The following is a 57,671-nucleotide window of genomic DNA, read 5'->3' on the forward strand; positions in this document are numbered from 1 at the left end:
ATCGACTTCTTCCTCCCCTTCATCTTGCTCGCGATGAGGCTTTTGGTCTTTTTCTCATGCTGCAGCTGCTGGAAAATATCCCGGACATCCCCTTCGGGTCGGTGCGGGAGCATTTATCCGAGCACTATTATGCCGAGCTTCCTCAGGATGTGCGGGATAGCATCGATCAATTCAAGGACTATATCGCTTTTCGGATGATGCCGACTCACGCAGAATCACCCTACACCTCGCTCATTTTGGAGGCTGCGTTGAATAAACGTCGGTTGAACATGCTTTACCGCTCCGCTTCTGGGGACAAGTGGACGAAAGTATATCCGGTGGGGCTCTATTTTGATCACGGATATTGGTACATGCCTGCGCAAAGCGGAGATCGGATCATTTTGTACCGCTCAGACAGAGTGATGACAATGACCATACTGGAAGACACCTTATCCGGCCTTCCCACCCTTAAGGAATGGTTGACTGCGGAGGATTCGCGTACGGGAATTCCGTCAAAAATAGAATTTACACCATTAGGTGCTCGGCTGGCGGAATCAGACCCCCTCTTCCAAAATGTTTCTCATGAGAAATCGCGGGGTCAGGAATGGTACGGACATATCCCGGTCGAAGAGTTTAAATATGTATCCAGACTTCTGTTAAAATACGGGCCGGAGGCCGAGGTTATATATCCGAAAGAGCTGCGCATGCAAGTCAAACGGCTGCTGCAAGACAGCCTGAATCCTTATCTGAAGGATGATGAGGCCGATCAGGAAGGATAAGTCTCTTAATTGTTAATTACATGAATATTTAAGGTTATTAACGTATGACTTTCCAATTATTTTTGTGATAAAGTTTTGAAAAGAGCCCGTTTTCGTATATGATGAAGAGTAATAATTCAAAAGGCTGGACGGGAGACAGATATGAATCAACCGCTTTATGGAATATGGCTCGGAGATGTGTTTTTTTGCTTTTCTGGTGAGACGTCGGAACCACGTATTGATGCGTGGAGCAGTGTGATCCGCAGGCTGACGCTGAAGGGAGACCTTCGGCCGTTTCGGCAGGCTGCGTTGCGTCTTGCCGAGGTGCGGATACCTAACAATGCTCGCGTGGAAACCGCGGGCAGAGGTGGCAAAAGACGTTCCATGCTGGGGCGTACGCTGGAGGGTCTGGCACTGGAACCTCGCGAGACGATGGCTCTGCTGACTCGCTTGGACGAGAAGGGCTGTGCGGCTTCGGGCATTACGCTTGGCGAGGAAATGCAGTATTGGCAAAAGGCTGCTTATTTTGCACTGGAGCTGATGCAGCGGGGCGAAATCGTGCCATCACTTACAGAGGCGCGTCCCTCTGGACCGCGACGACGCGGTCCGGATGCGGCGGTAGGGGTGTGGATTCCTCGGCTTCGCGAAGAGGAGGACATCCGCCGCTTTCATGAGCTGGCAGCTGCGATGCCGGCTGTTTGTATGGCAGCTCCGGCCGTTTTTGCGGGCAAGGAGCCAGAAACACGTGAGGATGCAGCTGGAATGGTGCTGTATTCCTTCTTGTGTGCGGTCGTTCATGCAGAAACGACCGCGGTGCTGGCTGCGTCAGATCGTGAGCTGGGACGATATCGGGCAGATTATCGGCGCGGAGGATCACCGCTGGCGGAGCTGTGGTGGAACAGTCTGTTGACGGGTTCGCGTCAGGTTGCGATTCAGGGAACGCCTGCTGAGATGGAGGAGCTGGTTCTTCAGGCGTCCTCTCTTGAGGGAAGCACGATGCCTGTCACCGAACGGGAAGCCAAGGAACCCATTGAAGGGCAATTGCGTCTGTGCCTTCGTTTGGAGCCTTCTTTGGAAGAGAGTATCCAGGAATGGCGCATTACCTTTTGGGCAGAAAGCGATGCAGAGCCCGGATTACGACTGCCTGCTCTGGCATTGTGGGCATATCCTGAACGTGATCTGGTTCGCGGTGAAATTGTGTACCGTCAAGTGCAGGCGCAACTGCTGACGAGGCTCGGACAGGCGGCTGAAGCGGCACCTATATTGCAGGAAGCATTAAACCGCCCTTATCCCGAGGGGTTGACCCTGGAGCCGGAGATGTTCTTCCGCTTCCTGACGGAAGCCGTACCTTCTTTACAAAAGAACGGTATTACTGTGCAAATGCCTTCACGCTGGAGCCGGGAGGGGCGAAGACGTGCAGGCTTGCGGCTTAAAATGCGCTCGACAGAGCAGGGGACCAAGCCAGATGGTGTGATCGCCGATACATCGTCTGTTGGCATTAACCGCATGATTTCGTTTGATGCCGAGGCTGTGCTGGGGGATACGGCCTTGACGATGGAGGAACTGGAAAGCATCGTCGCGGCCAATTTGCCATACGTACGTCTCGGAGGGGAATGGATCGAGGTAGACCCCAAGGAAATTCGTCAGGTGCTGCGCTTTATCAAGCGTGGAGAAAACGGTGAAATGAGCTTGTCCGAATGGATGCATTTGGCTGCGGAAAATGAAAGTGCAGGCGAGGCCTCATGGAAGGGCTTGTCTATCTTTGGCGCGGAATCCGCCGGATTGCTTGCGTCGTTGGCTGAGGGAGGGGTACTCCGTTCCGTAGAGCCGCGTCCTGTGCCGGAGACGCTGCATGGTGCACTACGGCCGTATCAAGAGCGGGGTTTTCAATGGCTGGCTGCGATGCGCGGATTGGGCTTTGGTGTCTGCCTGGCGGACGACATGGGGCTGGGTAAAACGATTCAGGTTATTACCTGTCTGCTCGATGGTGGCATCGGAGCAGAGGATCAGCGTCCGGCGTTAATCATCTGTCCGACGTCCTTGCTTGGCAACTGGCAGCGGGAATTGAAGCGCTTTTCACCGGATTTGTCGCTTTATATTCATCATGGCAACCAGCGACTCCACGGGGAGCAGTTTCAGGAAAATGTACGCGAGTATGATATCGTCCTCACTACCTATCATTTGGCGGGCCGGGACGGCAGCGATTTATCTGCGGTCTACTGGTCTTCCATCGTGTTGGATGAGGCGCAATATATAAAAAATGCACGCACTAAGCAGGCACAAAGCGTCATGAAGTTGTCCGCACCACATCGGATTGCCATGACAGGTACTCCGGTAGAGAATCGCTTGAGCGAACTGTGGTCTATTTTCCAATTCCTGAATCCAGGGTATCTTGGTACAGCGTCTTCATTCCGCCAGCGGTACAGTCTGGCAGGAGAGGAACGGGGGTCCGCGTTGCGTGAGCTTCATCGTCTCGTCTCCCCGTTCATGCTGCGTCGGCTCAAAAGCGATCCGGATATCCGCAAGGATTTGCCAGAGAAGCTGGAGTTGAAGTCCTATTGCGTACTGACACCAGAGCAGGCCGGATTATACCGCGGTGTGGTGGATCAATTGTTGGGAACACTGGATGGACAGGTCGGTATGGCCCGCAAAGGGCTTGTCCTGTCGTCGCTGACCAAGTTGAAGCAAATCTGTGATCATCCGGGTTTAATTATTCCAGGCCGTGCTGACAGCAGTAAAGCCGAAAACTCGGGCAAAATGGAGCGACTGCTGGAATTGGTAGAAACCATTCGCGAGAACGATGAATCGGCGCTGATTTTCACCCAATATGTGTCGATGGGAGAACTACTGGTTTCCCGTTTGGCCAAAATTTTGGGAGAAGAGCCATATTTCCTGCATGGGGGACTGGCGAAAACCAGACGGGACGAAATGGTTCACAACTTCCAGCAGGGAAAAGGACCGAATATATTCGTACTTTCCTTGCGTGCAGGTGGCGTGGGTCTGAACCTGACGCGTGCCAGCCATGTCATTCACTATGATCGCTGGTGGAATCCTGCGGTGGAAAATCAGGCGACAGACCGGGTATTCCGTATTGGTCAAAGTCGCAATGTACAAGTGCACAAGTTGATTTGTCAGGGGACACTGGAGGAAAGAATCGATGAGCTGATCGAGAGCAAAAAGGCACTGTCCGAACAGGTTGTCGGCTCGGGTGAACATTGGCTCACCGAAATGTCTGATGATGAACTGCGTGGTCTGATTGCGTTGCAAAATGATGTATGGATCGAGTGAGCAGAGAAAGGATGAAGGCGATGACGAGACCGCGAGTGAAGCTGGACGTAACTGACGGTCGATGGATCGTGGGATTTGACGGAAATGGGCCGGAAGGTGAATTGACGGGTGTACCTTCCGCACAACCCGTCCAATGGACTGGCCCAGTGCCTGTACTGAACCTGGAAGAGCGAGGGGCATGGCTGGAGCAGCTAAAAGCGGAGCCTTTGGACATCTACCGTCTCCTGAAAGGAGAAGCCTGCCTGTCGCTGGATGAAATTGTTCAACTCGCAGCTGAGACCGCCGTTTCCAGCAGAGAGAATGGAGTGGATGCAGTCGAAGACGTGAAGGAAGCTCTTCAGGCTGGACTGAAAAACGAGCCCCAACACTGTCCGGCGTTGATCGGAATGACGCCGGAAGAGCTGCTGGAGTACGTGTTTAGTGCTTGGGCTGGAGAGTTATCCCATGTGCAGAGAACCTCCCCCGCGCTTGAGCCTACCTCACGCGCGGAGGGCGGACGCAGCGGATCGGCAGCAATTAGCGAATGGATTGCAGAATCCGCAGCTGAAGGAGCATTGCATCGTCCCGGAGCAGGCTTTCATGCCATTGAAATCCATCTGCCACAGAAACTTGCTTTCAAGAAGGAAACTGATATTACGTCTTTGCTGCCGAGGTTACCCCGTGCTGAAGAAGCATTGAAACTCATACGTGAACGGGTAGCCGAGCGAGCTCGGGCTGCAATCTCGCAAAAACGTCATAATCCGTAACAATTCGGGGATATGCTTCCTTTTTCGAGACTGTTCACCTTCATTGGATAGGATAACAGCTTCGAAGTGTGTCCAAAGTTCAGTTACAATGGGGAAACGGAAAAGTTACTGCAAGTCATGTATCAATTGCAATATTGGAGGAGATACCAGCATGAAACGACATATACAACAGACGCGCACATCTCAGCGATGGACTAAAGCGCTTATTCCGGGGCTGATCCTGCCGGGCCTATTGCTAGCAGCGTGCCAGCAAGGAGGATCAGGTGGACAGGAAAGTGAGCCATTAAAATCGTCTACAGCGGTACAGGAGAATGTACAGCCTTCCACCCAGCCGGATGCGGGGAATGGCAGCGCTAGCGCTGGACAAGCCACCGCGGGTACTGGAAGCGGACAAGCCGACCCTGTAATGGCGTTGCGGAGCCAGAGTGTGCTGCAAGCTACGGTTAAGGAAGAGGATGGAACAGCGGTTGTCACCAATGCGACTTCAGATACAGTCGTTGTGAACAAAAAGCGCAGCTTGCCCGTGGGCTATGTCCCGGATGATCTGGTGGAGCCGCAGGTGCCTTTTTCCTTCGAGGGACCGCATGAGAAGCGGCATTTGCGTAAGGAAGCGGCAGAGGCACTGGAGAAGCTGTTCGACGGTGCGAAAAAGGACGGCATTGAGCTGCGTGCGGTATCGGGATACCGTTCCTATAAGCGTCAGGTGTTTATTTTCAACAACAATGTAAAGACAAAGGGGCAGGAATATGCCTCTAAAGTCAGCGCCGTACCAGGTACGAGTGAGCATCAGACGGGATTGTCCATTGACGTATCCAGCCCCAGCGTAGGCAATGAGCTGGAGCAATCCTTCGGTGCTTCCAAGGAAGGTGAATGGCTGGAACAACATGCACCGGAATACGGATTTATTATTCGTTATATGAAGGGTAAAGAAGATGTGACCGGCTATGTGTACGAGCCTTGGCATATCCGTTATGTGGGAGTAGATATTGCAGAGGATGTAGCCAAGCAGGGGCTGACACTTGAGGAGTATTTCGACGAAAGCAATATCAAACTATAACCGCTACAACCAAGCCGTAATCCTGGGGATTGCGGCTTTTTGTCGTATTTTTCTTCCAAATTGAACCTTTTCAAGGTAGAATCTCGTATAGTGAACGACGACAGATGCTTGGATTTATAGTAAACCTCATGACAGAAGCGTACAGGAAGGGAAGGGAATCATCATTTATTATTCATTAACGTATCGCGAATGGTCAGAAGACACTCAAAAGGAACTGCGCAGCCTAACACGGGAGTCCGTATCGGGAGATGAGCTGTTCCTGCGCAAGCTTGTAGACGCTACGCGTCTCCATGACAAACTGTGGGCGCATATCTCGAATGAAAGTGAGGAGCATACGGATCATTCCGTCTATGTAACCGAATTTACGGGGGAACGTGCGAAGCCTTACGGCGCGTCGATCACAGACCTCGTCCTGGCTAGTGAGGGAGGCTACAGCTCCACATTCAGCGCCTTGTACTGGGTATGGCATGAGCCTGCGTTCCGCAGTATGGATCAGCGGGAAGGCTCGGTATTTACCTTGGAGCTAGCCCAACGGCTACTGGATCACTATACGGTGCTAGGTGGCAAAACATATGAGTTTATCTATTCGGTATTGGACCCTCAGTTGAAAAAGGTGCATTTGTTTGTGAAGGAGGTCGATCTGTGATGGAGCATTCTTGGGAAATCATGAAATCCAAGCCTGGCTCTCGTGCACGGATGGCGGCCTTTGCCCTGATGCTGGCTGTCCCGGCCGCTCTGACGGGTTGCGGTGACGACGAATATTATGACTGCGACGAGCTTCCTGTATCGGAGCAAACGGCCTGCCGGGATTCAGGCAGCAGCGGGTATTATTATGGTGGATCGACCTATTATAGCGGAGGCTCCTCGTACCATAACAGTCGTTCATCTTCCAGTTCTTATCGCAGAAGCTCGTCTTCATCATCCAACTCACACAGTGGTTTTGGCAGCAGCGGCTCACACAGCGGCTTTTTTTCTGGGGGTTAAGATGAGCATGCGTACGATTAGGCAATTGCCTTATGAACATGACGAGCTTTTTCAGGGTGAAATCAGCCGTATGATTCCGTACCATCGCATGTACGGCAAGTCCTATTGCGTGCCGGCCTTAACGGTGTATCGGGAAAGCGAGCTGGCAGAGCTTCAGGCTGCTTCTGAGGCGGTACATCGTATTTATCGCAAGGTTCAGCAATTCATCCAGCGCTATATGCCGGATGAATACCTGGTGGAGCGGTTGGGAATTCATCCAGGCTTGCTGCGTGCTGCACGTATGGAGGTCGCGCCGGATGGGATCACCCGACAGGACTGGATTGTGGGGGAAGCGGGGATCAAGTGCATTGAGAATAACACCGATACCCCAACCGGGATTCCCGAGGTGGCTTATCTCGAAGGAAAGCTGCTGGAGGTGCTGCATAGTGAGGGAATGTCAAGGGATGACATTGCTCTACATGGACCCTCATCTGGAATGGATGAGGCGATTCAGTCTGCCTTGACGGAGCTCATTCATTTTTATAGCCGCAAGGGTTTAGGGACAAAGGTGCACTTCACTTGCTATGATTGGCATATCGAGGATCAGACGAATACCAAATATATTATGCGTTTAGGTGAACAAGCCGGGTTTGAAGTGGTTTATGCGCCATTGGAAGAGCTGGAAATTATCCCGAACGAAGGATTGTATCACCGGGGAGAGCAGATTCACATCCTCTATCGCCTGTATCCGCTGGAATACCTGATTGATGATCGGGAAGAGGACACGGGGCTTGAGGTGGGGCAGGCGTTAATGGATATGGTGGCAGACGGGAAAATAGGACTCATTAATCCGCCGCAGCATATCATTACCCAGAGCAAAGGGTTCACCGCAACCGTATGGTCGCTGTACGAGCGCAATGAGCAGACACCAGCGTTCTGCGGTTTTCGTTTATTTGACGACCGGGAGCTGGAGGTCATACGAACCTACCTGCTACCTACATATTTTGAGCCATCCGTGTTTCTGCAAAATCAAGAGCCTTATGTCGCCAAAGGTATATGGGGACGAGAGGGTAAAGGGACGCATTTGATTGAGCAGCCTGAACCCGAGGAGAGACTGGAAGGCGTCTTGGGAGTGGTTGAAAATGTGAAGGCTGACCAGCCTGATCTGCTTCATCAAGTTGATGCTCCACTAACGCCTGAACAGGAGGAAGCCGCACATATTGCCGCTTATTACGAGGGACAGCCTAAGATTTATCAGCGGCTGTGGCCCATGCAGAGCGCAGAGGTGCAGACCGAGGAAGGGCTATTTCACGGCTACGTGCTGACAGGCATATTCGTGATCGGGGGGCGTTTTGCGGGGGTCCTGCCGCGAATCGGTGAAAAGGTAACAGGGGATATGGCCTATTATTGCGCTGCCTCCGTTGCCAACGAACCTTCTAATCCACCCGCTGTATAGGCGAATTGCACAATGTATACTATTCGAACAGATCTGTTCCTATTCATAAGTATCATAAGGAGGAAAAAAATTGGACTCTCATATTAGTTTGGGCAACGCATTGGGCAATGTAGGTATCGGCCTGCTTATCTTGTTTGCCATCTTAATCGTAGGTTATTTTGTGTTCAGCTTGCTGACACGTTATAACGATAATCAGGAAATCGCACGCGGCAATGAAGCGGCAGGTATCTACATGGGGGCAAAGCTGCTAGGCCTGTGTATCATCGTGGGAATGGTGTCGTATAGCAGCCATTCATGGCTCGATATGCTGACCTGGTCGGCCGTAGGCATTGTAGTGCTGTGCCTGGTCTATGTGATTTTTGATCTGGTAACGCCGCGTACCAAGGTGTGCGAGGAAATTGCTAAAGGCAATGTGGCTCTGGCACAACTGCTACGTTCAATCATCATCGGGGTATCTTTTGTCGTAGGTACATTTTTGATGTAGTCGAAATGATGTAGTTAATATAGAGAAGAGGTACAAAGAATCTGCAAAACCGGACAACGGAGCTGCAGATTCTTTTTTTTACGGGGAATTGTATTCACTTGGTGGGGACTATTCTACAAAGGTAAGGGTGATACTGCATAGCAAAAAGAAATGTGCTCCAGATATCAAACCAAATTGCAAAGAAGGGAATTCTGAACATATGAGTACCTTTACCTCCCCAATCCTACCCATTCGGGTGGGGATCATCGGCTTGGGCTTGATCGCTGAATATCATATCAGATCATTACACAGCATGTCGGGGGTATCGATTGTGGCCGTTAGTGATGTAAACGCGAACCGCCTTCAAGTCATCGGAGAGCAATTGCAACTGCCTGCTTCCAAGCGGTACTCCCATTATGAAGCGTTGATCCGTGACCCAAAGGTAGATGCGATTCTGTCGCTGACACCCAATGATGTGCATTTTGACATTATTAGGATTGCGCTGGAAGAACACAAAGCTGTACTGGCAGAAAAACCATTGACGCTCACGTGGTCTGAGGCAGGTGAATTGAAAAAGCTGTATACTGCGAATCCAGTGCCTTTGCTGGTTCACTACAAGCATCGCTACGGAGCGGCCTTCCAATATGTCAAGCAGCTGCTGGAAGAGCATAAGCTGGGTAAAATCTACAATATTCAATTCCGCTATCTAATGGATTCATTTTCACCGTATCGTCAGCATCCGTATACATGGCGACACAATTTAGCCAAGGCCGGCTCTGGAGTCGTGGGGGATACTGCCTCACATATTATTGATCTGGCCCGTTTTCTGATTGGTGAATTTAAAAGCGTCGCGGCGCTGCTACATATCATTACACCTGAGCGGCCCGATCCGGTCACGGGTCTGCCTGTAAAAGTGGATGTGGAAGATCTCGCCGCCTTTCATGGCATCATTGGCGATAATACCGTGGGTACCTTCATCACTCACAAAAATGCCATCGGCAAACGTCACGATATCGAAGTGGATATCTACGGCGAGCTCGGTACGCTGCACGCTAGTCTCAATAATCCGGAAAGTATTCGCATCGTGCTGCGTGACCTGGAACACCCGGATGCCGAATACGAGAATTGGGCTGTTCCACCAATCTATAATCATACAGCCGATGGCGATTTTGTTAAGCTGGCAAGGGGGGAGTGCGTGGACCGAGCCCCATTGTTCGATGACGGATACAAGAATCAGTGGGTACTTGAGAAAATACTGCAATCCTGGAGAGAGAACGGGCGTTTAGTAGAAGTGTAAGGAGGCCCTATCTCTTATCTTGTTGCGTTCTTGCCCGTTTAGCCCCGATCAGCCTCCAGCCTGTTAACAATGCCGACACAAGACAGATGGAGGCAGACGTCATAAAGACTACATGCATGCCTGACAGAAAAATTTCAGGATGACCCGGAACTAAGCCGGTGACCCGATAACCAGCCTCTTTACTCATAATATAAAAGAGAATGGATGTGGCCAGCGTGATCCCTACAACCATACCGACGTTGCGCACCAGCGAATTAACACTTCCGGCTGAGCCGAGCTGTGTGCGGGGTACCTTGGACATAATCAGCGAGTTGTTTGGCGATTGGAATAAACCACTGCCAATACCCAGCATGGCAATCCACAGACCGACGAGCGGGATGGAGCTGCCTGCATGCAGCTGGGCTAATCCAATTTGGGCAACGACCATAACGACCAGCCCGGCGAAAGTGAGCAGTTCAGACCCGATTTTATCGGAAAGCGCACCGCTGAGCGGGGCCACAATAACCATAGAGATGGGGAACAACATCAGCAGAAATCCGGCATAAAAAGGCGACAAGTTCAGCATATTCTGCGCATAGAAAGGCGAAATGATGTTAAAGCAGAAGTTAGCGACAAACACCAGAAAAGCACACAGGATACTGAGTGAAAACAACGGATTTTTGAATAATGCGAGCTGTAACAGCGGCTGCGGACGACGCAATTCCAACCGAATGAATACAGCAAAAGCAACTACAGCCACCACCAGTGAAGCAATAATACGTGGGTCTCCATACCCAACCTGCTGTCCCAGCAGCAATCCGACGAACAAGGCGAGAATAAAAATAGCAAACACCAGGCTACCAGGAACGTCAATCTTCTCCTTCACCTTGATCAGATCCTTCGGTAGAAGCTTCCAGCCAAGAAAGACTGCGACCAGGCCTATCGGTACATTCACCCAGAAAATGTATTGCCAGCCCAGCGAGGAGACAATAATACCGCCCAAGCTCGGCCCGGCGATACTGCCCAGAGAAACGAAGGTTCCGATGAGGCCAAGCGCTTTGCCCCGTTCAGTGGACGGGAAGATATCTGTTACGATCCCTTGGCTGTTCGCCATGGTCATGGATGCTCCAATGGCCTGAATGATGCGCGAAATCAGCAATAGGGAGAGTGAAGAGCTAAGACCGCACAATAGGGAGCCGAGAATGAATATGATTGTGCCGATTTTGAATATTTTGATTTTACCGACCATATCCCCTAGCTTGCCGAAAAATAAAATAGCAGTACATATCGCCATTAAATAGGCGGTTGTCACCCATTCAATTTGTGCCACGGGTAAATGTAACGTGCGAGACAACACAGGAAGAGCAATATTAACAATGCTTCCATCCAAAGTGGACATAAACGTAAACAGATTTAAAACAATCAAAATCATCTAACGTTTCTTCTGAACTTCGATATTCTCTTGATAGGTTGCAACAGTTGTAGCAGTTGAACTCATTATGAACACCTCTTTATCGTTGAAAGCCCTTTTTATTAGTTGCATGCGCAACTAAATGAACGGTTCTAGTGTACAGCAAATTAGTTGCGTGCGCAACAATAGTATTGTAAACTTTGTTTTGGTCCCAGCTGGGGATTGCCATTTTCAAGCCAATGAGGTGTATTTGATGAGAAAAAAACCGATTGGAAAGCTAATTTCCCACCTGTACCGTCGAAATCAAAAAATACTGTCCAAAAAACTGGCTCCTTATGGAATCGGCAGTGGGGGACAACACAGTTTCCTAAAGCTGATTTTGCAGCGGCCGGGCATTACACAGGAGCAGCTGACGAATGAACTTAAATTTGACAAGGCAACCACGACACGCTCTGTAAAACAATTAGAGGAATCAGGCTACATTGAACGTAAAACGGACCCCAATGATCGTCGTTCCCAACTTGTGTCTCCTACGGCCAAGGCGTTAGAATTCGCTCCTGTCTTACAAGGGATATTGGACGAGTTCAATACCGGTCTTGCCCGCAATTTATCCGAAGAGGAAGAGGACCTTCTAATCGACTTACTGCAAAAGATTAGTACAGATCCTGACGAATAAATAAATCAGGAGTTAGCATAGAGGATCGGCGGGTAAAAGAAAAAGGAAAAAAGAAGAAAGAGAAAAGAAAAAAGCAGCCATTCTCAGAGAATACTCTGTGGTGGCTGCTTGGTGCAGTCTGAGGGTTTATTGCACGGGAGAACGGTCGCCGCTTATATGGCATTCGCAATTCAGTCCAAGCTAATGCCTTCAAACGCATTCATGACTAATTGTCGTACATAGGCATCGTCTAATGGATAACCAGTTACCAGCAATCGATAAAAAACCGGCCCATAAATGAGATCGATACATAATTCAACATCGAGATGCTCCTTCAATTCCCCGCGCTCAATTCCCCGCTCAATTAGATGCCTGGCTTCAAGTCTTCGAGGATGGAAATATCGTGTTCGGTATGCCTCTGCTAATCCTGGATCAAGTTGCCCTTCACCAATTAACTCCGTAATGATTTTACCTTCTCGACTGATTAGGAACCGTACTAAATTCGTAGCATGAATAAGAATATCGTCCAATACACGACCTGTGTCGGGTACGGGCAATCTTGCCATGGTAGCTGATAGGAAACCATCCATTACTACGGCAGCTTTGTTAGGCCACCATTTATATATGGTGGCTTTGCTCACTTTTGCTCGCTCAGCAATTTTTTCTACCGTAACAGCCCCAAATCCTTGCTCCAACAGTAGTTCATAAGAAGCGGTAAGGATAGATTTTTGCGACTCAACATTACGCGGACGTCCTCTTTTACTCTGCACTGGAATGCTCACCTTCTTACATAGATATAAGAAAACATAGAAAAGTAAACTATACGTTCAGTATATCAAATATCAGGTAAGAATAAAAATTTGAATTTGCCTATTTACAAAACGAAACGTTCAGTATATTATTTGATTATCGAATTAACGAACTATACGTTCAGTATTTAAATTCTTGAGGAGGATTATCATGCAAAGAGAACAACAAGGCGTAGAAGGTAACCGTATTTCAAATTGGATGATGTTTCTGTTGGCAGCAGCATGTGGCCTTATTGTTGCCAACCTTTACTATGCTCAAACTCTGGTAGGGCCTATTCATGTGGCGCTGGGTCTTTCTTCCACAACAGCGGGCTTCATTGTCACCTTAACTCAAATCGGTTATGTTGTGGGATTGCTGTTTATCGTACCGATTAGTGACATTATTGAAAATCGACGTCTAATGATCGTATCGCTCATCATTACAGTCTGTGCATTGCTCGTTGCTGCCTTCGCCCCCAATGCCACGTTGTTTCTTACTGCATCCTTGTTCATTGGAGTTGGATCTGTAGTTGCCCAAATACTGGTGCCGTATGCTACCTATTTAGCATCCGAAGAGCAGCGCGGCCGGGTTGTAGGGAATGTTATGAGCGGACTCCTGCTAGGGATTATGTTCGCACGTCCATTGGCAAGCTTCATAACCAGCATCTGGGGATGGCAAGCCGTATTTATTATGTCAGCCATTGTTTTGACGTTGTTGACGATTCTCCTGTCGAAAGCACTTCCGGAGCGCAAGCCTGTGCCTACGGTATCTTACAGTAAACTGATTTTCTCACTAGGTACTCTGTTCAAACAAACGCCTGCATTGCGCCGGCGTGCCCTATATCAAGCCTGCTTATTTGGTGCCTTCAGCCTGTTTTGGACGGTTGTTCCCCTACGCTTGACGGATGATTTCGGCATGTCTCAGCAAGGGATTGCACTGTTTGCTTTAGTAGGTGTAGGCGGCGCAATAGCTGCTCCGATTGCCGGGAGATTGGCTGACAAAGGCTGGAGCAAAGTATTAACCGGGCTAGCTATGGTCATTGCCGCCTTGTCCTTTTTGGTCATCTATATTTTTCAAAGTCATTCGACGGTTGCGCTCATACTTCTCTTTATTTCAGCCATTACACTGGATATGGCTGTATCGGGAAATCTTGTGCTTGGACAGCGTGTTATTTACTCCTTGGGAAGTGAAGCGAGAGGGCGTCTGAACGGATTATTCATGTCTATCTTTTTCATAGGTGGAGCGATTGGATCATCATTAGGTGGTTGGTCTTACGCATTAGGTGGTTGGAATTTAAGTGCTCTGATTGGAGTCATCTTGCCTGTGCTGGCTTTACTGTACTTTTTCACTGAGAAAGAAACGAGTGGAGACGTACGAAAGAAACAAAACGGGTAAAGATCATCTTTAGGCTATGCCGTACGCAAAAGCATGATCATTAAAATGGCTGTTCCCAAGAGAAAACAAAGGGGCGAGTAGAGCACGGTGTCCCATTTTGCAAAAACAGTTCCTTTTTTTCTCTTGAAGAACCCAACCCATTTGAAATCTCCTATTGAACGTAAAATAAATAAGCTCGACAACAAGCCTGCACCGTAGGAATAGAAGGAATAGAAGGAATGAAAAAACCGAAATGGTGCAACTCCCCCTAGCTGCAGGACGAACCAAGCGGCTAAAGCTAGTAAAAAGGCAACAATTGATGTCCCTATTTTGGAGGGTTTAAAGAGCAAATCTGTTTGCTGCATTCCCTTCTGGATTAAAAGCTCTTTCATAAACTCCATTCTCATCTGTTCAACTTCATCGAGTAAGGCACGGTAACTATCATCCTTCAATGACAGCTTGCGCAGATAAAACATGAAATCTCCCCGTTTTGTCTTGCCGAACATCTGGGTTAACACCTCTCTGATCCGTTCATCTGCTGCCGCATGAATGATGGACGCGGCAATAACATTGTTCTTCTGTAAAATTACATAAACGCCCACTTGAAATGCCTGCGAATTTGAACTATAATGCTGTAGCATATAGTAATATTCAAGGCATTGACCAAAGACATGATTTCCTTGAAGGGCCGTTCAGAGAGAAAAGACGAGGCTGAGAGCTTTTCCGGCAACCGCATGTGAAGTTACCCCTTTGTAGCCGTGACGTTGAACATGTAACTGTGCAAGTTAGCAGTGACATCAGTAAGCGCCCACCGATTTATCCCCGTTAACGGATACCAATGGAGGGCCACGCAGGTCGTGCATGAGCATGTTCCGATGAACATGAATGTACGTACAGCAGCGAGCCGAACTAGGGTGGAACCACGAGCTGAACGCACTCGTCCCTTGAGGGAGAGAGGCGTTTTTTTGCGTTGAATTTTGATATAGCACACAATTTGAAATGGAGGCTTTAATCGTGAGTATTCAAGTGAAATTGCCGGATGGAGCCGTACGCGAGTACGAGCAGGGTGTATCCATCGCCGACGTGGCGGGTTCGATCAGCTCCGGTCTGAAAAAGAATGCAGTAGCAGGTAAAGTGAACGGGAAGGCTGTAGATCTGAACACCGTTTTGGATCAGAACGTTGACCTTGAAATTATTACGCTGGACAGTGCGGACGGCCTGGAAATTTATCGTCACAGTACAGCGCATTTGCTGGCACAGGCGCTCAAACGCATTTACGGTGAGAAAAACGTGAAGCTGGGTATTGGTCCGGTCATCGACAGCGGCTTCTACTATGACATTGATATCGAAAACCCATTGTCCGTTGACGATCTGGCGAAGATCGAAAAGGAAATGACGAAGATCGCGCAGGAAAATCTGCCGATTACACGTCGTGTGGTCAGCCGTGAGGAAGCCACTCGCATTTTTGGTGAACTGGAAGATCCATTGAAGCTGGAACTGATCCGTGATTTGCCGGAAGAAGCGGAAATTACGATTTATGATCAAGGCGAATTTTTTGACCTGTGTCGTGGTCCACATCTGCCATCAACTGGCCGCATCAAGGCCTTCAAACTGTTAAGTGTAGCGGGTGCATACTGGAGAGGCGATTCCAACAACAAGATGCTGCAACGGATCTACGGAACAGCATTCCCGAAGAAAGCGCAACTGGATGAGCATCTGCACTTGCTGGAGGAAGCGAAAAAACGCGACCATCGCAAGCTGGGTAAAGAACTGGAACTGTTCATGTTCTCCGAAGAAGCACCAGGCATGCCGTTCTACCTGCCTAAAGGTATGGTTGTCCGTACTGCGCTGGAAGATTACTCCCGTGACATTCAACGTTTGCATGGCTATGAGGAAGTACGTACACCGCTGATGATGAACAACCGTCTGTGGGAACAATCAGGACACTATGACCATTACAAAGAAAACATGTACTTCTCCGAAGTAGACGAAACTACATTTGCTCTGAAACCGATGAACTGCCCGGGGCATATGCTTGTGTTTAAAAATGAACTTCATTCTTATCGCGACCTGCCGATTCGTATATCCGAATTTGGACAAGTGCATCGTCATGAGCTGTCCGGTGCGTTGAACGGTATGATGCGTGTTCGTACATTCTGTCAGGATGATGCGCATATTTTTGTGACACCAGAACAGATTGAAAAAGAGATTACAGACGTAATCAAGCTGATTAACGAAATGTACAGTGTGTTTGGCTTTGAATTCACAGTGGAATTGTCCACACGTCCGGACGACTTTATGGGCGAACCAGCGCTGTGGGATCAAGCGGAACAAGCTTTGCAAAACGTGCTGGAACATCTGGGCATGAACTACCGTATTAATGCGGGAGATGGAGCATTTTATGGTCCAAAAATTGACTTCCACATTCTCGATGCGCTCAAACGCAGCTGGCAGTGCGGAACAATCCAATTGGACTTCCAAATGCCTGAGAAGTTCGACCTCACTTATGTGGGCGAGGACAACCAGAAGCACCGTCCAGTCGTTATTCACCGTGCCATCTACGGTTCGATTGACCGCTTCATGGGCATTCTGACTGAGCATTTTACAGGTGCATTCCCATTGTGGTTGGCTCCTGTTCATGCGAAGCTGTTGCCTGTATCCGAGAACTATATCGAGACTGCCAATGAGGTGCAGGAAGCGTTGCTGAAAGCGGGTCTGCGCGTCGAAGTGGATACTCGGAATGAGAAGCTTGGTTATAAAATCCGTGAAGCGCAATTGGAGAAGGTTCCATACATGTTCGTTATCGGGGAAAATGAAAAAACAACCGGTACTGTAGCTGTGCGTAAACGGGGCGAAGGCGATCTGGGATCATTCAGCATTGCGGACATCGTAGAGAAAATCAGCACAGAGATTCACGAGAAGCAGTAATATTGGATTAAAAAATATATAAAAGAGCCGTCAAAACCATGATCATAGTGGTTTTGACGGCTCTTTATTTATACATCATACATAAGTTCCTAAGCTCCAGCACGAGAGAGGGAACAGCCTCGATTGAATGCTTTAGTTATCCTGTGCCTGTATGCCTAGCACGTCTGCGACCGAGAAGTGGCGTGATCTGCGGGGAGGGAAAGTGCCTTCAAAGCTGACTCCTCGGCTCGTTTGACCGAGGCCTCTTCCACATCCTGTTCCTCGCTAAGCGATAAAATTTCGCCACGCAATTTGAGCATTTTCTGATCCAGTTCGTAGGTTGCACGTGCAGCTTCGGTCAACCCGTTAACCACGTGTTCGGGCACTTTCTTATCAAACTTATAGTACAAAATATGCTCCATACTGGCCCAAAAATCCATAGCCAATGTACGTAATTGAATTTCGACCTTAATCCAGCGTGTGCCCTCAAACAGAATCAATGGAATCTCCACAATGACATGTAGGCTCTGATAGCCGTTGGGCTTAGGATGGGCAATATAGTCCTTGACCTCTAGAATCCGAATGTCTTCCCGTGTGCGGAGGTGATCCATCAGACGATAGATATCTTTGACAAAAGCACATACCACGCGCATGCCTGCGATATCATGAATTTCACGCAATATATTGTCCAGGGTGACCTCATGCCCTTTGCGCCGAACCTTTTCCACAATGCTGTGGGGTTCTTTGATCCGGGTTTTAATGTGCTCAATCGGGCTAAAACCATCTATCAGCTTCCATTCCGTCTGGATCAGCTTAATTTTATTCTTTAACTCCTCCAGAGCGAGTTGATAAAGGACGGGAATCTTTCTCCATTCCTCTAGTTGCTTGGCGTCAACACTGTTCTGGTCCAGCTGTAGCTGAAATTCCTGCAAGGGCAAAGGGACAGCATTCAAGTGCTTCCAATCCGGTTCATTCACAGAGCATTCTCCTAAATGAGGCTTACGATGTCCTCGATCTATTTCGTAAAAATGGATTACCGTATATATTGTACACTATGTCAAAACGTACAGGCAAAGGAGAGACAGACAAAGAAATAAGAAATAAAATAATAATTATAGTGGTAAAACCGAGTAATCCGATGTATAATTGCAAAAATGCTGATTTAAAGCATTAAATTTTTAAAAAAATAGCACAAATGTTGAGTAGTCGTTATTAGAATCAAAAATATAAATTACAGAAAATGAGGATGAGCAAAATGGCAAAAGTAGAAAGCTTTCAATTAGACCACACGATTGTAAAGGCTCCTTATGTAAGAGCAGCGGGAGTAGAGCATGATGAAAAAGGAAGCACGGTACAAAAGTATGACTTGAGATTTCTGCAACCGAATGAGGACGCACTGCCAACAGCTGCTGTACATACGCTGGAGCATTTATTGGCGACGTATCTGAGAGACGAAATCAAAGGCATTATTGATATTTCTCCTATGGGCTGCAGAACGGGATTCTACTTGATTTTATGGAATGAACACGAGCCTGAGGAAATTGCACTTGCTTTGGAAAAAACGTTGAAGAGAATTTTGGAAACGACAGAAGTCCCGGCTGTTACTGCTTTGGAATGCGGGAACTATAAGGACCATTCTCTTTTCTCTGCGCAGGAATATGTGAAGATTGTGTTGGAGGCTGGCATTAGCCGCGATCCTTTCAAAAGAGTATTTTAAAATCTATGATTTCAATAGACCTATCTCATCAGACAGCAGTAGTGACAGGCGGTAAGTCGGGTATAGGCAAGGGGATTGTAGAGCTTTTCATTCAAAGTGGAGCTAAGGTGATTTCTGCTGATATTTCATATGAAGAGCCGTATAGAGTGATCAATTCACAGTTGGTTGAAACTCAATTGGACATATCCAAACCGGATGATATCGAAAGATGGTGCGATCTGCTCATTAGCAAATCAGGAGTTCCTGATATACTGGTGAACTGCGCAGGTACTTCTACGATGGATTATGTCATTGATAGTGAGTTGGCTGATTGGGAGAAAGTATTTTCGATCAATTCAACCGGGCTGTATGTAGCGTCCAAACGGTTTGCCAAGGAAATGGTGGATGCGCGTAAACCGGGGCGAATTATCCAAATTGCTTCACAGGCTGGAAAAAATGGATATCGGGCTATGGGCGGATATTGTGCATCCAAACATGCGGTTCTCGGCTTGACCAAGGTGATGGCCATTGAGCTTGCTCCGCATCAAATTTTGGTGAATGCGGTTTGTCCAGGTATCGTAGAAACGCCGATGAAGCATCGTGAGCGGATTGAAGGGGGCGTCATTCGCGGAATGACCGCCCAGGAGATATATGAAGAAGATTGTTCGCAGGTACCATTGGGGAGAACCGCCGAGGTAGAGGATGTCGCCAATGTGGTGCTGTTTCTGGCAAGTCCGCTCTCCGCATATATGACAGGACAAGCGATTAATGTTACAGGTGGAATGACGATGCACTAGCATACTAGCATGATCTGGGGGAAAACAACATGAAGAAATCGTTCGTTTTACTATTAGGGATTAGTTTATTACTCGTAGCCGCAGGGTGCGGTAATAAAAGTACAGACAGTAATGGCTCCAGCTCCGCTTCCGGTGCGGAAACGCAAAAGGTAGTCATTGGGTCCATGGGGTCTGACGCGCAGATTTGGAAGCATATTGCTCAATCCCAGGCCGCCAAGGATGCCAAGCTGGATATTGAAGTAAAGGAAATTAACGGTGGAATCGAAACGAACAATGCGACTAAACAAGGCGATGTGGACGTGAATGCATTCCAATCGTGGGCGTATCTGGTGAGCTATAACAAAGAGAGCAAAGCCGATTTGAAGGCGATAGCCACCACCTATCTGGAGCCGATGGGGATTTATTCGCAAAAGTTCAAAAGTATTGATGAAGTGACCGACGGAGCGTTGGTGGCTTTGGCGGACAATCCGGCGAATACAGCAAGAGGTTTGAGGCTATTAGAAGCATCCGGTTTGATTAAACTTAAAGCTGACTTTAATGATGCTTTAGGTACAGTCAATGATATTACGAGTAACCCTAAAAACTTGAAATTTGAACTCATCGACGACAAAACTGGTCCGCGCGTGATTCAAGATGTAGGCTTGGTGTTGATCGGGAACACGATTGCTTTAGAAGGCGGTCTGAACGTACTGAAGGATTCCTTATTCCACGAAGAGATCAGTCAGGCGACAAAGAACAATATTAACGTTCTGGTAACTTCAGCGGATAAGGCAAACGATAAGGGACTACAAAAATTAGCGGATCTCTATCATAACGAGGATACTCAAAAGTACATTAAGGATGAATTTGGCGGTACCAAAGTAGAGGTTAAAGAACCTGTTTCTTATTTGGAAGGACAAACTGCAAAATAAACATAAAAGAGGTCAGCCAGTTTTCTGGTTGACCTCTTTTATTCGTTAGAGGCTTCTACTCGTAATTTCGGCTCGATAATGTTTGGGAGAGAATCCCTTTACCTTTTTAAAAATTTTTGAGAAGAGTAAAGGGTCATTATAGCCGACTGAACGGGAAATATCGCCTATCGAAAGTTCAGCGTTACCCATCATTTCACAAGCTTTGTTGATCCTGTAGCGAATCAGATAGTCCTGAATGCTGGTGTTTACTCGTTGTTTAAATAACGAACATAAATAACTCCGATTGAGTCCGATAAAATTTGCAATATGCTCAATGGTAATTTTCTGAGCATAATTCATTTCGATAAAATCCTTCACTTTTTCAACGTAAATTTCCGCCCGACCTTCCTTTTGTCCAGAGAACGTTGCCGGACTGAACTCAATTAGCTCCGATAACATTGAGTAAAGCAACCCGGCCAATCTGGTTTCCCGAGCTTTATGATACCCACTTGATTCGTTCATTTGCTGCAAATACTGATAAATCAAATGCTCTCCTTCAAAGTAGAGGATTGGGGACATCATCGTCAGGCCTGCCTGCTTGAGGAGTGTTTCTGCCAGTGCCCCGTTAAAACCAAACCAGCAATAAGACCAAGGATTCACTACATCGGCTTGATAATAAGTGATGACTTGCGGGCAGATTAGGAACCATTGTCCTTTCCGTAAGCGATAACTGAACCCACCGACCTCGAAGGTACCCTCCCCGTCCAAAATATAATGGAGCAGATAGTGATCTCTTATAGCAGGTCCAAAAAAGTGACCGGGTATGCATTCCTCTATGCCAAACTGAGTTAGATACAATTCAGAGTGCTGTTTACTACGTGGCAAATACTCAATCACGGTATATCTCCTTATGTAAATTATCAAGCATTATAACATAAATAGTGAGTACCATGCCATGTACTTCATATCTGAAATTAATATATGATTTCTATAGAACCTATTGCTATATCATTGAATTTTATCAAGCTTTACACCATATGGACTTAGTTGATTGCTGTTACAAAAGGGTTGTTCTAAGTGCCATTTTAGGTGTGGATCTCCGATGATTATTATCTAAGAGAGGGGTTATTTTCCCAATGGGTATCATTGTTCAAGAGCAACCGGGGCTGTTTCATTTGCAGTCGTCGGGCATGAGTTATATTATTCAGATTGTCGATGGATTTCCTGTGCATGTATACTGGGGAGACAGGTTGAGGCACCGCGAACCCATGGCTGATCTATTGCTTCACACTCCCGCGACGGCTGGATTAGATCGGCTGCCGCAAGAATACCCGCAGTATGGGAGTGGAGACTTCCGTACACCGGCGTATCAAGTAGAGCTTGAGGATGGAACACGCATCACGGAGTTAAAGTACGATGGTTACCGGATCATTAAGGGAAAGCCATCTTTACCCGGGCTTCCGGCCGTTTATACCGAGAATGAAGCCGAAGCGGATACGTTGGAACTGGAATTAAAAGATGCCTTTTCAGGTCTTAAAGTGGTTCTTCTTTACACCGTCTTCGCGGATCGAAATGTAATCGCTCGTTCGGCTCGTTTGAGTAATGCGGGGGGACAAAATCTTCGGCTCCTCCGTGCACTAAGCGCCAGTGTCGATTTCGCGGGGAAAAGCGATTTAGAGTTCATGTATCTTTCGGGAGCATGGGCTCGGGAAGGGAATATTACCCGCAAACCGATTCTTCAAGGCGAAACCCGAATTGATAGTAAAAGAGGCATGAGCAGCCATCAGCTTAATCCTTTTACTGCATTAGTCACGCAGGAGACCACGGAAAGCCAGGGTGAGGCATTCGGCTTTAGCCTTGTGTACAGCGGAGGCTTTGAGGCGGGAGCAGAATTAGATTCATTTGGCTCTACACGGTTTAGCATTGGCGTAAACTCGTTTGACTTTTCATGGTTACTGAATCCAGGGGAGAGCTTCCAAACGCCAGAAGCCGTTATGGTTTATTCCGGTCAAGGACTGGGAGAAATGTCGCGTACCTATCATCGCTTGTATCGGACTCGGCTTTGCCGAGGGACATATAGGGATGAAGAACGCCCTATTCTGGTCAATAACTGGGAAGCTACCTATTTTGACTTCAATGCGGATAAGTTGGTATCGATAGCGAAAGAGGGGGCTGAGCTAGGCATCGAACTCTTTGTCCTGGATGACGGTTGGTTCGGAAAACGGGATTCTGACAATTCGTCTCTCGGTGATTGGTACGAAGATCGCCGGAAGCTGCCAGACGGACTGGCCGATGTTGCCAAACGTATCAATCAATTGGGGCTTAAATTCGGGCTCTGGTTCGAGCCGGAAATGATCTCTCCAGACAGCGAATTGTACCGCAAGCATCCAGACTGGTGTCTTCACGTTCCAGGACGGCGGCGTAGCGAAGCCAGATGGCAGTTGGTACTGGACTATACTCGCAAGGAAGTGCGCGATTACATCTACGATTCGCTGGCTGCCATTTTCTCCAGTGCTCCAGTCTCTTACGTGAAGTGGGATATGAATCGGTGCCTGACGGAAATTGGTTCCGCTGATCTGCCGCCGGAACGCCAATCCGAGACTGCCCATCGCTATGTTCTTGGATTGTATGAGCTGTTAGAGCGCGTCACCACCGAATTTCCGCATATTCTTTTTGAGAGTTGCTCAAGTGGTGGAGGACGTTTTGATCCAGGCATGCTTTACTACATGCCTCAAGTCTGGACTAGTGATAATACCGATGCGGTGGAACGCCTGAAGATTCAATATGGAACTAGCCTTGTCTATCCCGTAAGCGCCATCGGAGCCCATGTGTCGGCCGTTCCGAACCATCAAGTTGGACGCATAACGCCCCTTGATTTCCGAGGTGATGTCGCCATGTCTGGAAATTTTGGATATGAGCTTGATCTCACGAAATTTACTGATGAGGAAAAAGAGACGGTTAAACGTCAAGTCACAGCATACAAGCAGATTCGTGGCTTAGTACAGAAGGGTGACTTGTATCGCTTAAAGAGTCCGTTTGAACATAACGAGTCGGCTTGGATGTTTGTTTCCGAAGACCAAGAGGATGCCATCGTCTACTATTTCCAAGTGATGGCTGTTCCGAATGCACCTTGGCGAGCCCTGCGCCTTGACGGACTGAATCCAGAACTCGAATATGAAGTTCAGTCTGGAAATAGCGGGGAAAAGTCTATCCATGGGGGGGATAGGCTTATGAAGTTGGGCCTCCCTCTTGTCTACAGACAGAAAGACTATGAAAGTGGATGGTTCAGGCTTCGGGCCATAAAGTCCAGCAAGGCTTAGGGCTTAAAGGATCAGTACAACAGTACATTGGCGAAAGATAGAAAACAATTGATTGAGTTATGCATGCCCCTTTTTATATGAAAAGGGGCATTTTGCGCGCAGCAGCCGTACTGATCGGGGAGGGCAAGCCATGTTTTTTATACGAATGATGAATGATATGAAACTAAGGAAGAAGATGACGCTTACATTCATTTCGGTAGCTGTTCTTCCCTTGCTGTTATGTGGCCTGTTTCTGACGGGAAAACTCCGAGAGGCCGTCATTAAGGACGCTTTTATGCAAGTATCCAACAATGTCGATCGGGTCCAAAATCGTACAGAAGAACTGATTAAAGTACCACTGGACATCTCGTATCGGCTAACCAATGATAACCGGATGAAAATGGTGGCTAGCCAGAAGTATGACAGCTACATTGAAGTCATTCAGGCTTACCGGGAGTATACAGGTATTCGTGACTACCTCCAATTGTACAAAGAGATATCCGGCATCCGAGTCTATGTTTCTAATCCTGGAGCATTGAACAACTGGGAATTTATTCAGCCGGACGAAAGAATCACAACCGCAGATTGGTACAAGGAGGCTATAGAGCAGAAAGGATTGGCTGGCTGGAACTTAATCAAGGATGAGAGGGACGATGCCGATTATCTCAGCCTGATTCGTTCATTCGCAGTGAATTCACTAGGGCAAAAAGGAGTATTGGTCATCAATGTTAGTAAGCGCCAATTAAATTCAATCCTGAATCAGGAATCGTTCCCTACCTTGATCGTGGATAACCGGAATCAGATCGTCGCGTCCAATGAAGCAGAGTTGTTCGGAAAGAATCTATCTGAAATTCATGCCGACGAGAATATACTTTTCCAACAGGAAGGAAGTTACAACACACTCATTAACGGAAAAGCGTCAAAAGTGGTGATCGCAAATCTAACGCCACAGAACAGCTGGAATGGACTTCGCATTATTTCCGTTTTTTCCGTTTCCGAGATTACCCGAGATGCTAATCAAGTGATATGGCTCGGTGGAGTCGTGATCACGGCCAGCCTGATATTTGCAGCCTTACTTATCTATGCTTCTGCTTCGCTATTATCCAGAAGGATTCTCCGCTTGAGCAAGCATATGACCCAAGTAGGGGCGGGCTCATGGCAAACCTATCTCCATATCGACGGAAAAGATGAAGTTGGTCTACTATCGAGAGAATTTAACGCGCTCGTCAATAACGTAAACCATTTGGTCCAGGAGGTTCAAGAAACGAATCGTCAGAAAAGTCTGGTGGAGCAAAGACAAAACGAGATCAAGTTCAAAATGCTGGCAAGCCAGATTAATCCGCATTTTCTCTTCAATTCTTTGGAGTCCATCAGAATGGAAGCCCACATTCGCAAACAGGACGATATCGCCAAAGCAGTATGGCAGTTGAGCGCGTTGTTACGCAGCAGTCTGGAGGCCGGTAACGACAAGATTCCGCTGCGTAAAGAGCTTGAGCGGGTGTGCTGTTATCTTGATCTTCAAAAGTTCCGGTATGAAGAGCGTTTGGAGTATCGCTTAACGGTTGATCCGGATTTGGAGGAAATGTTGGTTCCACCTCTGATTATCCAACCATTGGTGGAAAATTCTATTGTACATGGTCTGGATAATCAAGCAGAAGGAGCTGTCATTGAAGTGAAAGTAAAGGAAATCCCAGAAGGGGTCCGAGTTATGGTATGTGACAACGGCGCCGGTTTCACAGGTGATCGTCTCGCCCTTGTACGAGAAGAGCTTGCTGCATCCGTACATGAGCAGGAGGTCCAGCGAATTGGATTGCGAAATGTAAACGATCGTCTTGTCTTATTGTATGGGACCTCTAGTGCCTTAAGCATTGAGAGCCAGCCGGGGAAAGGCACTTGTATTCAGTTTTTCATACCTGGGGGTGAATCCAAATGATTAAGGTAGTTATCGTTGACGATGAGCCGAAGCTTCGTCAAGGCCTTCAAACTCTGATTCCATGGGAGAGTCTTGGGTTTACCGTTACAGCTACGGCAGCCAATGGAAAAGAAGCATTGGAAGTCATCCAGGAAAAGTCCCCCGATGTCGTAATCGTCGATATCCGCATGCCGGTTATGGATGGCTTACAGTTGATTGAGCACTTGAGATCTGACGGTCATCATTTACATTTTATGATCCTCAGTGGATATGCCGACTTCGAGTATGCCAAACAAGCGATCAAATACGGGGTGTGCGGCTATCTCCTTAAACCGGTGGACATTGTTGAAATGTCGGCCAGTTTAAAGCAGGTACGCGAGCGGATCGAAGAGGAGCGCCTTCAACGGGAGTGGCGTAAGAAGGAGGTTATAAATCGGGATTTATACCTGCACAGCCTGCTCGTCTCTCAAGAGAAGACGGAAGATCCCACCAAGTTGAGAAGTAAGGCAGTAGAAGCAGACTTGTTGTGGACCCACTACGAAGTTGTGGTCGTGTATCCGCGCGTTTCCGAAGTGGACCGTTCCGATGTCGCATACCAGCTTTCGAATGGATTGAAGGCAACGATCGAGGGGCAGATGATGGGGCTTGTCACAGTAATCCCGCCGTATACGGTCCTTTTGCTCAACGAGCCGCTGCGTGGAAGACAACGACGCGAAACTCTGTACAACGAGATTCGTAACGCTGCGGATAAGGTCCGGTTCGCCGCTGCAACCGGAGGGGGAGTAACTGCTCCCGAAGATATTTGCAAATCTTTTTTAAAGGCCCAGGAAGCGGTAAAACGATCCTTTTTCAGCGAGAAGAACCGACTGCTAGATCCGTATCCTTTCTTTTCTCCTTCGCTGGCTTCCCCCGGATTGTCTGTCGATAAAGCTGAAGAAACGATGGAGGAATTCATCTTCCGCCTGTATTACAGTCTGGAAGTAGGAAACCAGAATGTCATACTACCATTGTTGAACGAGGTGGCAGCATTTTTTCTCCAACAGGGGCAAGATGAAAAGTCGATCAAAGAGTCATTCTTCTTTCTATCCAATGCGATCATTCACAAGCTGACCGCGGGGTTCTGTATCGAGTTGAAAGAGACGGAGGAAGTTTCCCGTTTTTTGAATGGGATATACCAGCATGAACACCTAGATGACCTTTTGGAAGAGACCTACCGTTTCCTGCTAGCTTTGGCGAAAGACTCCGAACCTCGTGGAAAGGAGCAGGAGTTCAAAAAAATGATCGACTTTATTCACAAGCATTATGCAGACAACCTGAGGCTGGAAGCGTTAGCCGGACTACTAAACTACAGTACCGCCTATTTGGGCCAGCTCTTTAAGAACAAGACAGGGGAGTACTTTAACACCTATCTGGACAGAGTCCGTATCCACAAGGCAAAGGAGTTGCTGGACCAGGGAATGAAAGTTTACGAAGTCGCTGAAAGCGTCGGCTACACAAGCGTCAACTACTTTTATAGCAAATTCAAAAGGTACGAAGGCTGTTCACCGTCGGAATATAGAAATCCATAATTTGTGGATGATTTTTCCCGAAATCCGTTATCTGGGCTCTGACTCTCCTCTGTTTTATGATGGATTTTAAGAGAGGGGATGAGAAAATGAAAGCGGTAACAGCAAATTCGGAAAACGTATACAAAAAACCGAAGAGGAATGCTTGGAAGGTATTTAAAAGCCAAAGGTATCTTTACTACATGTCTATTCCGTTTGTTATTTGGGTCTTCGTCTTTCAGTATTTGCCGCTATGGGGCTGGACAATGGCATTTCAGAAATACAGACCCGGTTTGAGTTTTTTTGAACAGAAGTGGGTGGGCTTGGAGCATTTTCGTACTTTGTTCCAAGATGATCATTTCTACCAAGTACTGCGGAACACGTTGGCTATGAGTCTTATGGGACTGGTCGCTGGTTTTATTGTACCGGTTGTCTTTGCTCTATTGCTCAACGAGGTCCGCATACAAGTGATAAAACGATTTGTTCAGACCGTATCTTATCTGCCACACTTTGTTTCATGGGTGGTTGCTGCAGGCATCGTCACCAAAATGCTTTCAGCGGATGGCGGTGTCGTAAACGATATGCTCATGGGTCTAGGCATCATCGATCAGCCAGTCCAGTTTATGGCCCAAGGTAAATTATTTTGGTGGGTTGTAACTTTCGGAGACATCTGGAAGGAAACGGGTTGGAACGCCATTATTTATCTGGCTGCCATCGCCGGTATTGGTCCTGAATTATACGAGGCTGCGCGGGTGGACGGCGCTAGCCGATTCCAGCAAATGTGGCACATTACGCTGCCGGGAATCCGGCCGACCATTATCATTCTCCTGATTATGTCTATTGGCCATCTGCTCGGTACGGGATTCGAGAAACAATTTCTGCTGGGCAATCACCTGGTCATCGATTACTCTGAAGTACTTGATTTGTATGCGCTTAATTATGGTCTGGCGATGGGACGTTACTCTTTCGGAACGGCCATTAATATTTTCAATTCGGTGATCAGCCTAGTCCTATTGTTTGCGGCTAACGGAATCTTTAAGCGCTATACCAACGAGAGCATTATGTAAGGAGGAGAATGGACATGGAGGCTGTCAAAAGCACTACGCCGGTCGGCGGATTAAACAACAAGCTTCAGGCGAAATCACCACAAGACCGAATCCTGGGGGTAGTTGTTTATCTTTTCATGATTGTGGTCACCGTTCTGACGATCTACCCGTTCTTAAATGTGCTGGCTATCTCTTTTAACGATTCGGTAGACACCATTAGAGGGGGAATCACCATCTGGCCAAGGCAATTTACGTTGAAGAATTACGATTTGATTTTCACCTATGAGGGGTTAATCACTGGATTCAAGATCTCCTTTCTGCGGACCATCATTGGCACCGTAGCGGGTTTGGTCAGCGGCTCGATGCTTGCCTATACACTTGCCCGAAGTGATTTTCAAGCTAGAAGGTTCATCTCCATCTTTCTTGCTGTCACTATGTATGTTTCCGGGGGGTTAATTCCAGGTTTTATCCTGATGAAGGAACTGCATTTAATTGATACATTTGCCGTCTATATTTTACCAGGTCTTGTAAGTGCGTTTAACGTCTTCATTATTCGTTCCTTCATTGACGGCCTGCCTTATGCGTTACAGGAATCAGCCAAGCTGGATGGTGCCAACGATTTCACAATCTACTGGCGCGTTATACTTCCTCTTTGCAAACCAGCATTAGCGACCGTAGCGCTCTTCTTGGCGGTTGGGCAATGGAACTCTTGGTTCGATACTTATCTGTTTAATGGGTCCAATGAATCGTTGACGACCCTGCAATATGAATTGATGAAAATTTTGCAAAGTACGACAACAAGCGCAACCAATTCCCAGGACGCTGCTAATATGGCGGAGCGTATGGCACAGGTATCCCCGGAATCGGTTAAAATGGCAATTACCATCATTGTTACCGTGCCGATTCTTATCGTCTATCCTTTTTTACAAAAATATTTTGTTAAAGGTATGACGCTTGGAGCGGTAAAAAGCTAAAACGAAGCAGCAAACATTCATTATACAGGGAGGGTTCGCTCCATGAAGTCAAGAAAAAACAGAATGATCGTATCTTTCGTAATGTCACTGACTTTAGTGGCTACCCTAGCAGGGTGCAGCGGTAATAATCCGTCTGAGGCTACCAAGGCCGTAACTACAGGGGACATCACGCTTACTTATTTTTCGGAAGACTCCAGCACGAATTGGAATAATATGAAGGATGAAGTCGGCAAGGTCATCGCGGAAAAAACCGGAGTAACTCTAGATGCTGAATTCGCTGTCGGTGACCCGGTCCAAAAGATTTCCTTGATTGCAGCCACAGGAAACTATCCTGATTTAATCGCTGCTAAGGCGGATGTCGGCAAACTTGTCGATGCTGGCGCAATCATTGATTTGACGGATTTGATCGATAAGCATGCACCAAACATCAAAAAAATGCTAGGAGACAAGCTTGTTCGGGCGAAGTACAGTTTAGATGACCAATCCATCTATGTTATTCCGACCTGGTCCGCTGTCGAAGAAGAAAAAATCAAACCCGACGTAGGATTTAAACTCCAGCACCGTGTCGTCAAGGAAGCGGGATTCCCGGACATTCGTACAGTACAGGATTTCGAAAAAGTCATTAAGGACTATATAACCAAGCATCCGACGGACGAAAATGGCAACAAAAATATCGGACTGTCCCTAAATGCCGACGATTGGCATATGTACCAGGTAACCAACTCAGGCTTCCAAACGACCGGGGGACCAGACGACGGCGAATACTACATTGATCAAAAAACTCACCAAGCGACTTATCATTTCCGCCGACCGGAAGAAAAGGAATATTTCCGTTGGTTAAATCACATGAATGCCATTGGATTGCTTGATTCGGAAAGCTTCGTGCAGAAGACCGATCAGTTTAAGGCAAAAGTGGCTTCTGGCCGCGTACTGGGTCTAGCCGATCCAGAATGGGACTATGGCGATGGACAAAATGCACTGAAGGCGGAAGGCAAATTCGACCAGACTTACGGTCATTACCCAGTCACCATGAGCAAGGAGTACAAGGATACCAACTTCTGGCTGCCTGGTTTTGATGGGGGATACGGAATTTCGATCTCAAGCAAGTGCAAGGACCCGGTACGCGCTATTAAGTTCCTCGATTTTCTGGCATCGGAAGAGGGTCAAGTCCTGAATAACTGGGGAATTGAAGGCAAGCATTACACGGTTAAAGACGGCAAACGGACGATTATTCCGGCTGTACTTGAACGGATGAACAATGACAATGCGGCTTTCCAAAAAGAGTCCGGAATCGGTCTATATTGGAACTTGATGGTCCATTATGGTGATGGCATCAAGGACTCAACTGGCAACTATTTTACTCGTAGTTATCCGGAACTGCTGACGGCGACTTATAACAAGTCGGAGAAGGAAGTTCTGAAGGGCTATAAGATTGAGCACTGGAAGGATCTATTCCCGAAGGAAGATGAATTCCAACCGAGAGCATACGGAGCAGCTTACACGATGCCTCTTCCCAATGACGATCCGGCTGTTATTCTCGGAGCCAAGATGAAGGATATTACATGGAAACGAATTCCCGAAGCTGTCATGACCAAGCCGGAAAACTTCGACAAGGTTTGGGATGCCTATATGGCAGAACTGGAGAAAGCCGGAGTACAAGAAATGGAAGAATCTTTTACCAAGCATATCCAAGACCGAATTAAGCTGTGGTCCACTAACTAACTTGATTCACATAAAAGAACGGGACCGTTTCCACTTTCCTGCCGGAAAGGAGACGGTCCTTTTTTCATAATGGTTTGCCATAGACGACTTTTGCTCAAGGCACAAACAAACAGCGGCTACCCCGGTTATTTTTAGAGGTGGCCGCTGTTTGTTTAAAGTAGACTACTTCGTTACTTCATGACGCTGACGGGACGGTATAGTTACGGATACGGTAATTCTCATAAAAGCGCCTTACTCCGCTTTATTTTTGGATAAAGTAAGCAGGTCTTGAGGAAGCTCATCCCTCGTGATCACGTAATCACTGTTGAACACTTTTATGAGATGATCCAGGGAGTTATATTGTCCATTACGGATGAAGTCGCCCGTCCACGTAGTGAAAAAGAGCCAATGCGCTGAATAGGATTGAAGCAATTCGGGATCGCTAATCGGGCCGTTTTCAGACAGACCAACCAGCTTCTTGCCCTGCACGAGATTCACCAAGCTGTCATACTTGCCGATACTTGGGCTATAATTAGCCGCCTGGTTGTAGATATCCACACTTACAATATCGACGACATCGTCCCCCGGATACCATTCGGGGCTCTCGGAGTTCCATACCCAGATCAGGTTGTTCAGGTGATGGTAGTGTGTTAGGCGGTCGTACATGATACGGTACAGCTGCTTGGCGGAGTCTGGACCTTGGGCGCCCCACCAGAACCATTTGCCCTCCGCCTCGTGCAGCGGTCTCCACAGCACCGGAACGTGAGCGTCTTGGAGGCGTTTCAACTGAGCAGCAATGGCATCGATATCCCTTAGGATAAGCTGATACTCTTCCGACTCGGGATGACTAAGTGCATATTGAACATCGAATGTAGTAGCGTCCGTGTAAAACCCGCGCCACCATTCTTTACCGGGAATATCATACAGTCCCTTAGGAGCATTCCAGTGCCATGCGAATGTGACAAGTCCACCTTCTTGGGCCCATTGAATTGCCTTTTCCACCTCAGTTGAGGTGGCGCCATGCTCGATGCGAGAGGGGGAATAATCCATCATGTCCATTGATAACATGGCAGGATACTTTCCAGTTTGGTCTTTAATCCACTGTGCATCCTCCAAAGTGTGCTGACCGGAAAGAATGTGGCTGCCGTAACTATCCACGAGATAACCCATGAGTGCCGTGGTTTCCGCAGTCGCATTCGGGTTTACTGGCTTTTTCTCAATTTGATGCAGTTTCGGGGGGGACACTGCTGATAGCTTGACGTAGTCGATATGATATTGGTCCGAGTCGACATTGAACTGTAAGATATTGTTTCCCGAATTCAGCATCAGTTTACCGCCGGATACCTCTGTGTAGCTTGCTGTTGTCGGCAATGATATTTCGCTGGTCTGGCCCTTGACCACCAATTGGGTCTTTTTGTCTCCATTGGGGTTACTGTAACCGATTGCAAGATTGTAAAGCCCGCTTGAAGGTGCATTATAGGCAAAGGTTAACGATCCTGTGCTTTTGAAGGCGGCGTAACCGCTACCCGAATAGCCTGTATCAGCAGCTTCGATGTTGACCTCACCAGTAATGACTCCGTCTTCGGCTTCAATTTTGCTAATTGCAGCAGGCAGATTGGCGAATTCAACCTTCACGTATTCGATCCCGTAATATCCCCAGCCTCTTGCAAAAGTAAGCTCGTTTGTGCCGGCATTCAGCATGATCTTGGTTAATATTTTCTCGTTCACTGCCGCACCTTTCGGAGGAGCAGCCAGCGTTATGTTCTCAGACATTGTGCCATTGACCTCGATGCTGGTATCCTTGGAACCAGTGCCCGCCGGAATGTAGTAGCCGAGGCTCAGTCTATAAAGACCTGCTGTGGGCACGTTCACTTTAAACGTGGCCGTCCCGTCGGACTTGCCGGAATTTGGGTCGTAGTCATAAAAGAAGGATACATAGCCATCGCCTTTATAAAGCGTATCGCCGGTATAGGGGGTATCCCGTTTTTCTACACCGTAACCTTGAAGAATTGCATCTTTGGAGCTGACGACGATAGAAGAGGAATTGTCATTAGTGGATGAATCTTGACTTGCATTCATCAACGTTCGCCCTTCAACATCGGTGACCAAGTGAGCTGATTCTGCTTTAGCTAAGCTTGGAATTAAATCAAGAGATACCAACAAAAAGGATAAGAGAACAAAACTGAGAATACTGAAAAACCTTTTTTTCCATGGATCTGGCATATGACTCACTCCTTGAATTAGTAGATGATACCGCCTCAATTGACCTGCAACATGCATTACAGAAAACGCTTTCATTATTGTGTACATATGAAGTACACTTTGAAGTAATCGATGACAGGTGATTAAGGACTAGCTTGCACTTGTAAGCATTTTTTCTTCATTTGTATACGTTTTCAATATTTGGTATTCATTTTTTGGCACCTCACCTCTCTTTAATTTCATCATAAATTAGAGGCGAGGCAGGAACCATACAATGAATTTCGGAGAAAATCATCCTTAAATTATGGATTTTTATACTCCGGTGGCAAGCAATCTTCATATATTCTTTGAGATGTATAACACAAGATTATTAAGGCTATATGGGGTAAGCGGGAAGGATAGTTTCAATTTGTGGTATCATGCCAATAAGAAGATTACCCACATGGAAATGAAAGGGACTAATACATGATTTCTCATCGACTGCTTACCTACGAAACTATTTATCAATTAACGGACCAGATTCATAGGGATCAACACTTGTTATTCTATAGCTATTTAACTCAACGTAAGGAGCAGGCTAAATTTGTTGGTCAATATGTAGATGACAAGCTGACAGGGGTCTTAGCATACTTTTGTGGGCTCTCCTTCCCTGCGTTTTCTTTCCACTGCATCAACCGAGAGCAGCTTAACTTCCTAGCTCTTATTGCTTTTACAGAGGAACTCATTCAACTTAAGAAAAATACCGTTTGTGGTACAATCCTGTGTGATCGTGACCTACAACTTTTTCAGTCTCATGGACTTGTAACGGGTAACCCACAACGTTTCTTAACGATGAAGCATATGGATCAATCGAAACTGCTCGATTCAAACGTGGCTGAGCTAGTTAAGGGAAATGACATTTCAGATATAGTGGATTTATTGCGAAATGGGGGCATGAAATTTTTTACGAGCAGCGAACTTGAACAATATCCTTTCCTTAGGATAAAGGAAAATGGTCATTTTATTGCCGCAGGCGGCTTCCACTTTTATGATTCTAAGCTCGTGGAGCTCGGAAACATATATACAAGCCCTGCTCACAGGGGGAAAGGACTAGCAAAGCACTTGACGAGCCAACTTACAAAACTGGGCAGAACACTATCATCAGATGTCTATCTGGGAGTACTGGAGGAGAACCAGGCTGCTGTACAACTTTACAAAGGATTAGGATATGAGGTCACGGCTGAACAGGCTATTGTTGATTTTAAACTATCTATTGATTGACGAACGAGGAGGGAGAAGGCCCTGAAACAGAATGATATTAATGTTCATCAACTGGCTGGCGAGATCCGTCAAATTTTACACAAGAGAATGGATAAACTAGGTATAGCATACGGCATCGTTAGCGAATTTAGTTATAATCCTGAGGAACTACCATCTTGGATTATTAGTATCGAGGATTCTGAAATCGTACTCACCTCGGCCATCTTGTTCCAATATCTGAAACGGCATCAAAATTTGAAGGATGCGTTAACTCATTTTATGCGCGATCACTTTTCATACTTTAATTAAACAGTATCCACTGGATTATATAAAACTTACTTAAAGGTACATATCATATAGTCAACAGGAGGGTACAAAATATGTGGTTTAGGAAGAAAGAAACGCAACTGGATCGAATACAAAACAAACTGAATCAGGCTATGAGCAAAGACAAGGATTTCTTGGTGTTTGGAGCATCCTCACATCAATATAAGGTTAATGAGAAGCTTACAGCAAAAGCGCTGGCGGACTGGCAAGCCCACAATCAGGTCACACTTCCTGAGCCTTACGCGCTGTTTTTAACGAACGTCGGCAACGGAGGCGCCGGACCCTATTATGGAATTTATCCGATTGAAAAGGCAACTTCCTATACCGAGCACCAGGCACTCCTTGCAAAATCCGTTCTGCACCCCGAGATGACCAAAGAGGAATGGAACCATCTGATTGAGCCCCTGACCAAGGATGAGGACATCCCCGACGAGGAATACGATGACGCCCGTAATAAGGTGCTGGGCGGCATGTTGTGCATAGGCACCCAAGGCTGCGAATACGACATGTATATCGTACTTGAAGGGAAATACAGGGGGAGAATTGTGTACACCTCCGATTTTCATCCCGATCATCCCTTTTTCTTTGTCTATGAAGACAGCTTTCTGGACTGGTACGAACGCTGGCTGGATGAAATTATTCTGGATTATGATATTGGGTGGTTTGGCAGTCGAATGCCGGGTGATGAGAATGCGCTGATCCAGATTTATCAGAGCGCTCCAAACGAAGAAATCCAAGCCAAAGCGCTTGATGGAATGTTCAAATTTAAAGTAGTTTCTCAGCCAACCCTTGTTTTTATGAAAAAAATTGCGGAGCAAAGCCCAAAAAATCGAGCCACAGCTGTTCGGCTCATCTGCAAAACTTCTTTTGACACGGGAAGAAAATATCTTCTGGAGCTATTGCAATCAGATGAACATGAGGATTTTCTGCAAGCTTTAATGATTCTGCACGCTTCCAGTAAAACAGTAAATTTAAAGGAATTTATTCCAGTGATTTTGCACAGTCTTGATAGGATTCACGACCCGGAAACGTTGCGTTATGCAGGATATATCCTGGAGGATTACGGTGCGATTACGCTCCAGAACTTTGCGCCTTTCTTGTGTGACGCCGATCCGAAAATGCAAACCACTGCCATCTATGCCGCACGCAGTTGCGAAAACAAGCTGGGAAGCTGGCAGATCATTGAACAGATGTTGGTGGGCGACGACCCGCATGTTCTGAAAAACTCAATTTTATATTGGGGCGTTATTCCACATGAGAAGTTGCTGCCTTACTATCAGACGGTATGGCCTGAATATAAAAGGAATCCGAATTTCAAAGAAAAATTTATCGGTTGTTTGCAAGAACTGCATTTGCCAGATGATTATTTTGACAAGGGCGAATCGTGAGAAATGAGATTTGGAAATGACGATGATAACGTGCTAGTCAATCTACAAGGTAAATCAATAAAAAGCGAATTGAAAAAAGGGCAATCCCGCAAAAGGATGACCCAATAAGCGAGCTATTTTATTGAATTTTTCGTTGCCTTATACATATTTTCTACGTGTTCGTCTACTTCGTCTCGTGACATGCGTAAGCGAGGCACAGAGGTACCAAATCCGATCTCTATTTTTCCCTCTTCTAATCCTTTGAAAATTCCATCTGCGAAGGCATCTAACGGCTCTCCATGCGTATGCAACCCTGCTCCACCTAAATCTGTATTTACTGCTGGCGGGACAACCTCAATTACCTCTACAGACGTATCAGAAAGCTGGTGTCTTAGGCTGATGGTAAAGGAATGAAGTGCCGCTTTCGTTGCTGAATAAATCGGAGCAATCACAAACGGCGTAAAAGCTAACCCAGAAGTGACGTTAATGATAGTCGCCTCTTCTTTTGTTGCAAAATAGGGAGCGAACAACATGGATAGATGCAAGGGTGCTTCAATGTTAGTGGTGATTTCTTTACTGAAATAATCCCAATTGCTTTTTACATCCGTTTTTAGAACGTTAAAGCATTGTTGGATACCGGCGTTGTTAACTAACACATTTACTTCTGGATAGTTGGCTGTTACCCAATCCGATAAAGCTATACGCTCGGATTCCATATTCAAATCACTTACATGAGTAATAAGGCTAGGCAATTTCTCTTTCGCTTTTTGAAGTACATGTTCACGCCGTCCAGAAACAATGACTTTATTTCCAGCTTTTAAAAATCGTTCTGCAAAGGCTAATCCTATTCCAGTACTTCCACCGGTAATTAGTATTGTATTTCCTGAAAGTTTCATTATATGTTCTCTCCTTTTATTAGTTTTCGTTCTTGTTTCCTGAATGCGCTGTGCCTAAACTGTAACTTTAACTTAGATAAAATTATATATAAATAACGGCAGACTAGGATTTTATTCTCACATCCTAGTCTGCCGTTATTTATTTTATTTAGTCTGTCTAAAACTTATTTTCGCAAAAGACAGTTCCATCCGGCTATGTGCGCCTCACATTTATCTGGCCGGGATGTTGCGCGTTCCCTCCGTCATCGGGGAGGAGCAAAGCGGACACACCGGCGGCGTGCCTGCATTGGTCTCCGTTGTGCGGCGTCCACCTACTGTGTCGCGCCGCATCCATGCCTTGCAGGCGGCGTCCGTGCATTTCCACACAGGCACATTGACGCGTGGCTCTGTCTGCGACTTAGCCGCCGCCGAAGCCGTACGTGCTGTAGGGGTTGCTGGGGCTGGTCCCGGCCTGCTGCTCACACGGGTTGCCGTGCCAGACATTGGCGAACCACCGCCAGCCCGGCTGCCATACCCCGAAGTACCCTTCGGTTGGCCGAAGCTACTGCGGCGCGTTTCTGGTTTGGAGACTTCAGGGGTGACCCCATAGGCTTCCAGCAGAAAACGCGACACGGCGGCAGGCTTGCCGTGATTGGAGGCAGGGGAGGTGATATACAGCAGCTCCTTCGCCCGGGTAACGGCTACGTAAGCGAGGCGACGCTCTTCCTCCAGCGCAGCATCGTTATCCACGGCTGTTGCGGGGGCGGCGCCTGCCCGACGATCCTCTGGCAGCTCGCTGTGTAGAGCTGAGCTGTGCGGCAGGATGCCTTCGCTGGCCCCGATCCAATATACGCAAGGGAACTCTAGTCCCTTGGCTCGGTGGATCGTCATGAGCCGAACAGCATCGCTGTCTTCCTCTCTGCGCAGAGATTCCATCTGGCGGTGGCGCTCGGAAAGCTCGTCCGCAAAGTTGACGAATGCCTCTACCGTGTCAAAGCGCTTGGCTGCCGTTTCGAGCTCCTCCAGGCTTTCTTGTATCGTTTCCTTATAATGTGTCCATGCGCCTGTATCTCCGCTTTCCAAATATTTGTCATAAAAGACGCGCCGCATTTCTTGAATGGCATAGGCAGGCTTCATTGTAGTGAGACTGCGAATCAATCGAATGCGTTCTTTCACCTGTTCACGCTGAAAATCACGTAGTCGATCCCAACGGCTGAGGTGGATTAGCGGGTATTTTTTAGCCTGCTGCTTCTCTTCACGCATAATCCATTCCATTCCGGCCTCACGAGAGACATACAGCGGTCCAAGGGTGCTTGGAATAGATTCCATTCGCCGGGGATTCAGCGACAAACGCAAGTGATCCATTAAGGGACGAATCAGAGATTGATCGTAAAATACGGCTCCCGCTCCGTACTGAATAAATGGGACATCCCGCATAATCAATTGCTCAAAAATAGATCTGCTTCCGCTGGCTGTCCGGTGCAAAATAGCGATATCCCGGTAGCGAAGCCGACCTTCCTCTACCTGTCCGAGTAGATGAGTAACAATATGTCCCGCCTCTTCCTCAGGCCCGGATGGGGTGGCAAACTGTGGCGGCAAGCCCTCACGCCCGGCAGCCGCAAGACGTTTGGAACGTCGATGAACATTTTTAGCGACGATGTTGGAACCCAGCCCCAAAATGCGCGCATCACTACGGTAATTAATATCAAGGGTGATGACCTTTGCATCTTTATAGACCTTGTCAAATTCCAGAATGGATTCCTGGCGGGCTCCGTTAAAGGTATAGATCGTCTGGTCATCATCTCCGACGACCATCAGATTGCGATGCCTCGCAGCCAATCGCTGCACCATTTCGTATTGCAGGGCATTCGTATCCTGGAATTCATCGACCATGATATAGGAAAAACGCCGTTGAAGCGGCTGAAGCACATCCGGGTCACGCAGGAGAACAGAGGCACGTAGCAGAATATCGTCAAAATCCATCTTATTGCGTTCCTGTTTCCACGCTTCATAGGCGAGCATGGCACGCTTGGCATCCGCTTCCTCGCGCATGGTTTCCGGCAACTCGTCTGCGCTACGGCCTTCCGCTTTCCAGGCGGAGAGTGCGGACAGCAGGCTTTCCGGCTGGAAAGCCTCACTCAGTCCAAGCTGGCGTAGCATCATTTTCATAACGGTATGTTGGGTCTGCGTTTCACCGAACACTTCGTCTTGCACGCCGCGATGACGCAGCATCGCCAAAGCGAATGAGTGGAAGGTACGCGCCTGTACTGCGCGTGCAGCGGTAGGTCGCACACCGGGTAATCCCGCGATGCGCAGCTTCATTTCGGCAGCTGCTTTGCTGGTGAAGGTCACCAGCAGGATGGACGATGCAGGGACATCCCGCATCGCCATAAGGTAGCCTGCACGGGCTGCCAGCACCGTGGTTTTGCCGCAGCCAGCCCCTGCCAGGGTGAGAAGGGGGCCTTTACCATGGCGTACAGCCTGAATCTGCGGGCGGTTCAGATGAATGCCCGCATTCTCTATAGCACGAAAATAGGCCGCGTCTTGGTCGGTGTCGGGTACCAGCGTTATACTGGTATCCATAGAAGCTCGACGTGCCTGAGGGCTCGTCGTTGAATAAGGAACCCCGATGGGTCGGGGGTAAAATGCAGGATTTGGGTTCATGATCCTGAAACCCCTTTCGTTCTTAAAATCTTCCATTTTCACAAATGGGGGTAGTTTTTGGTATGATAGAGTTCTAGTCAGCTTTAGATGATGATAAGAACAAGGCGATGGACTAAAATGATGCTGAATTCATGCGGATCTAGAACTGGAGCGTCAAAACGTTAATAGGTTGACGCCAATGCCTATAGCCTTCAAACAGGCAATATGACCGCATTCCATTATACAGGAGTTCGAGGCTTGCCAACAGAAAAAAACTTTGGGATATACGGACGGTACAGTGAAATCCGGCTGGATATGGGGAGGAAATAACGATGAAGCTGATTCAACGTATAAAGGAAGGCGCTAATCGCGCAACAGAAAAGGCGCAGCATGCTGTCGAGATTAGTAAGATCAATTCGCAAATTACAACAATTCAGCAGGAAATGGATGTACACTTTTTACGAATGGGTCAAATTTTTTACGAAGGCTACCGGGCGGCCGATATGTCAGTGGCTGAAACCGAGATGACACAGCTATCTACTGCTTGTGATGAGCTTCAGGATGAAATTGATGAACTGCGCAGCAGAATTGCAGAATTGAAAAATGCCCATTTATGTACCTGTGGTGCAGTTGTGCCGCTGGATGCGAACTTTTGCCCCAAATGCGGACGCAAGCTGAATGAAGGGCAGGCTGCCTCCAAGCAAGTAGCGGCCGTGCGGGAAGAGGTGCCGACAGACGCCTATTCGTTTGATCTGCGCAAGTCAGAGGCAGTGAAGGATGCTGCGCCTGCTTACACGGAGTATGCAGTAGATGAAGTCATCGATCGGCATGAACAGGATGAGCGGTATGAAACGCATGATCCAACGGAATTAGACCGCAATTACACAGTGTCTGATTTTACTCCGGAAGAAAAAGCTGCATTTGATGAAGAGTGGGAGCGTCGTCGTCAGGAAGAACTGGAGAAAGAACACCAGCGTCTTGAAGAACTGGAACGTGAGCGGGAGCGTCAAGAGGAGCTGGATGAGCGCATTCGATATTGGAAGGCCAACAATTCCGGGACCGAGAAGCCGGCAACACCGTCTACGCAAATACGCGAAAATGTAAAATGCCAAATCTGCACAGCGGAACTACCCAAAGGCTCCAAATGGTGTCCGCGCTGTGGAGCTGAACAGATTTGACGCAGCCGAACAGGCTGCCGCAGGACACAGACATAACGCCGGGCAGCATAGGGGGAACAGAACATATGGAGCGTTTGCTGCAACATCTGCGGAATCTGGGTTTTACGGAGATGGAAGCCAAGGTGATGGTCGAGCTTTCGAGACAAAATGCAGCGTCCGGCTATGAAGTGGCTAAGCGTTTGGGGGCATCGCGCTCCAACGTGTACGCAGCTTTGCAGCGTTTGGCCGGACAGGGATATCTCAGAGCGAGTGCAGGAGAACCTGTACGCTACAGCATGCTGCCGCCGGGTGAGCTGACCCGGATGATTGAAGGGCAGATGCGGGAATCCCTGCTGGCGGTGGAGAAGGAGATGCCACGAACAGAACCAGCCAAGCCGACCTTTTATAATGTGGAAGGTGACCGGAAGGTGCTGGAAAGCCTGACACGCGAGCTGGAACGGGCTAAGCATGAGATTGTGCTGGATTTGTGGCGTGAGGAAGTCGAACTGCTGCGGGAAGAGTTGAAAAAAGCCGAGAGTCGGGGTGTGCGACTCCTATGGTCCTGCGACAACGGAGAAAGCATGTTGGGGCCGTGGCTACCGCGTGCATCTGGTACAAACGGCCAGGAACCGTCAGGGCGCAAGTTTTCCTTTGTTATTGACCGGCGTTGGTGCATGCTGGGAATGCGGGGAGAGAATTGCCCGACACAGGCGCTTATTACCGAGCATCCGGTGATGACAGGTTTGCTGCTTGATCATTTTGCCCAGGATCTTATTTTGTATGAGCTGGAGCATGATATGGGCAGCGAGCTGTCGACCCGATATGGCTGGCGGTATGAAGGCATTGTCGGCAAATATATGTCAGCCGGAGAATAGGGTTAAGGATTACTGGGAGGGAAGTTCCATCAGAGCCCGGCATACAGATGTAATATAGCCCGCTTGATGAGGCACAAATTGATCCGGTGTAATCAGGCGGCGAGTTTTTTCCGGGTTCGGCCCCGACGTAATACCTTGGGCTTCGATAAATGGAATATGGCCTTCAAACAGGGCCAGTGCTTGCTCAAGGTCTGCTTCGTACAGTCCAGCTACTTCTTCCTGCTGGAGACAATAGGCTTCCAGGGGCTGGTTGGACAGCAGTCCAAACACCGAGCTGATCTCCCGATCCCAAAAAGAGGTGCCCTGTGCGGTACCTTTACTTTCATACCGAACGGTCATCAGCGGTGTTAAGGAGTTAAAGGGAACATGAATGCCCAGTTCTTCCTCCAGCTCGCGAGCTGCCTGGGACATATCTTCGCCTGAAGTCAAATGCCCAGCTGCTGTAATATCGTAGCATCCGGGGAAGGTGTCCTTTGTATCCTGACGCTGTTGGAATAGCAAGCGGCGGCCTGTCGAAGTGTCTCGTGCCAGCCAGCAGTGAAAGGTATGGTGCCAGTATCCCTTGGCATGTGCTTCCTGTCGAGAGGCTGTGCCAAGGGGGTTGTCTTCATCGTCATAGATATCCAGAAGCTCGCTAGTCATCGTGGTTCCTCCTATAATCAGCAGAAAATCAAAGTCTTACTTTACAGTATAACGTGTTTTCCATCCTGACGATATGATGGTCGATGTGGAATGTGGAGTAGCTTTTGGGGTATGCTGGGAACATGGAGATTTGCGCCATAACATAGGTTTATGATTGAAAGGAGCGATTTTACATGGAATGTATTGTACATTTCCGAGTGATGCATCCAGAGGAGCCCAAAGAACTGCGCGGGCTGATTATGCTGGAAAGCGGAGGCAAGCCGGGGATTGACCAAATAACAGATATGTTCAAAAATATGGGCTATGATGTGCGTCCAGACAACCCGGAGGAATTGATTTTTAAACCAGTCGATGCCAGAGCGAACTATACATATATCCGGGTTATTGAGCTGGATACGGGTGAGGAAGTTTACCAAGAAGACAGAGATTTGCGCGCGATTTTGGAAAATTTGCTCAATAAACATTAATTAAAGATCAGGAGAGCTAACCGATGGAATGAGATCAAGCGATCCTGTCGCCATTCTTAGGAACGGAGAACCAATGATGAGATTGTATATTATCCGACATGCAGACCCAGATTACCCTAACAACACCATTACGCCGGAGGGACATTTGGAAGCCAAGGCACTGGCCAAACGACTGTCCAGTCATGGATTGGACCGTATTTACGTCTCTCCGTTAGGGCGGGCTTTGGACACAATGCGCTACACCACCGACTCTCTCGGTATGACTTATGAAGTGGAGGACTGGACGCAGGAGCTGGCTCTAAAGCTGGAGGATACTCCATACGGTCGTCTTTCCCATTGGGATTTGCCTGGTGAAGTGATTCGTTCCGGGTCGCCTCTGCCGACTCATGACTCTTGGAAGGAAATTTCCTATTATCAGGGGACGCAAAGTCCCGAAACCTTCGAGCGACTGAAGGTTCATTCTGATGAATTCCTGAAGCGGCAAGGCTTTGAGCGGGTGGAGGGCAGGTACCGAATTTTGAAGCATACCGAAGACAGGGTAGCCGTATTTTGTCATGGCGGCTTCGGGCTGACCTGGCTTGCACATCTGTTGGAACTACCTTTGGCTTTGGTCTGGTCCGGTTTTTGGATGCCGCCCAGCTCTGTAACCACCATCTTGTTTGATGAACGCTCCAAGGAATGGGCAGTTCCCCGTTGCATTGGCTTCGGTGATGTCTCCCATTTGTACGCAGAAGGTTTGCCAGTCAGACCTCGGGGTATTATTACCAACTTCAATTAATGGGATTTCTATACGATGCCAAAACGGCTTAAGACGAACCACCGTCTTAAGCCGTTTGTTGTATTCATAGGAGTGTAGGTTGAGTCAGCGTGATTCAACGAATCCCTCTAGCTTGGATGTGCAATGTGCACAGCGGGTAGCAGCTATAGGAATTTCCGACAGGCAATGTGGGCATTCCTTGATCGTTTTTTCCTCCAGAGGTTTTTCTTCCTCTTTGCGCTTCAGCATGTTAATCCCTTTGACCAGCATGAACACACAGAAGGCCACGATGAGAAAGTCCAGCAGGACATTAATAAACTGACCATAGGCGAGGACCGCAATTCCTGCTTCCTTGGCTTGTGCTAGAGTCTTGCGTGTACCGTCAGCATTTAGAGGATCGGCGGCTTGTAAAGCTACATATAAGTCTGGAAAATTCATGCCGCCCAGAAGTTTACCAATCGGAGGCATAATAATATCGTTCACCACAGAAGTGACAATCTTGCCAAACGCACCACCAATGATAACGCCGACCGCGAGGTCAATCACGTTACCCCGTACAGCGAATTCTTTAAATTCTTGTATAAAACCTTTTCCGCTCATGTGATGTACACCTTCTTTACATAAAATCATTTATTTATAATACATGCTATGCCTACTGAGGGCAATTCCAAATTGACGTATTGCACTTTGTCACAAAACCACATGCTCATTTGTCTTCTATATGTAAACCAATAATGGAGGCGATGTATCGTGAGTTTAAGATTCAATCACAGAGCAGTGAGTCCTAGTACATTCAAGGTAATGATGGAGATGGAAAAATATATTTCCGGCCGTTTTACAGACAAAGTATTGTACGAATTATTGAAAATTAGAGTATCCCAAATCAATGGCTGTTCCTATTGTCTTGATATGCATGCAAAGGATTTGCTAAAACTAGGGGATTATGCTGATCATATTTTGCAGCTTGCTTTATGGCGGGAGGTTCCTTTGTTCACGGAAAAAGAACGTGCTATGCTTGAATTAGCTGAAGCGGTCACTCATATCTCAGAGCAAGGGGTACCTACAGACTTGTATAATCGGGTCAGAGAACATTTTAGTGAGGAAGAATACCTAGATTTGACCACGGCAATTAATGTGATCAACAGCTGGAACCGGATTGCCATAGCGACCGGGATGTATCCAGGTAGTCTTTAATGAATAGGGGGCTATGCTTTGTCTGGCAAAGAATACGGAATTGAACAGGAATCGGTGGATGTAAGTCTGGAGGAGCTGTATCAGAAATATCGCAAATATTCTTTTGCCATTGCTTATCGCATGCTTGGAACGGTTACAGATGCCGAGGATGTCGTTCAAGACTGCTTTGTCGAGCTGGAGCATAAGCCCCTGAATGACATACAGAACCCCAAAGCCTATGTAGCCAAAATGACGATGAATCGGTGTCTCAATCTACTGAATTCTGCGCGCAAGCAAAGAGAGACGTATGTAGGACAGTGGCTACCAGAGCCGTTGGGTGAAAGCGCAGATCTCCCTGCCGATTGGTTAGAACGTAAAGATATGATATCTTACGCATTTCTGGTTCTGCTGGAGCAGCTAAAGCCGATAGAACGGGCTGTTTTTGTGCTGAGAGAAGCTTTTCAGTATGATTATAAAGATATTGCGGAATTACTGGGCAAGACCGAGAGCAATTGTCGTCAGTTGTTCAGTCGCTCCCGTCGTATTCTATCTTCCGGAGACTCTGCTCCTGAAGCTCCAATCAGTCCTAATATAAATAACTCTTCCCGGGTAAAACTGCTGGAACGTTTTACAACTGCTTTTCTCGCCTACGATGTGACTGCTATGCTGGAACTACTGGCTGAACAACCTGTATTCGTGTCAGATGGTGGAGGTAATGTGCATACGGTGATGAGACCGATGGTTGTGCGCAAAGGCGTTCTCGCACTGTTGACCTCTCGTCGGGTATTAACCGTTTTACGAGAAAGAGATGTGGTCCACACGGTCATCAATGGTGAGGTTCAGCTGGCATTTCTGAAAGACGGTGAAGTGAGAGAAACCTTGTGTCTCAGACTGGCACCGGACGGGGAGCATATTCAGAATTTTTATTTAATGGTTAATCCAGATAAGCTAGGACACATTCATATAAGGACAGAAGAAGCAAGCGTAAAAGAATGAACTGCCCAAACGGAAAAACCTTGAATCCTTGTTTAGGATCAAGGTTTTTTGCTGTCTTTATAACTGCCGGGCTTGATGAAGAGCCAGATCGCCTATCCAGGGAAGCTTGAGCCACTTTCCTTGTCCCGCACGAATTAACAAGATAATCCACATGGCAAGGCTTGCCAGCGTTAGCAGGGAAGCGAGCAAAGGACCGAGTAGCGGAATGAATCCGACTAGCACATGCCCGATCATGAGGGCTACAAAAAGAAGTATGGATTGCAGTGCGTGAAATAATACGAATCGGCTTTTCTTTTCCAGCATGACAAAGGCCAGCGCTCCAATAAATGCGAACAAATAGCACAGGACAGCTGCTATATTTTCATCCAGTCCTGTGGAAGACTTATAGACTGACATGTCAGGCATATCCTCCTTTATAAATGATTCAAGCTAAGTCTCCGTACTATACAAGCTATGAGGACAGGATTGAAGGATATGCCCGATCTCGGTAAAAAAGTTAACTCTACACATTGAACCACTTTCACCTTACGAATTGCCTGATAGTCTTTCCCGAGAATCCGTTTCTGTTCCCGCCAAACGTTTTAGAAACGTATTTCTCCAGTTTACGGACAATTCTTCCACTTCGAGAATTTGTTTAATACCCTCGATATGATCCTTCTCTTGATGCATAATTCGATTGGCAAATGAAACCGTAATTGCTTTCGGATGGTGATGAAGGAGGGATAGTCCGTCGGCTTTAGAGACAACTCCCTCTTCCAGAACGCGGAAGTAGAATCCCGTGTAGCCTGTTTGCTGTACCTTCAAGGGCATGTCCGGTACGCCGTACTTGAGGGACAACTTGTAGCAAGGCTGTCTCGGCTGGCTAACTTGAACGATAGCTTTGCCAAGCTTAAAGACGTCTCCAATGCAAACGTCGGATTCTAGCAAACCCTTTATCGTTAAATTTTCACCGAATGCGCCGTAATCGAGCGGACTCCGCAATTCATTTTCCCAGAACGGGTAGTGCTCGTAGGGATAGACGCATACAGCTTTCTCGTGCCCTCCGTGATGAACTAGATCGCCCTGCCCATCCCCCTCGAAGTTTAGATAAGATAAATACAGATATTCATCTGTGGCCGACTTGAATATCCCCGTAGAAACATCCTTCTGATTAAACCGGATCTGCTTGGGCATGCCGACATTAAGAGAAAGGATTTTAATAGATGCCATTCGGATCACCTCTACTCCAAATTTTGGTCAACGAGTTTCGCTAGATGCTTCTATATTCGCGTTCCTGCATTCCTGTTCCGCTTTCATCACGTCCATGATGACTCCGCCTTTTTACATTTCGGTAATTCCTCTTGTGACTCTGTTCGTCCCCGTTTCCATTTTACACTTCTCCATGCGCTATTTGCGAATTAGAGATGTGTATAAAAATACGAAAAAGGCTGAACGAAAAAGATTCGTTCAGCCTTTTAAACGGTTATACACATGTTTTGCACATGTTGTACGCACTTTATCCACCGCATAATAGTGTTTATCCACAAAAACAAAGTGGTTTATACACAACTTGTGCACAAACTGTAGACAATATTACAATAATTCATAGTTTGCGCACAGTTTGTCCACAAACTATCAACATATTGGTAGTAATTGTGGATATACTTCCGTAATTATCGGTCACCAGTTTTTAAATGACGGCGCGGGTGTGTGATTTTACCCATTTTATTCTTGTCATCCTCTTTGGGGATAAGTCGTTCATCGGTACGTCCTTCGTGATGGTTCTCAAAGGCATATTCGGTCATTTTCCACTCAGAAGTACCCAAAACAACATCAGCGGGAAAGTGCTGGCCTCTGTGCAAATGCTGCTCATGTCCATCCTCATCCACATAAATACCATCCACTTCTACCTTTTCACCCGTTAGTGGGAGTAAATCCTTTCCTTTGTGTTCCATTGGTATCCCCTCCGTCTGGCTTATTCTTCGTTAATTTGTCCGGACGGAGGTTCTTTTATCCACAAGCTGCTGTAAAATATCCTCGGCAATCTGGTCTGCGGGATGAGGTTTGCGAAGTAACTCAATCGCCTGCTTCATTTCCTTAGCAAGAGAGGGAGTGGAGATCAGATCCAGACAATGTTGAATCAGTTCCTCCGTTGTGCGAGCAATGCGGGCAGCTCCTTTTTGCTGCAGATACAGAGCATTATTTAGTTCCTGACCGGGTACGGGTTTGAACACCAGGATAGGCAAACCCGATGCGATGCTTTCCGAGAGTGTGATACCGCCGGGCTTTGTAATCACCAGACTGCTTGCTCGCATAAGTGCTGGAACGTAGTCCACAAATCCGTAGGTGTAGATGTCGGGGTGGTCTGCATACAGCGCATCCAATTCTGCTTTCAGCTGCTGATTGCGTCCGCAGACGATCAGCAGTCGAAGCTGCGGCAGCTGGCTTAAATGATGACAGATATCCAGTATGCCGGATAACACACCATACGCACCTGCCATAATGAGCAGCGTGGTCGTCTCAGCTTGTAACGGTGGGATTACCTGTTGCTGATCAGGGGGTTCGTTGACAGATAGGTTATAAAAAGAAGCGTGAATCGGAATTCCAGTCGCGGCAATACGTTCGATAGGTATTCCCCGCTGTGCGGCCTCCTGCTGCAGATCCTCAGTAGCTACATAGTAGCGGTCAATATCGGGATGTAGCCAGCGCCCATGCAGGTCAAAGTCTGTAACCACGTTGACAATAGGCAAATTCATCCCCATTTTGCGGCGTAACGCTGGAAGAGCGAGCTGCGGGAACGTATGGATCACGAGATCCGGTAATTCCTTTTTCAGTGTGAGAGCAAGTTGACGCATTCCGAATGAATGCAACACATGGCCAAAGGCTGATTTAGCCTGCATACCGCGCGTGATGTTATAGACCCAGCCGTAAAGCTGTGGAATGGTTTTGAAACTTTGCATATATACAAATTTGGTCAGCCCATTCAACCATGGATGAGATTCAGCCATCAGGTCGAGTAGTTGTACCTCGCAGTGTCCGAGTCTTCGCAGACTATCCATGATTGCCCGGGCGGCCTGCACATGGCCTTCCCCGTAGCTGGCGTATAAAATTAGAATTTTCGGTGCTGAGACTTTCATGATTGTTTAGCCCCCTATATTCAATAAGCACATGTAGCTCATTTTAGGAACGTTCCAAGTTGAGGGAGGATACGGCTGGCAAGACGAAACGCTCTAGCAGTGTTCGTGGGTTTTTCCAACGGCTCACCTTGCTGTCTGCTGTAAATACCACGACTGCATTCGCTTCCGGTATCAGATATATTTGCTGTCCTCCATGTCCGTGTGCACACGCATAGTCAATGCCGTAGAGTCGTCCAGTCCACCATTGGAATCCGTAATCTCCGAATTCTGGATAGCCTTCAATCTGTCGCTGCGTCGCCTGATGCAGCCAATCGGCTGGAATCAATTCTCTTCCATTCCAGATGCCTTGATGAAGGCAGCAATCGCCGAATTTAGCCATGTCTCGCGACGTCAGATACAGTCCGATATGGCCCATGGTGTAACCCTCTGGATCTTGTGCCCAACCACTTCTCCCGAAACCTAACGGTTCGAATAAATGCTGGAGAGCGTACGTATAGGCGTCCATGCCACAGCAACGGGTCAGGAGCACGGACAGCAGATGTGAATCAACACTGCGATATTGGAATACCCCGATTTGATCCTCCTGTACAGGTAAGCGAAGGGCAAAGGACGGCCAGCTCTTGCTGCGATGAAAACGGTGGATAAAGGCTTCGCCGAGCTTTTTGCCCGTCTGCCAATACAAGCCTGACGTCATAGTCAACAAATGACGAATCGTAATCCGCTCTAGCAGTGTTTCCTTCCGCCGGGGCAAATACTCAGGCAACAGCTTATGCACAGCCGTATCTGGTCCGGGCATATCCCCACGTGCCATAGCCATGCCGACGAGCGTGGAAGTGAAGCTTTTGGTCGCGGAACGCAAATCGTTCAGAGCGCTTGCTTCATGACCGTTGTAATAGCGTTCCCAGATCAGCTTGCCGTGGCGAAGCAGGAGAAAGCTGTGCATTTTCGGAAATTTAGCTCGGATTTCATGATCTGCCTGATCAAGTAGGGAGGCATCGATGCCTTCCTCTTCACAAGTTCCGAGGTTCAGCGCAGACAGACGGGCAACAGGTGCAGTGAACAGTGGAGCATAACGGCTCATCCCTTTCCCCCCTTTTTATGTTTATTTATTTTACCCCAAACACATACGCTCCAAAAGCCGATAAATAAGGTATACCTCTATGCAGCAGCTAATTGAGAACTCCAAATGCTATGAAGCGTAAAAGATAGGTAAAATCAATGTAAATTTACTGGAAAGCTGAAAGCTGTATCTGAATATGGTATAATGGGGTAGTGATTCAGCCAATAGAAAATCGGTTAATAATAGTGTCAGGTACATGCCTCGCGTAAGGCATTCCCGACCTAAGCTGCACTAGACATACTACTTCACTGCATAAGGACATCAATACTTTTCGGCATTCTCTTCAACGGAGCACTTATTTTCAACGTTTTGGGAGGGAGTTACATGGCAACGAAAGGTCACAATGAAGTTAAGGAAAGTCTGCGGGAAATGACTCGAATTTTCCGGCCTAAGGATCCCAAAAAATTTGTAAAGGAATATGTGCGAAAATACCGGATAACAGGAGGGTATGAGGAAGAGTTGACCATGGTGGTGGAAAACGAACTCGGCCGCATCAATTCTTCAGTATCTTAAAGGGTTCGCTTACCCGAACAACTAGAAACACGACTTTTATAAACCGTCTTTCCCTAGAGGAGACGGTTTTTTTGTGTCCGTCCTGCATACAATGGGATAGGTTTAGTGAATTTGTATGCTCAAAGGAGGCGGATTCCAATAGAAATAGCGATACGAACACCGGAGGAAATCGGCTACATCAGGGAGGCCGGACGTATTTTGGCAGATTGCCATCGTGCGCTGGAAAGTCGTATTCTTCCGGGAATCACAACGCTTGAAATCGATGCTTGGGTGGAGCAATTTCTATGCAAGCGTGGAGCTACGCCTGAACAAAAGGGCTACAAGGGGTTCCCTTATGCGACCTGCGCTTCGGTCAATGAGGTGGTATGTCACGGCTTTCCCTCGGAGCGGGTGCTTCATGATGGGGATATTGTAACCATCGACATGGTGGTTAACAAGGACGGATGGCTAGCTGACCGGGGATGGACCTACGCAGTGGGTGACATCAGTCGTCCGGTAGCAAGGCTGTTGCGGCAGACCCATAAGGCGCTGATGCGCGGCATCGAGGTTGCCCGCCCCGGCCGGACATTAGGGGATATTGGGCATGCGGTCGAAAAAGCGGCAGGCTGGCGACGGTACGGTAACGTCAAATCTCTGATCGGGCATGGGATTGGCCGCCAAATACATGAACCGCCGGACGTTCTCCACTACGGTCGTGCTAGAACGGGATTGCCACTGCGCGAAGGGATGGTGATTACCATTGAGCCGGTATTTACCCTCGGACCCGAAGGCGCGGTGCTCTGGGGGGATGATGGTTGGACCATCAGCACAGCAGACGGCAGTTGGGGCGCTCAATATGAGCACACCATTGCGATTACAAAGAACGGTCCTTATATTTTGACCTCATAAAAGAGTATTGTGCCATAGGGAGTCCAATGTGCGGGTTGTGTGCATAAGACTCTCTTGGTAAGTTTTTTTAGGATGGCATATCCGCTTCACCAAACAATGAGCTTCTTGTTATAGATCATAGATCGCGATTCGGATCGTCGGTATAATAGGAGGCATAATATTGGAAACTAGGAGTGGAACCCACATGATGATTAGGGAAGCGATGATATCAGATGCCGAAGACATCGCCAAGGTGCACGTAGACTGCTGGAGAACGACATACAAAGATATCATGCCTGCCGAGGTTCTGGAACGGCTCTCCTATGAGCAAAGAACAGAATTGTGGAATGCGAATCTATCTACTGAAGACGGTCATCTCGTATATGTGGCTGAAAATGAGAAGGGGGAAATGATCGGATTTGTGAGTGGAGGTCCAGAAAAGTCAGGGGAATATCCCCCGTACGGGGGAGAGATAACGGCTCTTTATGTTTTGAGTGAATACCATAGTTTAGGGCTCGGCAAGAGACTATTTCTGCGGTTGCTTCAACACTTTAATAGTATGGATATTCACTCTGTCATGGTGTGGGTGCTGGCAGATAATCCAGCGTGTACTTTTTACGAAAAGCTAGGGGCCAAGCCTGTAGTTGAACAGCATATTATTAATATGGGCGGCAAAAACCTGAACATGGTGGCTTATGGCTGGCTGCTATTCTGATAGAATACGCTTTTGTCCTTCCAAGGCGCGAATAGGCGCGATATTTTGCGTGAATTCCAGTGTTCCCAAATAGCGTCCTTCGGAATCACGAACGGCAAAATAACGGATGTAGACAAATTTGTCCTTGATTGGAATCCAAAAATCTTCAACATCCTTGCGTCCGGCCTTAAAATCTTCCAGCAGTTTCTCAACGACATGCACGCTTTGCGGCGGATGGCAATTTTGCACGGTACGACCAATGACGGCCTTTGTGCGGGCAAAGATACGTTCTTTACCGTGAGAGAAATAGCGAACAACATCATTTTCATCGATAAAGGTCAGATCCACAGGCAGGTGATTCAACAGTAGCTCCAATTGTTGTACGGATACAATCCCTGTCTCGAATCGTATGAACCCTTGCGGAGTACCAGAAGTGGAAGTGTCTTCTGTTTGCTCAAGGGCTTCTACAGGTTCCTCTGCCCGTTCAGGTATCCATTCACGCTCAGGAGCGGTCAGGCAGAACCCGATTTCCTCGCTTTCCCGGGCTATTTTCAGCCATTCATCCTCGGTCAGCTTACTGAGTGCCATCGGCAGCAAAATATTCTCTTCCTTGAATATCATTTCATTCACTTCACTCATGATATGAGCAAGCGCCTTCCCAATCTGATCACGATCTCCGTTATATTCGGTAAGCAGCTTCTTCGCATCCTTGATTGCGGCGCGAATGCCGTCGTCCACCCCCCACATCACTTTGGTTGGACCAAAGATTCCATAGCGTTCTAGATAAGGAAATACTAGATTTTCTTTGCGGCTATAGTGTTTGTCGACATCCATCAACAGACTTAAATCTTCAAGCAGCTTGTAAATAACCTTGGGGCTGTCTTCCTTTTGAAACTGCTCTGCATGGAGGGCCAGCTTAAAGTTGACCAGACGTTCGATCTCACGATTTTCCAGCTTGAAGGTGTGAACAGGATGTCCTGGTTGTTCCTCCGGTCCCGAAGGACGATGAATATCCTCAATAGAGCCCTTGAATATCGATGTATGAACGGAACAGAGACGTTGGACTTCCGACACCGGAATTCCCTCTTCGGTCATCAAGGCATGCTCCATCGCTGAAATTTCCGCCACGCTTACCCCACCAACAGCCTCTGCAAAACGCGCTTTAACTTCCTCCACGCTTTTCCCGGCATGTAGTTCTTTAATAATTTCCTTCAATGTTCGCTGACGCTCCGTTAATTCCTGTGCTGTATGTTCACGGTTGTTAATTAGCTCGCTCATGATCGTTAACCCCTTTATTTTTGAATGGTAAAACCATGTTGCATAAATGTCTGCTGCACAGTTTCCATACTTATTTTCTTCAACGCAATTCCTTTGGACAGTGTCATAAAACGTCCTGCGGTTTGGAGCATGCCGGGCTTGGCAATATCGTGAAAACCCAGTTCTACCATAATGTCCTTCACTTCAGGATAACGATTAACAAGGTTAAATATGGACTCATCCCAATGCAGTATTTTATCCATTTGTTCATCCCCTCAATTGAGAACGTTTTTCATTTACAGAGTAGCATAGGTCCAAACGAGCTATTGTGATTGTACGCACAATATTGTTCAAGTAGTTGACAACGGTAAATCTTGGTTTATATACTGTGTATAAAGATATATACAGTAATAACACTGAATACTGTGGTAACACCTTTGAAATGAAGAGCGAACGAAGTCGTTATTACACAAGCAGTGCAGAAGGGATCAGGATAAGAAAATGACAATCATGAAGCAGGCATGGATGATTACCCGTCAGGATTTTCGCAAGAATCCATATGCAGGACTATGGACGTTGCTGTTTATTGCGTATTTGGGATTTACCATGAGTTTTGCGGTAAGTGTGCAATGGGGTGAGCATGCAGCCTTGAGTCCAGTAGCTGATTTCATCATGCTGACGTTGATTCCGTTTTTAGGGTTCATTTATAACCGTCGAGCGTTCAAATATTTACAGGAAGATTCTTATACGCACATGCTAGCCTTTTTCCGCACCTTGCCTATACCGATGAAAGCGGTAATTATGAGTCGAATTCAACAGGCGGTGTTGGCGTTTGTTGCGAATAGTGTGATATTTTTTGCTCTTTTGTTTACATTGTCAGGTACGCTTCGGATATATGCCAGCACAGGATTCTTTGTATCGTTTGCTCTGACCTGGATAGGCTACGGAATGCTCATTCAAGCCATTTATATTCACTTGGAATTTTTGAAAAGAGGAAAAGAGTACTTCTGGCTATCTATTGTGATCATGCTAATGTGCGGGATGGTTACGATTATAGCTCGAGTATGCGGGGCCAACCTGGTATCGATAACGGCTTCTTATAGTAAGGAATGGTTGCTGTTGTCCCCGGTGATGTGGGGAGCATTGTTAGCAGGAGTTCTGGCTATGTCAGTGTCCTATCGGGTGACACAGCGTAAGCTCATGAAACGGAACTTAACTTAGTAGTATGTGTACAAAAATAACTAAAAAGGGGGGGAAAGCAGGTGAATATTCCAGTGCAAATTGATGAGAATAGCGCGGAACCGCTGTATGCGCAGATTGAAAAGCAGCTTCGTTCACTCATTGTAACCGGACAGATTGCAGCGGGAACGCTGCTTCCCTCCATTCGTGAGTTTGCGGGAACGCTCCGTTGCAGTGTAATCACCGTCCGGCGAGTCTATCAGGATTTGGAGAACGAAGGCTTGCTTCGTACCCGGCAAGGAACGGGCACCTTCGTAGCTCTGGTCGAGGATGATATGCGCTCAGGTTACCGTCTTAAAGCGGTGACTGAGGCATTGGAAACGGCGATTGCCACAGGCATCGCTGTACAGATGAAAGAGCAGGAATTATTGGAGCTTTTTGCAGAAATGGTGAAAAGAAGGTATGAAGTCCAGGTGAGGGAGTGACAGCCGTGAATAATCATGTGGGAGTTCCTACGGAAATACAGATGAAAGCACCAATTATTGAGATGAGCCAGGTCTATAAAACCCGGGGTGACCGGAAAATTGGACCGATTAATTTAACGGTTGAACCAGGATATGTGGTCGCTTTGGCTGGACATAACGGATCAGGGAAAAGCACATTGATTCATTTGCTGACTCAGCTTGTTCATCCGGATTCCGGTGAGATTCGTTGGTTCGGTCAAGCATACCCCGACGGCATGCCGGCAGATACACGACAATGGGTTGGGTATATACCGGAGCAGCCGGTTCGCGAGGAGGATCGACTAACTGCAGAAGCAGCAGCAGCTTTTCGAGCATTGTGGTATCCCGGCTGGGATGAAACACGTTTTCAGCGTCTAATGGACCGCTTTCAGGTTCCAGCACATACGAAATTATCGAGTATGTCCAAGGGACAGCGCCGGAAATTCGAACTGGCTGCTGCCTTGGCGCCGCACCCCCGTGTGTTGCTACTGGATGAGCCTTCATCGGGTCTAGACCCTTTTGCCTGGAAGATCATGCTGGAGGAACTGCGGGATTGTATGAAGAACGGTAAAACGACGATCATTATTGCTACCCATATCATGGACGAGATCAAGCGTTTGGCGGATTATATTGTCTTGATGCACGATGGCAGGCTGCTTGGCAAGCTGGAAAAAGACCATCTGCTCGAAAATGGCAAGGAAATGTGGTTTGAAGGTACACCAGAGGAGGCATCGGAGCTTCCGGGAGTTGTAGAGACGGAGAACGATGGGAATTTACAGCGAATTATAACGCTGGCAGCTGGAGAGACCAGTGACATATTGGAACAAGCGGGTATTCGCCCCATCCGTGTGCGCCGTCTGGAGCTGGATGATATTTTAGTACATTGGTCTGCGGGACAACTATCGACGGATACAGAGACATTCATGAAGAAGGAAGGGGTAAAGCAATCATGAGCATGCTGCAATTGGAAAAGGTCGTGAAGCAATATGGGAATCATACGGCGGTAAACGGAATATCCCTGAATGTGAACGGTGGCGAGATTTACGGACTGCTGGGAGGCAATGGAGCAGGTAAAACGACAACGATGCGCATGGTGCTCGGCCTGATTTACCCTGACGGGGGAAGCATTCAATATGAAGGCAAGCCCTACAGCAAGGAGCTTCAGCGGACAATGGGCTATTTGCCCGAGGAGCGTGGACTGTACCCCAAGGTGAAGGTGAGCGAGCAGATTAATTACTTGGGCAGGCTGCGGGGAATGTCGGCCAAGGAGGCAGACAAAAGTCTACGCTACTGGCTAGAGCGCTTTGGAGTGCCGGAATATTACGACAAGCGGATTGAGGAGCTATCCAAGGGAAATCAGCAAAAAATGGGCTTTATTGCGGCTGTTGTGCATCGTCCGACGCTGCTCATTTTGGATGAGGCCTTCAGTGGGCTGGACCCGGTGAACGTCGAATTGCTCAAGGATACGGTGAAGGAACTACGGGATGAGGGTGCTGCGATTTTATTTTCAACCCACCGTATGGAGCATGTAGAGGAACTGTGCCGACATATTACGATTTTGCACCGCTCGAATACCGTAGTGCAGGGAAGTGTGCAAGAGATTAAGGGCCGTTACCCACGTGAAAAAGTTCGCCTCATCACTACAGGTGAAGTGAACGGACTGGAACAGCTGCCGGGCGTACGCCGTGTAGAGCATATGGATCGTGGCTGGATGCTGCATATTGAGCAGCCGGATGCGGCGAAGTTAATTTTGCAAACAGCGTTGGGACAAACGGATGTGGAGCATTTTGAGATCAAGGAACCTACGCTCAACGAAATTTTCATAAGAGAGGTGGGGGATTCCCATGAATAGACTGGGTACGGTGATCGGGTTTACGTTTCGTCAGAAGGCGAGGACCAAATCCTTTATCATTACGACACTGGTATTGGCCTTGCTCATTACGCTGGGCATGAATCTGCCGTATTTGATTTCTTTGTTTAAAGGAGAAGGGGCCGGAGGTTCCGGCACAACTGCAGCCGCACATCAACGCTTGGGTCTGATTGCCGGGAATCAGACAGAAGTGGCAAATCAGCTGGAGCGATTTACTAAGGAGCAGTCCAATCCGGCAGCCATCTGGGTACGTTATGACAGCGTACAAGCGCCGGCAATGCAGCAAGCCTTGAACAACGGAAAGCTGCAAGGTTACGTGCAGTTCACGGAGCCTGCCGCCAAGGGAGACACGTTTCCTAAAGTGGAATACGTCTCTGTAGAAAAAGAGCCATCTCCGGCTGTCATTACATTGGTGCAAACGGGACTTCAGGAAGCAAAGGTCAAGGCTATTATGGGTGACAAGTCGCTGACCAGCGACCAAATACGTGAAATTAGTGCACCTGTATTGGTGGATAGCAGGGAAGTAGACAGTCCGTCTGAGGCAGGGGGAGCTGCGGGGAAAGAGGAAAAAGCGACCTCCATGATTAACTATGGTTTGGTCTATGTATTGATGATTTTATTCTTCACCTCTTCCATGATGACGGGGAATATGATCGCCGCAGAGGTAACATCGGAAAAAAGCTCACGGATCATGGAGATTCTCATCACAAGCGTGTCGCCGTTGACCCAAATGTTTGGGAAGATTATTGGCATCTTCCTGGTAGGTCTGCTGCAAATTGCCGTTTTCGCAGCTGTTATGTGCGCCAACCTCATGCTGCCGCATAATAATGTCATTCTTAGCTCGGTCGGAC

General features: G+C 47.6%; 55 protein-coding genes (2 of these 55 cut by a window edge). 38 read left to right on the forward strand and 17 right to left on the reverse strand.

Annotated elements, in window-relative coordinates; all coding sequences use genetic code 11:
* The 9 genes from G9G57_RS16335 to G9G57_RS16375 all read left to right on the forward strand — a co-directional run.
* A protein-coding gene (locus G9G57_RS16335; RefSeq protein ID WP_017428029.1) for a helix-turn-helix transcriptional regulator crosses the window boundary here: on the forward strand, positions 1-758 show its 3' portion. The gene continues 187 nt to the left of window position 1, outside the view; the window shows 758 of its 945 coding nt (coding positions 188-945); the start codon falls outside the window, past its left edge; the stop codon is at positions 756-758.
* 141 nt (positions 759-899) lie between these two features.
* Positions 900-4,025: a DEAD/DEAH box helicase gene (locus tag G9G57_RS16340; RefSeq protein WP_117290104.1), complete on the forward strand. Its 3,126-nt coding sequence runs from the start codon at positions 900-902 to the stop codon at positions 4,023-4,025.
* A 20-nt stretch (positions 4,026-4,045) separates the two neighbouring features.
* Positions 4,046-4,771 carry a phosphoribosylglycinamide synthetase gene (locus G9G57_RS16345; RefSeq protein WP_153794378.1) on the forward strand — a complete coding sequence of 242 codons (726 nt, stop codon included), beginning with the start codon at positions 4,046-4,048 and terminating at the stop codon, positions 4,769-4,771.
* A 151-nt stretch (positions 4,772-4,922) separates the two neighbouring features.
* Entirely contained in the window at positions 4,923-5,828 is a 906-nt protein-coding gene (locus G9G57_RS16350; protein ID WP_164965249.1) for a M15 family metallopeptidase, read from the forward strand.
* Between the two features lie 487 nt (positions 5,829-6,315).
* Complete coding sequence (locus tag G9G57_RS16355; RefSeq protein WP_225164838.1) at positions 6,316-6,474, forward strand: hypothetical protein; 159 nt, start codon at positions 6,316-6,318, stop codon at positions 6,472-6,474.
* Positions 6,474-6,812 (forward strand): hypothetical protein, encoded by a 339-nt coding sequence (locus G9G57_RS16360; RefSeq protein WP_153794382.1) that lies wholly within the window; start codon positions 6,474-6,476, stop codon positions 6,810-6,812. The genes G9G57_RS16355 and G9G57_RS16360 overlap by 1 nt, the downstream gene beginning before the upstream one ends.
* 1 nt (position 6,813) lies before the next feature.
* Positions 6,814-8,247 (forward strand): glutathionylspermidine synthase family protein, encoded by a 1,434-nt coding sequence (locus G9G57_RS16365; RefSeq protein WP_164965250.1) that lies wholly within the window; start codon positions 6,814-6,816, stop codon positions 8,245-8,247.
* A 70-nt stretch (positions 8,248-8,317) separates the two neighbouring features.
* Positions 8,318-8,731 (forward strand): DUF350 domain-containing protein, encoded by a 414-nt coding sequence (locus tag G9G57_RS16370; protein WP_016819503.1) that lies wholly within the window; start codon positions 8,318-8,320, stop codon positions 8,729-8,731.
* 199 nt (positions 8,732-8,930) lie between these two features.
* Positions 8,931-10,007 (forward strand): Gfo/Idh/MocA family protein, encoded by a 1,077-nt coding sequence (locus tag G9G57_RS16375; protein ID WP_164965251.1) that lies wholly within the window; start codon positions 8,931-8,933, stop codon positions 10,005-10,007.
* Positions 10,008-10,014: 7 nt separating this feature from the next.
* Here the strand turns inward: G9G57_RS16375 and G9G57_RS16380 are convergent, their stop codons facing one another.
* Positions 10,015-11,418 carry an MFS transporter gene (locus G9G57_RS16380; RefSeq protein WP_238799306.1) on the reverse strand — a complete coding sequence of 468 codons (1,404 nt, stop codon included), beginning with the start codon at positions 11,416-11,418 and terminating at the stop codon, positions 10,015-10,017.
* Between the two features lie 232 nt (positions 11,419-11,650).
* On the opposite strand from G9G57_RS16380, the gene G9G57_RS16385 reads away from it, so the two are divergent.
* Positions 11,651-12,073 carry a MarR family winged helix-turn-helix transcriptional regulator gene (locus G9G57_RS16385; protein WP_107734796.1) on the forward strand — a complete coding sequence of 141 codons (423 nt, stop codon included), beginning with the start codon at positions 11,651-11,653 and terminating at the stop codon, positions 12,071-12,073.
* A 170-nt stretch (positions 12,074-12,243) separates the two neighbouring features.
* On the opposite strand, the gene G9G57_RS16390 is transcribed toward G9G57_RS16385, so the two are convergent.
* A complete protein-coding gene (locus tag G9G57_RS16390; RefSeq protein WP_016819508.1) occupies positions 12,244-12,822 on the reverse strand; it encodes a TetR/AcrR family transcriptional regulator in 579 nt (192 codons plus the stop codon).
* 190 nt (positions 12,823-13,012) lie between these two features.
* On the opposite strand from G9G57_RS16390, the gene G9G57_RS16395 reads away from it, so the two are divergent.
* The gene (locus G9G57_RS16395; protein ID WP_103042149.1) at positions 13,013-14,236 is read left to right on the forward strand and encodes an MFS transporter; all 1,224 of its coding nucleotides are present in this window, start codon (positions 13,013-13,015) and stop codon (positions 14,234-14,236) included.
* Between the two features lie 14 nt (positions 14,237-14,250).
* Here G9G57_RS16395 and G9G57_RS16400 read toward each other — a convergent pair whose 3' ends face one another.
* Positions 14,251-14,817 carry a DUF3995 domain-containing protein gene (locus tag G9G57_RS16400; RefSeq protein ID WP_238799307.1) on the reverse strand — a complete coding sequence of 189 codons (567 nt, stop codon included), beginning with the start codon at positions 14,815-14,817 and terminating at the stop codon, positions 14,251-14,253.
* Between the two features lie 412 nt (positions 14,818-15,229).
* Between G9G57_RS16400 and thrS the strand changes: the two genes are divergently transcribed.
* On the forward strand, positions 15,230-17,143 hold the full coding sequence (thrS, locus tag G9G57_RS16405) for a threonine--tRNA ligase (RefSeq protein ID WP_016819512.1): 1,914 nt from the start codon (positions 15,230-15,232) through the stop codon (positions 17,141-17,143).
* Positions 17,144-17,298: 155 nt separating this feature from the next.
* On the opposite strand, the gene G9G57_RS16410 is transcribed toward thrS, so the two are convergent.
* Positions 17,299-18,099, reverse strand: coding sequence for a GTP pyrophosphokinase (locus G9G57_RS16410; protein ID WP_016819513.1), 801 nt, complete (start codon positions 18,097-18,099; stop codon positions 17,299-17,301).
* Between the two features lie 278 nt (positions 18,100-18,377).
* Here G9G57_RS16410 and G9G57_RS16415 point away from each other — a divergent pair, with 278 nt between their 5' ends.
* Genes G9G57_RS16415 through G9G57_RS16425 form a run of 3 tightly spaced genes read left to right on the forward strand, consistent with a single transcriptional unit; the run spans position 18,378 to position 20,526 of the window.
* Positions 18,378-18,839 carry an S-ribosylhomocysteine lyase gene (locus G9G57_RS16415; protein WP_013369209.1) on the forward strand — a complete coding sequence of 154 codons (462 nt, stop codon included), beginning with the start codon at positions 18,378-18,380 and terminating at the stop codon, positions 18,837-18,839.
* A gap of 5 nt (positions 18,840-18,844) precedes the next feature.
* Entirely contained in the window at positions 18,845-19,615 is a 771-nt protein-coding gene (locus tag G9G57_RS16420) for an SDR family NAD(P)-dependent oxidoreductase (protein WP_107734798.1), read from the forward strand.
* A gap of 29 nt (positions 19,616-19,644) precedes the next feature.
* A complete protein-coding gene (locus G9G57_RS16425) occupies positions 19,645-20,526 on the forward strand; it encodes a MetQ/NlpA family ABC transporter substrate-binding protein (protein WP_107734799.1) in 882 nt (293 codons plus the stop codon).
* 45 nt (positions 20,527-20,571) lie between these two features.
* Here the strand turns inward: G9G57_RS16425 and G9G57_RS16430 are convergent, their stop codons facing one another.
* Complete coding sequence (locus G9G57_RS16430) at positions 20,572-21,402, reverse strand: AraC family transcriptional regulator (protein ID WP_107734800.1); 831 nt, start codon at positions 21,400-21,402, stop codon at positions 20,572-20,574.
* A gap of 239 nt (positions 21,403-21,641) precedes the next feature.
* Between G9G57_RS16430 and G9G57_RS16435 the strand changes: the two genes are divergently transcribed.
* From G9G57_RS16435 to G9G57_RS16460, 6 genes are all read left to right on the forward strand, one after another.
* Positions 21,642-23,825, forward strand: a complete 2,184-nt coding sequence (locus tag G9G57_RS16435) for an alpha-galactosidase (RefSeq protein ID WP_164965252.1) — start codon at positions 21,642-21,644, stop codon at positions 23,823-23,825.
* 130 nt (positions 23,826-23,955) lie between these two features.
* The gene (locus G9G57_RS16440; RefSeq protein WP_016819518.1) at positions 23,956-25,737 is read left to right on the forward strand and encodes a sensor histidine kinase; all 1,782 of its coding nucleotides are present in this window, start codon (positions 23,956-23,958) and stop codon (positions 25,735-25,737) included.
* Positions 25,734-27,284: a response regulator transcription factor gene (locus tag G9G57_RS16445; protein WP_016819519.1), complete on the forward strand. Its 1,551-nt coding sequence runs from the start codon at positions 25,734-25,736 to the stop codon at positions 27,282-27,284. Before G9G57_RS16440 ends, G9G57_RS16445 begins: the two co-directional genes overlap by 4 nt.
* Positions 27,285-27,370: 86 nt before the next feature.
* Positions 27,371-28,327, forward strand: coding sequence for an ABC transporter permease (locus tag G9G57_RS16450; protein WP_016819520.1), 957 nt, complete (start codon positions 27,371-27,373; stop codon positions 28,325-28,327).
* A 14-nt stretch (positions 28,328-28,341) separates the two neighbouring features.
* The gene (locus G9G57_RS16455; RefSeq protein ID WP_016819521.1) at positions 28,342-29,280 is read left to right on the forward strand and encodes a carbohydrate ABC transporter permease; all 939 of its coding nucleotides are present in this window, start codon (positions 28,342-28,344) and stop codon (positions 29,278-29,280) included.
* A 42-nt stretch (positions 29,281-29,322) separates the two neighbouring features.
* Positions 29,323-31,002, forward strand: a complete 1,680-nt coding sequence (locus G9G57_RS16460; RefSeq protein ID WP_017428012.1) for an ABC transporter substrate-binding protein — start codon at positions 29,323-29,325, stop codon at positions 31,000-31,002.
* Positions 31,003-31,233: 231 nt separating this feature from the next.
* Here the strand turns inward: G9G57_RS16460 and G9G57_RS16465 are convergent, their stop codons facing one another.
* A complete protein-coding gene (locus G9G57_RS16465) occupies positions 31,234-33,291 on the reverse strand; it encodes a glycosyl hydrolase (RefSeq protein WP_231124986.1) in 2,058 nt (685 codons plus the stop codon).
* 357 nt (positions 33,292-33,648) lie between these two features.
* On the opposite strand from G9G57_RS16465, the gene G9G57_RS16470 reads away from it, so the two are divergent.
* The 3 genes from G9G57_RS16470 to G9G57_RS16480 all read left to right on the forward strand — a co-directional run bounded on the left by G9G57_RS16470 (position 33,649) and on the right by G9G57_RS16480 (position 36,137).
* Positions 33,649-34,443 carry a GNAT family N-acetyltransferase gene (locus G9G57_RS16470; RefSeq protein WP_016819525.1) on the forward strand — a complete coding sequence of 265 codons (795 nt, stop codon included), beginning with the start codon at positions 33,649-33,651 and terminating at the stop codon, positions 34,441-34,443.
* 87 nt (positions 34,444-34,530) lie between these two features.
* Positions 34,531-34,731, forward strand: coding sequence for a hypothetical protein (locus G9G57_RS16475; protein WP_228552516.1), 201 nt, complete (start codon positions 34,531-34,533; stop codon positions 34,729-34,731).
* Positions 34,732-34,802: 71 nt separating this feature from the next.
* Complete coding sequence (locus tag G9G57_RS16480; protein ID WP_016819526.1) at positions 34,803-36,137, forward strand: SMI1/KNR4 family protein; 1,335 nt, start codon at positions 34,803-34,805, stop codon at positions 36,135-36,137.
* A gap of 113 nt (positions 36,138-36,250) precedes the next feature.
* Here the strand turns inward: G9G57_RS16480 and G9G57_RS16485 are convergent, their stop codons facing one another.
* Positions 36,251-37,012 carry an SDR family oxidoreductase gene (locus tag G9G57_RS16485; protein WP_016819527.1) on the reverse strand — a complete coding sequence of 254 codons (762 nt, stop codon included), beginning with the start codon at positions 37,010-37,012 and terminating at the stop codon, positions 36,251-36,253.
* A gap of 210 nt (positions 37,013-37,222) precedes the next feature.
* Positions 37,223-39,655, reverse strand: coding sequence for a UvrD-helicase domain-containing protein (locus G9G57_RS16490; protein WP_164965253.1), 2,433 nt, complete (start codon positions 39,653-39,655; stop codon positions 37,223-37,225).
* Between the two features lie 311 nt (positions 39,656-39,966).
* On the opposite strand from G9G57_RS16490, the gene G9G57_RS16495 reads away from it, so the two are divergent.
* Positions 39,967-40,812, forward strand: coding sequence for a zinc ribbon domain-containing protein (locus tag G9G57_RS16495; protein ID WP_164965254.1), 846 nt, complete (start codon positions 39,967-39,969; stop codon positions 40,810-40,812).
* Between the two features lie 65 nt (positions 40,813-40,877).
* Positions 40,878-41,666 (forward strand): TrmB family transcriptional regulator, encoded by a 789-nt coding sequence (locus G9G57_RS16500; protein WP_164965269.1) that lies wholly within the window; start codon positions 40,878-40,880, stop codon positions 41,664-41,666.
* 9 nt (positions 41,667-41,675) lie between these two features.
* Here the strand turns inward: G9G57_RS16500 and G9G57_RS16505 are convergent, their stop codons facing one another.
* Positions 41,676-42,308 carry an NUDIX hydrolase gene (locus G9G57_RS16505; protein ID WP_031462793.1) on the reverse strand — a complete coding sequence of 211 codons (633 nt, stop codon included), beginning with the start codon at positions 42,306-42,308 and terminating at the stop codon, positions 41,676-41,678.
* Positions 42,309-42,481: 173 nt separating this feature from the next.
* On the opposite strand from G9G57_RS16505, the gene G9G57_RS16510 reads away from it, so the two are divergent.
* Together G9G57_RS16510 and G9G57_RS16515 are read left to right on the forward strand one after the other, a co-directional pair.
* Positions 42,482-42,775, forward strand: a complete 294-nt coding sequence (locus tag G9G57_RS16510) for a hypothetical protein (RefSeq protein ID WP_016819532.1) — start codon at positions 42,482-42,484, stop codon at positions 42,773-42,775.
* Positions 42,776-42,851: 76 nt separating this feature from the next.
* Positions 42,852-43,553, forward strand: a complete 702-nt coding sequence (locus tag G9G57_RS16515) for a histidine phosphatase family protein (RefSeq protein ID WP_016819533.1) — start codon at positions 42,852-42,854, stop codon at positions 43,551-43,553.
* A gap of 84 nt (positions 43,554-43,637) precedes the next feature.
* Here G9G57_RS16515 and mscL read toward each other — a convergent pair whose 3' ends face one another.
* Complete coding sequence (gene mscL, locus G9G57_RS16520) at positions 43,638-44,132, reverse strand: large conductance mechanosensitive channel protein MscL (RefSeq protein ID WP_025363926.1); 495 nt, start codon at positions 44,130-44,132, stop codon at positions 43,638-43,640.
* A gap of 150 nt (positions 44,133-44,282) precedes the next feature.
* Here mscL and G9G57_RS16525 point away from each other — a divergent pair, with 150 nt between their 5' ends.
* Together G9G57_RS16525 and G9G57_RS16530 are read left to right on the forward strand one after the other, a co-directional pair.
* Positions 44,283-44,726: a carboxymuconolactone decarboxylase family protein gene (locus tag G9G57_RS16525; RefSeq protein ID WP_164965255.1), complete on the forward strand. Its 444-nt coding sequence runs from the start codon at positions 44,283-44,285 to the stop codon at positions 44,724-44,726.
* 18 nt (positions 44,727-44,744) lie between these two features.
* A complete protein-coding gene (locus G9G57_RS16530) occupies positions 44,745-45,701 on the forward strand; it encodes a sigma-70 family RNA polymerase sigma factor (protein ID WP_017428007.1) in 957 nt (318 codons plus the stop codon).
* 57 nt (positions 45,702-45,758) lie between these two features.
* Here the strand turns inward: G9G57_RS16530 and G9G57_RS16535 are convergent, their stop codons facing one another.
* The 5 genes from G9G57_RS16535 to G9G57_RS16555 all read right to left on the reverse strand — a co-directional run bounded on the left by G9G57_RS16535 (position 45,759) and on the right by G9G57_RS16555 (position 49,898).
* Positions 45,759-46,097 carry a DUF4870 domain-containing protein gene (locus tag G9G57_RS16535; protein WP_019686043.1) on the reverse strand — a complete coding sequence of 113 codons (339 nt, stop codon included), beginning with the start codon at positions 46,095-46,097 and terminating at the stop codon, positions 45,759-45,761.
* 129 nt (positions 46,098-46,226) lie between these two features.
* Positions 46,227-46,910 (reverse strand): MOSC domain-containing protein, encoded by a 684-nt coding sequence (locus G9G57_RS16540; RefSeq protein ID WP_164965256.1) that lies wholly within the window; start codon positions 46,908-46,910, stop codon positions 46,227-46,229.
* Positions 46,911-47,353: 443 nt separating this feature from the next.
* Complete coding sequence (locus G9G57_RS16545) at positions 47,354-47,635, reverse strand: hypothetical protein (RefSeq protein WP_016819539.1); 282 nt, start codon at positions 47,633-47,635, stop codon at positions 47,354-47,356.
* Between the two features lie 30 nt (positions 47,636-47,665).
* Positions 47,666-48,817 (reverse strand): MGDG synthase family glycosyltransferase, encoded by a 1,152-nt coding sequence (locus G9G57_RS16550; protein WP_016819540.1) that lies wholly within the window; start codon positions 48,815-48,817, stop codon positions 47,666-47,668.
* Positions 48,818-48,860: 43 nt separating this feature from the next.
* Entirely contained in the window at positions 48,861-49,898 is a 1,038-nt protein-coding gene (locus G9G57_RS16555) for a serine hydrolase domain-containing protein (RefSeq protein ID WP_016819541.1), read from the reverse strand.
* A gap of 363 nt (positions 49,899-50,261) precedes the next feature.
* Here G9G57_RS16555 and G9G57_RS16560 point away from each other — a divergent pair, with 363 nt between their 5' ends.
* The 3 genes from G9G57_RS16560 (at position 50,262) to G9G57_RS16570 (ending at position 52,032) form a co-directional block, all read left to right on the forward strand.
* Positions 50,262-50,450 carry a hypothetical protein gene (locus G9G57_RS16560; protein ID WP_007428354.1) on the forward strand — a complete coding sequence of 63 codons (189 nt, stop codon included), beginning with the start codon at positions 50,262-50,264 and terminating at the stop codon, positions 50,448-50,450.
* A gap of 105 nt (positions 50,451-50,555) precedes the next feature.
* The gene (gene map / locus G9G57_RS16565; RefSeq protein WP_016819542.1) at positions 50,556-51,338 is read left to right on the forward strand and encodes a type I methionyl aminopeptidase; all 783 of its coding nucleotides are present in this window, start codon (positions 50,556-50,558) and stop codon (positions 51,336-51,338) included.
* A 184-nt stretch (positions 51,339-51,522) separates the two neighbouring features.
* Positions 51,523-52,032, forward strand: coding sequence for a GNAT family N-acetyltransferase (locus G9G57_RS16570; protein ID WP_017428004.1), 510 nt, complete (start codon positions 51,523-51,525; stop codon positions 52,030-52,032).
* Here G9G57_RS16570 and G9G57_RS16575 read toward each other — a convergent pair.
* Both G9G57_RS16575 and G9G57_RS16580 read right to left on the reverse strand, forming a co-directional pair.
* Positions 52,024-53,289 (reverse strand): DUF438 domain-containing protein, encoded by a 1,266-nt coding sequence (locus G9G57_RS16575; protein ID WP_016819544.1) that lies wholly within the window; start codon positions 53,287-53,289, stop codon positions 52,024-52,026. The genes G9G57_RS16570 and G9G57_RS16575 overlap by 9 nt on opposite strands.
* A gap of 14 nt (positions 53,290-53,303) precedes the next feature.
* The gene (locus G9G57_RS16580) at positions 53,304-53,531 is read right to left on the reverse strand and encodes a DUF1858 domain-containing protein (protein ID WP_017428003.1); all 228 of its coding nucleotides are present in this window, start codon (positions 53,529-53,531) and stop codon (positions 53,304-53,306) included.
* Between the two features lie 238 nt (positions 53,532-53,769).
* Here G9G57_RS16580 and G9G57_RS16585 point away from each other — a divergent pair, with 238 nt between their 5' ends.
* The 5 genes in view from G9G57_RS16585 to G9G57_RS16605 are tightly spaced (at most 41 nt apart) and all read left to right on the forward strand, a layout consistent with a single transcriptional unit that may run on beyond the window.
* Positions 53,770-54,489 (forward strand): hypothetical protein, encoded by a 720-nt coding sequence (locus G9G57_RS16585; protein ID WP_016819546.1) that lies wholly within the window; start codon positions 53,770-53,772, stop codon positions 54,487-54,489.
* Between the two features lie 41 nt (positions 54,490-54,530).
* Entirely contained in the window at positions 54,531-54,932 is a 402-nt protein-coding gene (locus G9G57_RS16590) for a GntR family transcriptional regulator (protein ID WP_017428002.1), read from the forward strand.
* Between the two features lie 5 nt (positions 54,933-54,937).
* Entirely contained in the window at positions 54,938-55,903 is a 966-nt protein-coding gene (locus tag G9G57_RS16595) for an ABC transporter ATP-binding protein (RefSeq protein WP_113050398.1), read from the forward strand.
* Positions 55,900-56,802: an ABC transporter ATP-binding protein gene (locus G9G57_RS16600; protein WP_017428000.1), complete on the forward strand. Its 903-nt coding sequence runs from the start codon at positions 55,900-55,902 to the stop codon at positions 56,800-56,802. Before G9G57_RS16595 ends, G9G57_RS16600 begins: the two co-directional genes overlap by 4 nt.
* On the forward strand, positions 56,795-57,671 hold the 5' portion of the coding sequence (locus G9G57_RS16605; protein ID WP_113050399.1) for an ABC transporter permease. Its footprint extends 443 nt past the window's final position; the window shows 877 of its 1,320 coding nt (coding positions 1-877); it begins with the start codon at positions 56,795-56,797; its stop codon lies off the right edge, out of view. The genes G9G57_RS16600 and G9G57_RS16605 overlap by 8 nt, the downstream gene beginning before the upstream one ends.

The organism is Paenibacillus sp. EKM211P (assembly GCF_011066175.1).
Classification (GTDB): domain Bacteria; phylum Bacillota; class Bacilli; order Paenibacillales; family Paenibacillaceae; genus Paenibacillus; species Paenibacillus polymyxa.

Bases quoted from the DNA above. Each gene is read 5' to 3' on its own strand.
- G9G57_RS16340 (WP_117290104.1), top strand. From the start codon at position 900: ATGAATCAACCGCTTTATGGAATATGGCTCGGAGATGTGTTTTTTTGC.
- G9G57_RS16345 (WP_153794378.1), top strand. From the start codon at position 4,046: ATGACGAGACCGCGAGTGAAGCTGGACGTAACTGACGGTCGATGGATC.
- G9G57_RS16350 (WP_164965249.1), top strand. From the start codon at position 4,923: ATGAAACGACATATACAACAGACGCGCACATCTCAGCGATGGACTAAA.
- G9G57_RS16355 (WP_225164838.1), top strand. From the start codon at position 6,316: ATGGATCAGCGGGAAGGCTCGGTATTTACCTTGGAGCTAGCCCAACGG.
- G9G57_RS16360 (WP_153794382.1), top strand. From the start codon at position 6,474: ATGGAGCATTCTTGGGAAATCATGAAATCCAAGCCTGGCTCTCGTGCA.
- G9G57_RS16365 (WP_164965250.1), top strand. From the start codon at position 6,814: ATGAGCATGCGTACGATTAGGCAATTGCCTTATGAACATGACGAGCTT.
- G9G57_RS16375 (WP_164965251.1), top strand. From the start codon at position 8,931: ATGAGTACCTTTACCTCCCCAATCCTACCCATTCGGGTGGGGATCATC.
- G9G57_RS16380 (WP_238799306.1), bottom strand. From the start codon at position 11,418: ATGATTTTGATTGTTTTAAATCTGTTTACGTTTATGTCCACTTTGGAT.
- G9G57_RS16385 (WP_107734796.1), top strand. From the start codon at position 11,651: ATGAGAAAAAAACCGATTGGAAAGCTAATTTCCCACCTGTACCGTCGA.
- G9G57_RS16395 (WP_103042149.1), top strand. From the start codon at position 13,013: ATGCAAAGAGAACAACAAGGCGTAGAAGGTAACCGTATTTCAAATTGG.
- G9G57_RS16415 (WP_013369209.1), top strand. From the start codon at position 18,378: ATGGCAAAAGTAGAAAGCTTTCAATTAGACCACACGATTGTAAAGGCT.
- G9G57_RS16420 (WP_107734798.1), top strand. From the start codon at position 18,845: ATGATTTCAATAGACCTATCTCATCAGACAGCAGTAGTGACAGGCGGT.
- G9G57_RS16425 (WP_107734799.1), top strand. From the start codon at position 19,645: ATGAAGAAATCGTTCGTTTTACTATTAGGGATTAGTTTATTACTCGTA.
- G9G57_RS16435 (WP_164965252.1), top strand. From the start codon at position 21,642: ATGGGTATCATTGTTCAAGAGCAACCGGGGCTGTTTCATTTGCAGTCG.
- G9G57_RS16440 (WP_016819518.1), top strand. From the start codon at position 23,956: ATGTTTTTTATACGAATGATGAATGATATGAAACTAAGGAAGAAGATG.
- G9G57_RS16445 (WP_016819519.1), top strand. From the start codon at position 25,734: ATGATTAAGGTAGTTATCGTTGACGATGAGCCGAAGCTTCGTCAAGGC.
- G9G57_RS16450 (WP_016819520.1), top strand. From the start codon at position 27,371: ATGAAAGCGGTAACAGCAAATTCGGAAAACGTATACAAAAAACCGAAG.
- G9G57_RS16455 (WP_016819521.1), top strand. From the start codon at position 28,342: ATGGAGGCTGTCAAAAGCACTACGCCGGTCGGCGGATTAAACAACAAG.
- G9G57_RS16460 (WP_017428012.1), top strand. From the start codon at position 29,323: ATGAAGTCAAGAAAAAACAGAATGATCGTATCTTTCGTAATGTCACTG.
- G9G57_RS16465 (WP_231124986.1), bottom strand. From the start codon at position 33,291: ATGTACACAATAATGAAAGCGTTTTCTGTAATGCATGTTGCAGGTCAA.
- G9G57_RS16470 (WP_016819525.1), top strand. From the start codon at position 33,649: ATGATTTCTCATCGACTGCTTACCTACGAAACTATTTATCAATTAACG.
- G9G57_RS16475 (WP_228552516.1), top strand. From the start codon at position 34,531: ATGGATAAACTAGGTATAGCATACGGCATCGTTAGCGAATTTAGTTAT.
- G9G57_RS16480 (WP_016819526.1), top strand. From the start codon at position 34,803: ATGTGGTTTAGGAAGAAAGAAACGCAACTGGATCGAATACAAAACAAA.
- G9G57_RS16485 (WP_016819527.1), bottom strand. From the start codon at position 37,012: ATGAAACTTTCAGGAAATACAATACTAATTACCGGTGGAAGTACTGGA.
- G9G57_RS16490 (WP_164965253.1), bottom strand. From the start codon at position 39,655: ATGAACCCAAATCCTGCATTTTACCCCCGACCCATCGGGGTTCCTTAT.
- G9G57_RS16495 (WP_164965254.1), top strand. From the start codon at position 39,967: ATGAAGCTGATTCAACGTATAAAGGAAGGCGCTAATCGCGCAACAGAA.
- G9G57_RS16500 (WP_164965269.1), top strand. From the start codon at position 40,878: ATGGAGCGTTTGCTGCAACATCTGCGGAATCTGGGTTTTACGGAGATG.
- G9G57_RS16505 (WP_031462793.1), bottom strand. From the start codon at position 42,308: ATGACTAGCGAGCTTCTGGATATCTATGACGATGAAGACAACCCCCTT.
- G9G57_RS16510 (WP_016819532.1), top strand. From the start codon at position 42,482: ATGGAATGTATTGTACATTTCCGAGTGATGCATCCAGAGGAGCCCAAA.
- G9G57_RS16515 (WP_016819533.1), top strand. From the start codon at position 42,852: ATGAGATTGTATATTATCCGACATGCAGACCCAGATTACCCTAACAAC.
- mscL (WP_025363926.1), bottom strand. From the start codon at position 44,132: ATGAGCGGAAAAGGTTTTATACAAGAATTTAAAGAATTCGCTGTACGG.
- G9G57_RS16535 (WP_019686043.1), bottom strand. From the start codon at position 46,097: ATGTCAGTCTATAAGTCTTCCACAGGACTGGATGAAAATATAGCAGCT.
- G9G57_RS16540 (WP_164965256.1), bottom strand. From the start codon at position 46,910: ATGGCATCTATTAAAATCCTTTCTCTTAATGTCGGCATGCCCAAGCAG.
- G9G57_RS16545 (WP_016819539.1), bottom strand. From the start codon at position 47,635: ATGGAACACAAAGGAAAGGATTTACTCCCACTAACGGGTGAAAAGGTA.
- G9G57_RS16550 (WP_016819540.1), bottom strand. From the start codon at position 48,817: ATGAAAGTCTCAGCACCGAAAATTCTAATTTTATACGCCAGCTACGGG.
- G9G57_RS16555 (WP_016819541.1), bottom strand. From the start codon at position 49,898: ATGAGCCGTTATGCTCCACTGTTCACTGCACCTGTTGCCCGTCTGTCT.
- G9G57_RS16560 (WP_007428354.1), top strand. From the start codon at position 50,262: ATGGCAACGAAAGGTCACAATGAAGTTAAGGAAAGTCTGCGGGAAATG.
- G9G57_RS16570 (WP_017428004.1), top strand. From the start codon at position 51,523: ATGATGATTAGGGAAGCGATGATATCAGATGCCGAAGACATCGCCAAG.
- G9G57_RS16575 (WP_016819544.1), bottom strand. From the start codon at position 53,289: ATGAGCGAGCTAATTAACAACCGTGAACATACAGCACAGGAATTAACG.
- G9G57_RS16580 (WP_017428003.1), bottom strand. From the start codon at position 53,531: ATGGATAAAATACTGCATTGGGATGAGTCCATATTTAACCTTGTTAAT.
- G9G57_RS16585 (WP_016819546.1), top strand. From the start codon at position 53,770: ATGACAATCATGAAGCAGGCATGGATGATTACCCGTCAGGATTTTCGC.
- G9G57_RS16600 (WP_017428000.1), top strand. From the start codon at position 55,900: ATGAGCATGCTGCAATTGGAAAAGGTCGTGAAGCAATATGGGAATCAT.